Raw genomic sequence first — 54,631 nt, forward strand, 5'->3', positions numbered from 1 at the left:
CAGCCGGACGGGCGTAGACCATCCGGCCTACGCCCACCAGGAAGATCAACAGCTAGGCCAACCGGGTGCCGTACACCTAGATCGTGATAGTCCCGTCCCGTGAGCTCGCTGAAGGCGGCGGTGCCCGAGCAGCCGACGAGGAAGCCCGCCCGGGACCGGGGCTCGGTCGGGATCCCCGTCAGAATTCGACCGCGTCGAACACGAACTCCTCGACCTCGGCGAGGAGTTGGGCCCTGCGCTCGTCGTCGATGAAGGAGGCTCGGAAGGAGTTGGCGGCGAGGCGGCGGAGGGCCTCCTGGTCGAGGGCGAGGGCCTGCCGGACGGCCCGGAAGTTGTCGTCGACGTAGCCGCCGAAGTAGGCCGGGTCGTCGGAGTTGACGGTGACCAGCAGGCCGGCCTCCAGCATCTCGCGCAGCGGGTGGTCGACGAGGGTGTCGATGCAGCGCAGGCGGACGTTGGAGAGCGGGCAGAGGGTGAGCGGGATCTGCTCGCGGACCAGGCGGGCGACCAGGTCGCCGTCCTCCAGGCAGCGCAGGCCGTGGTCGATGCGCTCGACGCCGAGGACGTCCAGCGCCTCGGTGATGTAGGAGGCCGGGCCCTCCTCGCCCGCGTGGGCGACGCGGTGCAGCCCGGCCTCGGCGGCCCGCCGGTAGACCTCGCGGAACTTGGCCGGCGGGTGGCCGACCTCGGCGGAATCCAGGCCGATGCCCGCGATCCGGTCGAAGTAGGGGCGGGCGGCCTCGAAGGTCTCCAGCGCGGACTCGGCGGACTCGTCCCGCAGGAAGCACATGATCAGCCGGGTGCTGATCCCGTACCGCTCCTCGCTGCGCGCCAGCGCCCGGGTGAGCCCGTCGACCACCACGCCGAGCGGCACGCCGCGCGCGGTGTGCGCCTGCGGGTCGAAGAAGATCTCCGCGTGCCGGACGCCCTGCCCGGCCGCGCGGGCGAGGTAGGCGTCGGCGAGGTCGGCGAAGTCCTCCTCGGTGCGCAGCACGGCCATCAGCGCGTAGTACAGGTCCAGGAAGGACTGCAGGTCGCTGAAGGAGTAGGCCGCACGCAGCTCCTCGGTGCCGGCGTAGGGCAGCGCGACGGCGTTGCGGGCGGCGAGGGCGAAGGCGAGTTCGGGCTCCAGGGTGCCTTCGATGTGCAGGTGGAGTTCGGCCTTGGGGAGCGGCATGGGGGATCTGTCCGAGCTGTAGGGGGTGGGGGCGAAGCGTCCAGAGATTCATCCTACGAGCTGTTCGATCACGACCGGCCCGGATGGGCGGGTCGCGGCGGCCGGGCACGTCGCTCGCGGAGGCCGGGCACGTCGTGAAGGGTGCACGGCTGGGGTGTACCGGCCGGGGGCAGCGGGCAACCGGTAGGAGGGGGCTTCCGTCGAGGAGGTACCGAGATGCGGTACATCGACCCGCACGTCCGGCCCGAGGGCGTCTCCCCGCACGCCCTGGGCAACGACACGCTGCTGCACGAGCTGGAGCAACTCCACCGCACCCGCCACGAGACGTTCCTGTACGGCTCGGACGAGGCGCTGAAGCGGCACACCCTGCGCACGGGGCAGCTGGAGGCCGAGTATCTGCACCGCTTCCCCGACCGCCTGGTGACGGCCGGGCGGACCAGGGCCGGTGCCCGGGCCCGGGAGGCGGCGGCCCGGGTGGAGTCGCTGCCCGAGTAGCTGCCCGGGTCGTCGCCCGGGTGGAACCGGCTCCCGGCGGGACACGCCGGGCGGTGGTGGCGTGCCCGCGGGCGGGGTGTCGGAGAGGGTGAGAGGCGCAGACGCACCGGACCCCGACCCCCTGGGAGCCCCGCATGCCCATCGCCAGTGTCAACCCCGCGACCGGCGAGATCCTGGAGACCTTCGAACCCCTCGACGCGGCCGGCGTCGAACGGCGGCTGGCCCGCGCCGCGGCCGCGTTCCACGGCTACCGCACCACCCCCTTCGCCGCCCGCGCCGACCTGCTGCGCCGGGCCGCCGACCTCCTCGACCAGGACCTGGAGGCGATCGCCCGCACGATGACCGAGGAGATGGGCAAGCCGATCGCCGCCTCCCGGGCCGAGGCCGCCAAGTGCGCGAAGGCGATGCGCTGGTACGCCGACCACGCCGAGGCGCTGCTCGCCGACGAGCACCCGGCTCCCGCCGACGTCGCCGACTCCGGTGCCGCCCGCGCCTACGTCCGCTACCGCCCGCTCGGGGCGGTACTGGCCGTGATGCCGTGGAACTTCCCGTTCTGGCAGGTGATCCGGTTCGCCGCGCCGGCCCTGATGGCGGGCAACGTCGGCCTGCTCAAGCACGCCTCCAACGTGCCCCGGACGGCGCTGGCGCTGGAGGAGCTGTTCCGGCGGGCCGGCTTCCCGGAGGGCTGCTTCCAGACCCTGCTGATCGGCTCGGGCGCGGTCGAGGGCGTGATCCGGGATCGCCGGGTGGCCGCGGTGACGCTCACCGGCAGCGAGCCGGCCGGGCGGGCGGTCGCCGCCACCGCCGCCGACGAGGTGAAGAAGGCCGTCCTGGAGCTGGGCGGCAGCGACCCGTTCGTGGTGCTGCCCAGCGCCGACCTGGACGCGGCGGTGCGCACCGCCGTCCGGGCCCGGGCGCAGAACAACGGCCAGTCCTGCATCGCCGCCAAGCGCTTCATCGTGCACACCGACGTCTACGAGCGCTTCACCGCCGCGTTCACCGAGGCGATGCGGGAGCTGCGCGTCGGCGACCCGATGGACGAGGCGACCGACGTCGGCCCGCTGGCCAGCCGCCAGGGCCGGGACGACCTGGAGGAACTGGTCGAGGACGCCCGCACGCACGGCGCCCGGGTCGAGTGCGGCGGCGGGCGCCCGGAGGGCTGGGACACCGGGTACTTCTACGAGCCGACGGTGCTGACCGGCATCACCCCGGCCATGCGGATCCACCAGGAGGAGACCTTCGGCCCGGTCGCCACCGTCTACCGGGTCGCCGACCTGGACGAGGCGGTGGCGCTCGCCAACGACACGCCGTTCGGGCTCAGTTCCAACGTCTGGACCCGGGACGAGGGCGAGCAGGAGCGCTTCGTACGCGACATCCAGGCCGGCGGGGTGTTCTTCAACGGGATGACCGCCTCCCACCCGGCGCTGCCGTTCGGCGGCGTCAAGCGCTCCGGGTTCGGCCGGGAGCTGTCCGGGCACGGGATCCGGGAGTTCTGCAACGTCACCACGGTGTGGATCGGCTGAGCGCCCCCGGATCCGCCGGACGCGAGCGGCGCGACCGGTGCGGTCGGCGCGGCCGGGTCAGGACGCCATCCGGTGCCTGCCCCGGCCGGGCGTCATCCAGCGGGCGACCACGCCGACCAGGGCGAGGAGGGTCGCGCCCCAGACGATGGCCATCAGCACCAGCATCGGCAGCCAGCTCACCTGGGCGCCGACCATGGCCAGGCCGAGCGAGAGCGCGACCATGAACACCACGGCGGTCGGATTGAGGCTGAGCAGCCAGTGCCAGGCCCGCTGGGCCGGCCCGAGGTGCTGCGGGGTGTCGGGGTCGGTGTCGAGTTCCTTGTAGGTCAGCAGGTCCATCGGGATCGCCTCCGGGTTCTCGGGGTGCTGCCGGATCCGCGGGGCTCAGGAGGCCTTGCGCGGAGCCGTGGACTTTCCGGTCGTGGCCTTTCCGGTCGTGGCCTTTCCGGTCGTGGTCCGCTTCGCCCCGGTGGCCTTCTTGGCGGCGGGGGCGGCGGCTTCGGGGGCAGGCTCGGAGGCGGCCCCCGCCGACGCGGCGCGCTTCGTCGCCGGGGCGCGCCCGCGGGGCGCGGGCCCGTCCTCCTCCGGTCCGGATCCGGCGGCGGTGGCCCGCCCGCCCTTGGCCTGCTTGAGGCTGCTGCGCAGTGCCTCCATCAGGTCGATCACGTTGTCCGGCGCCTCGCCCGCCTCCTCCTCGTGCGGGAGCTCGACGCCCTCCAGCCGGGCCGTGATCACCTGCTGCAGGGCCTGCTGGTAGTCGTCGTGCAGTTGGGCGAGGTCGAAGTCCTCGGAGAGGGTGTCCATCAGCGACCGCGCCATCTTGAGCTCCTGCGGCCGTACGGTGACGTCCTCCTCGGGCGCGATGCCGGCCGCCGGGCGGACCTCGTCGGGCCAGATGCAGGTCTGCAGCACCAGCGTGCCGTCGTGCACCCGCAGCACCGCGGGCGATTCGCGGGTGCGCAGCGCGATCTTGGTGACGGCGATCTGCCCGGACTCGGTGAGCGCGTCGCGCAGCAGGGCGTACGGCTTGGCGGCGGCCTTGTCGGCGACGCCCACGTAGTAGGCCTTGGAGAACATCAGCGGGTCGATCTCGCCGGCGTCCACGAAGGCCAGCACGTCGATGATCTTCTTGCTGGGCAGCGGCAGGTCGGCGAGGTCCTCGTCGGTGAGCGTGACCGTCCGGCCGTCGGGCGACTCGTAGCCCCTGGCGATCTCCGCGTACGGGACCTCCTTCTCCTCCCGCTCGCAGTACCGCTTCATCCGCACCCGTCCGCCGTCCTTGGCGTGCACCTGGTGCAGCGGGACGTCGTGTTCCTGGGTGGCCGAGTAGAGGTGGACGGGGATGCTGACCAGCCCGAAGCTGATCGTCCCCTTCCAGGTGGTCTGCATGGGATCGCTCCTTCCCGGAGGTTCCCGCCCGACGGGGCGTCCCCGTACCGGGGACGTGCCGAGAATCCCACTGTGCCCGGGTTTGCCCCGATCGGCCACACCGGGCCGACAATGAGCCGAGGAGGTCGATGCGGATGACCGTCCGAAGCCGTGGGCAGGACGCGCCACCACCCCCGGAGCGGACCGTGTACCGGGTGGTCTACGCGGTACGGGGCGAGGCCGGCGTGCGGCGGGCGGAGGTCGCGGTGCTGCCCGGGTACTCGCAGGAGGGCGACCTCCCCCGGATCCTGGCGGCGCGCCTCACTGGCCGGCCGACGGACGCGGCGCGGATCACCGTGCTGGAGCTGCGCGGGCCGTGAGGCCCGGCAGGGCCCGGAACGCCGCCAAACCACTGGCAATGCGTCAGATTTGAGCTTTTCGCACTGCTTGTCCACCCCCCTGACCTGGCCTTTCGTGTCCGGTGAGCGAACAGTTACCGAAGTGCTGTTCCGATAAGCGGCCGAAGAAGTTAGGTTGCACCGCAATGCGCGGGTCCGTCCCCCACCCTTCGGCGCAACGAGCCGAGGGTCGCGCCGCGCGGGAAAGGCACAGGACTCACCTGATGAGTGCGGACACCACCAAGCCTGCGGCAGCCGCCCAGGCCCCCCACCAGCCCGGGCCGCCCGGGCACGGCGGCGATGGCCACCTGAAGGCCGGGCTCAAGAACCGCCACCTGTCGATGATCGCCATCGGCGGGGTGATCGGCGCCGGGCTGTTCGTCGGCTCCGGCGCGGGCATCGCCTCCACCGGGCCGGGCATCCTGCTCTCCTACACGCTGGCCGGGGTGCTGGTCGTGCTGGTGATGCGGATGCTCGGCGAGATGGCGGCGGCCGACCCGCAGAGCGGCTCGTTCTCGGCCTACGCGGACCGCGCGCTCGGCCGCTGGGCCGGGTTCACCATCGGCTGGCTGTACTGGTTCTTCTGGGTCGTGGTGCTCGCGGTGGAGGCCACCGCCGGTGCGAAGATCCTGAACACCTGGATGCCCGGCGTGCCGCAGTGGGCGTTCGCGCTGATCGTGATGGCGGTGCTGACCGCCACCAACCTGTTCTCGGTGGCCTCCTACGGCGAGTTCGAGTTCTGGTTCGCCGGGATCAAGGTGGTGGCGATCGCCGCGTTCCTGGTGATCGCCACGCTCGCCGTCTTCGGCCTGCTGCCCGGCACCCACGCGGTCGGCACCAGCAATCTGACCGGCCACGGCGGCTTCCTGCCGCACGGCGTGGGCGCGGTGTTCACCGGCATGCTCACGGTGGTCTTCGCCTTCATGGGCAGCGAGATCGTCACCCTCGCCGCGGGCGAGTCGGAGGACCCGGAGCGCGCGGTCAGCAAGGCCACCAACAGCGTGATCTGGCGCATCGGCATCTTCTACCTGGGCTCGATCCTGCTCGTGGTCACCCTGCTGCCGTGGGACTCGGCCGCCGTCAAGGGCAGCCCGTACGTGGCGGTGCTGGAGCATGTGGGCATTCCGGGCGCCGGCCAGGTGATGAACGTGATCGTGCTGACGGCCGTGCTGTCCTGCCTCAACTCCGGGATGTACACGGCCTCCCGGATGGCCTTCTCGCTCGGCCGGCGCGGGGACGCGCCCAAGGCCTTCGCGACCGTGACCGACCGGGGCGTGCCGCGGGTGGCCATCCTCTCCTCGGTGGTCTTCGGCTTCGTCGCCGTGTTCTTCAACTACACCTCGCCGGACACGGTGTTCGCGTTCCTGCTCAACTCCTCCGGCGCGATTGCGCTCTTCGTCTGGCTGGTGATCTGCTTCTCCCAGCTGCGGATGCGCCGGATCATCGAGCGGGAGACTCCCGAGCGACTGACCGTCCGCATGTGGCTGTACCCCTACCTGACCTGGACGGCCATCGGCATGATCGGGTTCGTGGTGGCGTACATGTTCACCGACGCCGACGGGCGCAAGCAGATGTACCTGTCGCTGGTCGCCGCGGCGATCGTGCTCGCGGCCTCGGCCGTGGTGGGCCGCCGGCGGCGGGCCGCGGTGGCGGCGGAGTCCTGACCCGTCCGCGCCGCGGCGGTGCCGGGCCCGGGAGCCGTTGCGGAGGCTCCCGGGCCCGGTGCCGTTCCCGGGCCCGGCACCGGGCCCGGACCTCGATCCACAACGTGACGACGACGGGAACAACAGTTTGACGATGGCACGTCAAGGGGGATACCTGGGCATGGCGCTCCCCCACGAGCGCTCCCCCACCCTTCCCGGGAGACCTCTTGCCGCTCCTCCCCGCCCCTGCGTCCGCGCGCTTGCGCTTCGGCCACCGGCTGCGCCACTGGCGCGAGGCCCGCGGGCTCAGCCAGACCGAACTCGGCCGCCTGCTCGGCTACCACAACTCACTGATCAGCCGAGTGGAGAACGCGCGCCGCTGGCCGCCCCCGGGGCTGCCCGCCCGGGCCGACGAACTCCTGCTCACCGGAGGTGAGTTGGCCGCCCTCTGGCAGCCCGTCCGACGGGAGCGCGAACGCCTCGGCGAGCTCGCCGCCCCCGCCCGGCCGCCCTTCGGCGGGGCCGGACCAGGGCCCTCGGCGGACCGGCCGGACGCCGTCACCTTCGAGGTACTCGGCCACCTGCTCGACGTCTACCGCGCGGCCGCCACCCACATCGGCGGCGAGCAGCTGACCGCCGTCCTCGAACACCACACCCGCACGCTGGCCGGCTGGCAGCACACCACCCCGCGCGGGACCGCCCCCGCCGTCCGCTCGCTCGCCGCCCGCTATGCCGAACTCGCCGGCTGGGCCCACTTCGAGGGCGACCGCCGCACCCGCGCGCTCGGCTGGTACGCGGCCGGGCTGGAATGGGCCCGCGCGGCCGACGACCAGCCGACCACGGCCGCCCTGCTGGCCCGGCAGAGCACCCTGCACTGGTGGAGCGGCGACCCGGCCGCCGCACTCGCCCTGGCCGAGGCCGCCCACGCCGTCGCCCGCTCACTGCCCGGCCTGCGGGCCTGGGCCGCCCTCGCCCAGGCGCACGCCCACGCCCTGGCCGGCGCGGCGCCCGAGGCGTGGCGGGCGCTGGCCGAAGCCGAGCGGCTGACCGAGGCCGCCCGGCGGGCCGGCGAACCGACGCCCGGGCCGGCCCGGGCCGATCTGGTGCTGGGCGTCGCACACGGCACCTGCCACCGGGACCTCGCCGTCCGCACCGGCCGCTCCGACCACGCCCACGCGGCGGTGGCCCACCTGGGCGCCGCCCTGGGGCGCCTGGACCCGGCCGTCCACCCGCACGACCACGCGCTGGTCGCCGGCCGCCTCGCCGGGGCGTACGCCCGGGCCGGGCGGCGCGAGGCCGCGGCCGCCGTGCTCTCCCGGCTGCCGCCGGACGCCACCGGCCGGATCGCCTACGAGCGGCGCCGGGCCCGGGCCTGGCTGGGCGGTTCAGCGGCGGACCGGACTGCGGCGGACGGACCCTCGGCAGCCAGGCCCTCGGCGGACGGGCCTGCGACAGCCGGGCCCTCGGCGGCTGGGCCCTCGACGGACCGGCTCCGGCCGGACCGGCCTTCGGCGAACTGCTGAGCGCCCGGGGGTGGTCGACCTCCCCCGGGCGCTCCTCCGAACGCTCCCACGGACGCTCCGCGGGCGCGCCTCCGGGCGCCCGCTCAGGCCCGCACCGGCGTCAGAGCCCGGCCGCCGCCGAGGCGATGTCGGCCGCGTAGGTGCTCACCTTGGTGTAGACGCCCGGGTAGCCCGGCCGGGCGCAGCCGTTGCCCCAGCTGACGATGCCGACCTGGACCCAGCGGCCGGCCGCGTCCCGGCGCACCATCGGCCCGCCGGAGTCGCCCTGGCAGGTGTCGACGCCGCCCTGGTCGACGTAGCCCGCGCAGAGCGAGGCCGCGGTGTTCAGGCCCGGGTAGGCGTTGGCGCAGGTCGAGTCGTCGACGAAGGGCACGGTGGCCTTGAGCAGGTAGCGCTGCTGGGCGCCGCCCTCGGTCGCGGCGCCCCAGCCCATGATGGTGAAGGTGCCGCTGTCGTTGGCGGTGGAGTCGGCGGTCGGCAGCGTGGTCACCAGGCTGCTGCCGACCGGCGAGGACAGCTTGATCAGCGCCCAGTCGTCGCCGTTCTCCGCCCCGGTGAAGCCGGGCGCCTGGTAGACGTACGACGAGCGGGCCTTGACCGCGCTGCCGCTGCGCAGGTCGACCACGCCGAGGGTGACCGTGATGCTCGTGTCGGCGCCGGTGCCGTTGACGCAGTGGGCGGCGGTGAGCACGATCTGCGGGGTGTAGAGCGCGCCGCCGCAGCCCATCGAGAGCCGCACCACGAACGGGAACTCGCCCTGCGCCGCCCGCGTGCCGCCGACCACGGTCGGCGAGGGCGCGGGCGAGGCGGCGGCGGGCAGCACCAGCGCGCCGGCGCCGAGCACCAGGGACGCCAACAGGACGATCAATCTGCTGAATTGACGCTTCATCAGGCTCCTCCATGACAGGTCGGGGAGCACCGAGGGTGGCCCGACGGGAGGCGCGACGGGAGGAGTCGGGCCTTGCCGGTCGAAACTGGCAGGAACACGGCAATGCGGGGTTCCGGGCGGGGAAGCCCTTAGACCGACCGGCACATGGTGGGCGTCGCGACGCCGCTCACCATGTGCCGGTCGGTCTAAGGTGATCGCCATGCGAGATCTTGCGGCGGGGATGAAGTACCTGGTCGAGGGCCAGAAGTGGGTGGCCCGGCACGGCCGCTGGTGGGGCTTCGGCATGCTGCCCGCACTGCTCACCCTGGTCGGGTACGCCGTCGCGCTCGTCTTCCTCGGCGGCTGGTCGAAGGACCTCGCCGGCTGGGCCACCCCGTTCGCCGACCACTGGGGCTCGCCCTGGCAGAGCCTGCTGCGCGACGCGCTCGCGGCGATCGTCTTCGGCGGCGGACTGCTGCTCTCGCTGCTCACCTTCACCGCCGTCACACTGCTGGTCGGGCAGCCCTTCTACGAGGCGCTCTGCGCCAAGGTCGACGAGACCGAGGGCGGCGCACCCACGCCACCGGAGTCGCCGCTCTGGCGCGAGCTGGTGATCGCGGTGCGGGACAGCGTGTACGTGCTGGTGCGGGTGGCCGCGTTCGGCGTGCTGCTGTTCGCCTGTGGGTTCATCCCGGTGATCGGGCAGACGGTGGTGCCGGTGCTCGGCTTCCTGGTGTCCGGCTTCTTCCTGACCGTCGAACTGGCGGCCGTCGCCCTCCAGCGGCGCGGGGTGCCGCAGCCCGAACGGATCCGGCTGCTGCGCGCCCGGCTCGGACTGGCACTGGGCTTCGGCACACCGCTGATCCTGGCGTTCCTGATCCCGCTGGTGACGGTCCTCGCCATGCCGGGGGCCGTCGCGGGCGCCACCCTGCTGGCGCGCGACCTGGTTCCGGCGGAGGAGGAGCCGTCCCCCAGCTCCGACACCGCCGCTGCCGACACCGACATCACCCCCGTCGGCGCGCAGCCCGTCCCCGGGAGCCCGCACACGGCCTCCTGAGGCGGTGACCGGCCGGTCACCCTGCGCCGAAGTCGGCCCGCCGAACATGTGAGGCCGCCCACACGGGGTTCACCGTCTACGGCCCCCGATAGTGGATGGCCCCGCTCGGGGCGCCGCCCGACCACTCGACCCCGGGCCGCCGCCGCACCCCCGAGGCCGGACCCACCCCGAACAACGCAGGCCACCACCCCTCCCGCCCTCGCGCTCCGTCCGCGCCACCGGCTTCCGACCCCTAAACGCACAAGTCGGACAAATTACCCCGAAACCACCGACGCGCCCCGCCGCGACCGCCCCGCGGCTACTACCCGCCGTAGTGGCGGACGCCTTTGCGGCCCGTCCCCGGCCCTGCCAAGAATGGCCCGTCGCCAGGCAGCGCGGCCGACCCCGACGCCGCGCAGCCCGCCCGCCCCGCCAGTTCCGCCGGGGCGCCACGGCCGTCCCGGACGGCCGCGCGGGCCCCCGCTCACCCGGGAGCCCGTGCGATGCCCCGCACCCAGTGCCACCGGCACGGCCCCCGACGGAAAAGGATCGTCCGCTTCATGCAGCTCAGCCATGCCCGCCGCAACTCCCTGATCACCGGCATCACCACCCTCGTCGTCGCGAGCGCCGCCACCGCCGCCCTCGCCATCCCGCAGGCCGGGAACACCGCCGAGGCCGCCGCTCCCGCGGCCGCCGTCACGGTGGACGGCAAGCCGGTCAACGACCAGGCCCAGGCTGACACCGCTGCCGCTGCCGGCCAGGCCGCCCAGGCCGAGGCGGAGGCCGCCGCCCAGGCGAAGGCCCAGGCCGACGCGCAGGCCCAGGCCGAGGCCGAGGCGAAGGCCCAGGCGGACGCCAAGGCCCAGGCCGACGCCCAGGCCGCCGCCTCCCGCTCCCAGCAGCGCCAGAACCTCACCAGCGCCCCGGCCCCGTCCGGCAGCCCGCAGCAGATCGCCGCCCAGCTCGTCCCGGCCGGCCAGCTCCAGTGCTTCAGCAACATCGTGTCCCGCGAGAGCAGCTGGAACCCGCTCGCCGTCAACGCCTCCTCCGGCGCCTACGGCCTGGTCCAGGCGCTGCCCGGCACCAAGATGGCCTCGGCCGGCTCCGACTGGCGCACCAACCCGGCCACCCAGATCAAGTGGGGCCTGGACTACATGAACTCCCGTTACGGCAGCCCCTGCGCCGCCTGGTCGTTCTGGCAGAACCACCACTGGTACTGAGCCGACCCTTCGGCACGTTCCGGGCCCGCGACGCGCAACGCGTCGCGGGCCTCGCGCCGTCCGGCCGACTGTCGTGGACGCGTCCGGCAGGCGGCGTGAAGATATGGCGCACGGTCGTACGATTTGCCGCAGATTGCTCGGAATTACGCACCGTCAGGGCTTTGCCACGGTCAGCGCGCCCTCTTACGCTCCGGCGTCATGCCCTCACCCCTCATCAGCGTCGTGCTCCCCGCCTACGACCAGCAGAAACAGCTCGCGGACTGCCTGGACTCCCTGCTCGCCCAGTCCTTCCGCGACGTCGAGGTGATCCTGGTCGCCGACCGCTCCCCCGACACCGCGGGCGGGCTCGCCGACGCGTACGCGGCCCGGCACCCGCGGCTGTCGGTCCTGCACCTCAACGCGGCGGTCGGAGTCGGGGTGAGCCGGAACGCGGGGGCGGCGCGGGCGACCGGCGAGTACCTGCTGTTCCTCGACGCCGACCACCTGCTGCCCCGGGACGCGCTGCAGACCCTCGCCGACCGGCTGCAGCAGACCGGCCCGGTGGACCTGCTGCTGTTCGGCCACTCCCGCCGGCACAACGACCGGGACTGGCCGGGCGGGGCGGAGGCGCTGCTGGCCGAGGCCGGCCCCGAGGTGTTCGAGCCCTTCGACCGCCCCGCGCTGTTCGGCGCGCCGCCGCTGATCTGGGACCGCCTGATCCGCCGCGGCCACTGGGAGGAGCAACGGCTGGCCTTCCCCGACGGCCGGTACGAGGAGATCCCGGTGGTGCACGCGGCGCTGCTCGCCGCGCGGCGGATCGCCGTGCTGCCGCGCGAGTGCGTGCAGCTGCGCCGCCGCGAGACCGTCCACCCGACCGGATCGCCGGGCAGCAGCGTGTTCGACCTCTTCGACCAGTACGAGCGCAGCTTCGCGCTGCTGGAGGACCAGCCGCACCTGTACGCGGTGCGGGACGCGCTGTTCGTCCGGATGATCCGGCACTACCTGTTCGTCTTCGACCTCGCCGGGTGCGTCACCCGCGCCGAGCGACCGCCGTTCTTCCACCGGGCCGCCGAACACCACCGGCGCTTCCAGCCCCCCGGCCACCGCCGACCGGCCGGGCGCGAGGGGATCAAGTTCTCGCTGCTGGCCGGCGGCGCCTACCCGGCGTTCGAGATGGCCAAGCTCTCCCACATCGCCCGCGGCACGCTCACCGGCCGCAAGTGACCGGGCGTCGGGCGTGCGCGGCGCCGCCGTCCGCCGGCCACCGGCCGGGGCGGCACTCCGGGGGCCGGTGATCACGCGCCCCCGGAGTGCCGCAGGACACCCCGTCGGCGGTACCCCCGTCGCGCCCGGTACCCCTGCGGGCCCGCGGCTGCCATGATCGGCCGAAGCCGTCGCCGTCGCCGCCCGGAGGTCCCTGGTGAGCCGTCCGTCCGCCGTCCCCGGGGCCGAGCTGGCCCGCGAGCTGGCCGCCGTCCTGTGTGGGGAGGTCCGTTTCGGCACCGCCGAGCGGACCGTCTACAGCCACGACGCGTCCAACTACCGCCAGCTGCCGCTCGGCGTGGTCAAACCCGCCGACCTGGACGACGTCCGCACCGCGCTCGCGCTCTGCCGCCAGTACGGCGTGCCGGTGGTGCCGCGCGGGGCGGGCACCAGCATCGGCGGGCAGGCGATCGGCCCGGGCGCGGTGGTGCTCGACTTCCGCCGCCACCTCGGCGCGGTCCTGGACGTCGACCCGCAGGCCCGCACCGCCCGGGTCCAGCCGGGCACCGTCCTGGACGACCTCCAGCGCGCCGCCCGGCCGTACGGGCTGCGCTTCGGCCCCGACCCGTCCACCCACAGCCGCTGCACCCTCGGCGGCATGATCGGCAACAACTCCTGCGGCTCGCACTCGCTCGCCTGGGGGCGCACCGCGGACAACGTCGAGCAGTTGGAGCTGCTGCTGGCGGACGGCACCGAACTGACCGTGGGCGGGCGACTCACCCCCGAGGAACGCGCCGCGCTCCGCACCCTGCCCGGGCGGGCCGGCGAACTCCACCGCGGTCTCCAGGAGTTCACCGACCGCAACCTCGCCACCATCCGCCAGGGCCTGCCCGAACTGCCGCGCCGCACCTCCGGCTACCCGCTGGACGCCCTGCTCCCCGAGCGCGGCCACGACCTGGCCCGCGCACTCACCGGCACCGAGGGCACCTGCGCGCTCCTGCTCGGCGCCACCGTCCGGCTGGTCGAGGAACCGCCCGCGCGCGCCCTGGTGGTGGCCGGCTACCCCGACGAGGGCGCCGCCGCCGACGCGATCCCCGCGCTGCTGCCGCTGCGGCCGCTCACCGCCGAGGGCATGGCCGCCGACCTGATCGCCGCGCTGCTCGCCGCCGGCCCCCGCCCGCCCGCGCTGGACCGGCTGCCCGCGGGCGAGTGCTGGCTCTTCCTGGAGACCGGCGGCGCCACCCCCGTCGAGGCCTACCAGGCCGCCCGCCGGCTCGCCGACGAGGTGCGCCGCGAGCGTTCCGCCGCCGTCGCCCTCGTCACCGACCCCACCGAGCAGCGCCAGCTCTGGGCCGTCCGGGAGGCGGGCGCCGGGATCGTCACCCGGCTGCCCGGAGGCGGCGAGGCCTGGCCCGGCTGGGAGGACTCCGCCGTCCCGCCCGAGCGCCTCGGCGACTACCTGCGGGACCTGCGCGGCCTGCTGCGCCGGCACAGCCTGCGCGGCGTCCCGTACGGGCACTTCGGCGACGGCTGCGTGCACCTGCGGATCGACTTCCCGCTGGACGAGCCCCAAGGGGTGCTGGTCTTCCGGGAGTTCCTGGAGCAGGCGGCCGACCTGGTGGTCTCGTACGGCGGTTCGCTCTCCGGCGAGCACGGCGACGGGCAGGCCCGGGCCGAACTGCTGCCCCGCATGTACTCTCCCGAAGTCATCGCCCTGTTCGGCGAGTTCAAGCGGATCTGGGATCCGGAGAACCTGCTCAACCCGGGCGCCCTGGTGAACCCGCGCCCGCTCGACGCCGACCTGCGCTTCGTCACCGCGCCGCGCCGCCCGCTGCCGCTCGCCCTCCCGTACGAGCAGGACGGCGGCAGCCTGGCCAAGGCGGTGCACCGCTGCGTCGGCGTCGCCAAGTGCGTGGACCCGAGCACCGGGGTGATGTGCCCCAGCTACATGGCCACCGGCGAGGAGCGGCACTCCACCCGGGGCCGGGCCCGGCTGCTCGCCGAGATGCTGCGCGGCGCGGGGGAGCCCTCCGGCCACCGGACGGAGGGGGCGATCCCCGACGGCTGGCGCTCGGCCGAGGTCCGGGAGGCGCTGGACCTCTGCCTGAGCTGCAAGGGCTGCGCGAGCGACTGCCCGGTCCACGTCGACATGGCGACCTACAAGACCGAGTTCCTGTACCAGCACTACCGGCACCGGCCCCGCCCACTCGCCCACTACTCGATGGGCTGGCTGCCGCTGTGGCTGCGGGCCGCCGCCCTCGCCCCCGGCGCCGCCAACACCATCGCCCGCTCCCCGGCCGCCGGGCTGCTCAAGCGGCTCGGCGGGATCGACCGGCGGCGCGTCCTGCCGATCCTCCCGCCGGAGACCTTCACCCGCTGGTACCGGCGCCACCGCGCCACGCACCCGGCCCCCGCGGGCGCACGGCCGGTGCTGCTGTGGCCGGACACCTTCTCCGACCACCTCCAGCCGAACGTCCTGCGCTCGGCCGTCGAGGTGTTGGAGCACCTGGGCTTCGACGTCCGACTGCCCGCCGGCCCGGTCTGCTGCGGCCTGACCTGGTACTCCACCGGCCAACTCGGCACCGCCCGCCGGGTGTTGCGCCGCAGCCTGCGGGTGCTGGCCGACGACGCACTGCCCGCCGACACCCCGGTGGTCGGGATGGACCCGAGCTGCACCGCCACCCTGCGCGAGGACCTGCCCCGGCTGCTCGGCCCGGACGGCCGCCCGCTCGCCGAACGCACCCGCACCTTCGCCGAGTTCCTCGACGAGTACGCACCGCACGCCCCGCTCCCCCGGATCCCGCTGGACGCCGTCACCCAGACCCACTGCCACCAGCACGCCGTCCTCGGCAGCGCCGCCGACCGCCGGGTCGAGCAACGGCTGGGCCTGCGCAACCGGGTGCTGGACTCCGGCTGCTGCGGCCTGGCCGGCAACTTCGGCTTCGAGCAGGGCCACTTCGAGATCTCCGAGGCGATCGCGGAGCGCGTCCTGCTCCCCGAGGTCCGGGCCGCCGCCCCCGACACGGTGGTACTGGCCGACGGCTTCAGCTGCCGCACCCAGATCGCCCAACTCGCCGAGGGGAGGCAGGCCCTGCACCTGTCGGAGCTGATCGCCCGGGCGCTGCGCTAGGGTCCTCCTCAGTCCGCCGCGTGCTCCTTGAGGAAGGCGCCGGCGTGGGCCGCGGCCTCCTCCTTCGCCGGGTGGCCGCGGTCGGCCGCGCCGAGCGCCCCGTCGGCGCCGACGCCCGTCCAGCGCCAGCCGCCGGACTCCGCGTCCCGAACCAACTCCGCGGTGCCGCCGAACAGTTCGAGCCTGCCGGGCTGCGCCGCCGGGCGGGCGTCGGGCCACTTCTTCCGGGCACCCTGGCGGGTGATGCCCCAGGCCGCGCCCAGTTGCTCGTAGCTCGCGCCGTAGGAGCCGGCGGTCCCGGCCGCGATCGCGGTCAGCCGCTTGACCTCCGTGTCCACCACCTTCCAGGCGGCGAGGACGGAGAGGGCGACCTCGGCCGGGTCCCCGTGCCACATCCGGTCCTCGGGCAGCCCGGTCTCGCGGGAGCGCACGGCGGTGGCGAGGGGGTTCAGGGCGTCGGTGAGGGCCTTGACCAGCGCGGACTGTTCCTCGGGGGTGATCTCGATCGACGTCATGCGACAACTATAGTTAACAAGTGCGGGTTTCGGTAACAAAAGTTACCACCCGAGCCGGATTCTCGGCGTGAGACCTCCGCTGTCAGACCTCCGCCTCGGGCGCCTTCGCCGTCAGGGCCTCCACCTTGGGCGGCTCCTCCGCGCAGACCGCCGCCACGAACTCCGCGACCCGGGCCTGCGGCATCCCGCGCGCGATGTCCGCCTCGCTGATCATCCCGACCAGCTTGTGCTCCGGGTGGTTGATCACCGGCAGCCGACGCACCCGGTGCTGCTCCATCACCCGCAGCACCTGCTCGGTGTCGTCGTCCGCCTCCACCGTCATCGGCCGGCCCATCGCCAGTTCGCCCGCCGTCACCCGGGCCGGATCCCGGCCCTCCGCGACGCAGCGCAGCACGATGTCACGGTCGGTCACGATGCCCAGTAGCTTGTCGTCCTCCCCGCAGATGGGCAGCGCGCCGACGTGCCGTTCCCGCATGATCCGGGCGGCGGCCGCGAGCGTCTCGTGCTCGCGAATGCACTCCGCGCCCGGGTGCATGATGTCGCTGGCTCTGGTCATGATCCGCCTCCTGACCTGGCTTCCGCCCCCTTGTCCATCGTGGTCCGGGCCCGCGGCGGACGCCACCGGGCACCGGTCAGGCCGCCGAGTCCGACTCCGCACGCCCGTCCGCCGCGTCCGTCCGCGACAGCGGCGACTGATCCAACAATTCCTCCAACGGAGGCGGTCCGGGCTTCGACTCCTGCTCGACCTCCGCCTTCGCGGCCTCCTCCCGATCCACGGCGGCCCGTTCGGCGGCCTTCGCCGCGGCAGCCGCAGCCGCCACCGCGGCCCGCTGCTGGTTCTCCGTCGCGCTGTCCAGGAACCGCAGCAGCTCCACCGGGAAGGGCAGCACCAGCGTCGAGTTCTTCTCCGCCGCGACCTCCACCACCGTCTGCAGCAACCGCAGTTGGAGCGCCGCCGGGGTCGCGCTCATCACCGCTGCCGCCTCCGACAACCGGGCCGAGGCCTGGTACTCGCCGTCCGCCGTGATGATCCGTGCCCGTCGCTCCCGCTCGGCCTCCGCCTGCCGGGCGATCGAGCGCTTCATCGACTCCGGCAGCGCGACGTCCTTGATCTCCACCCGGTCGATCTCGACGCCCCAGCCCAGCGCCGGGCTGTCGATCATCAACTCCAGCCCCTGGTTGATCGGTTCGCGGTTGGCCAGCAGGTCGTCCAGCTCGCTCTTGCCGATGATCGAGCGCAGCGAGGTCTGCGCCACCTGGGAGATCGCGAAGTTGTAGTCCTGCACGTTGACGGTGGCCTTCACCGGGTCCTCGACGCGGAAGTACACCACCGCGTCCACCCGGACGGTCACGTTGTCCCGGGTGATGCCCTCCTGCGCCGGGATCGGCATCGTCACGATCTGCACGTTCACCTTGCGCAGCTTGTCCGCGATCGGCAGCAGCGCCACCAGCCCGGGCTGGCGCACCTCCTCGCGCACCCGGCCGAAGCGGAACACCACCCCCTTCTGGAACTGCTGGACGACCCGGACACTCAGGCCCACCCAGATCGCCCCCAATCCGGCCAGCCCCCCGATGGCACCCAGCACGACATCAACGATCATCGCGGCCTCCTTGCGGCCTGCTCGCGCACCAGCGAGTCCCGGCCGTCGCCGACCCGGCCCAGCCGGGGGCCGCCGGAGCAGCTGATTCCACGCTACGCCTGCCCGGGCACAGCCGGAACGAAGCCCGGAACGAAGCCCGGAACAACGCCGGCGAGCCCTAGGATCTGGCCATGCCGCAGTCCCCCGCCGACGACCCCGGCGACCCCCGCCACCCCGCCGAGGCCGCCGCCCGCGCCGACTCGCTGACCGTGCTGGACCGCGTCGTCACCGACTGCCGGGCCTGTCCGCGCCTGGTCGAGTGGCGCGAGGAGACCGCCCGCACCAAGCGCCGCGCCTACCAGGACTGGGACTACTGGGCCCGCCCGATCCCCGGCTTCGGACCGCCCGACGCCCCGCTCGTCCTGGTCGGCCTCGCCCCCGCCGCCCACGGCGCCAACCGCACCGGCCGGATCTTCACCGGCGACCCCTCCGGCGACCTGCTCTACGCGGCACTCCACGACCTCGGGCTCGCCAACCGCCCGGAGTCCGTCCGCTACGGCGACGGCCTGCGACTGTACGGTGTGCGCATCACCGACCCGGTCCGCTGCGCCCCGCCCGACAACAAACCCAGCACCGCCGAACGCGACACCTGCCGCCCCTGGATCACCCGCGAACTCCAGCTGCTGCGCCCCACCGTACGGACGGTCGTCGCCCTCGGCGGTTTCGCCTGGCAGGCCCTCCTGCCGGCCCTCGCGGACGCCGGCTGGCAGGTCCCCCGGCCCCGCCCCGCCTTCGGCCACGGCGCCCAGGTCACCCTCCCCGCCGTCGACGGCGGCCCCGCCCTCCAGCTGTTCGGCTGCTACCACGTGAGCCCGCGCAACACCAACACCGGCCGCCTCACCACCCCCATGCTCCGCGCCCTGCTGCGCACCGCCGCACGGTCGGCGGGGCTCAGCCCCGCGCCGGAGTAGCCGCAGACGGTGTGCGGCCCTGCGGCGGACCCGGCGTCGCGGGCCCGGCAGGATCCGCCGGACAGGCCCTACCCGAACCGGAGCAACTTGTGCCCCGCCGCCCGGGCCCACACCTGCGGCAGGCGGGCTCGGGCCGCCTCGGCGGCGGCGAGCTGGCGCGCGTACAGCGCCCCGAGGCCGAAGGGCTCGCCGCTGCCGGCGGCCTGCCCGGCGAGCGTGTCGGCGGCGACCACGGCGTCCTGGTGCTCGCCCAGGAGCTCCTGGACGGCCTTCATCCGCTCCGCGTACCGCTCGGCGGCCGCGCCGACCGCCGGGGCGGCGGTCTCGCCGGCGTAGCGGGCGCGCTTGGCGGCCTTGCGGGCGTCGTGCAGGGCGCGGTCGCGCTGCTCGGCGGGCGCGGTCCCGGCGGCGAGGGCCGCCCGGACACGCTCGCCGGTGCGGCGTTGCTCGCGTTCGGCGATCCGGGCCAGTTCGGGGGTGGCGGCGCGGTCGGCCCGGCGGCGCAGTGGGGGGTCGGCGAGGAGGGCGGCGAGGCCGTCGGCGAGGGCGCGGCGGCGCGGGCTGTCGAGCGCGGCGACCACCTCGGGCCAGATCTGCCGGTACTCGGCCCGCCCCCACCGCTCCAGCTCCGCCGCGACCTGCTCCGGGCGACAGCCGGCGGGCAGTTCGCGGGCCTGGGCGGCCAGTCGCTCGGCGAGCACCTCGCGGTCCCGCGCGCCGCCGAGGGCGGCGGCGAGCCAGCGCAGTTCGGTGACCAGGTGGTCGGTGGCCCCGGGCGTGAACAGCCGCCGGAAGGTCCGCAGGGCGCTGCGCAGCCGCCGGCAGGCGACCCGCATCCGGTGCACCGCGTCCGGTTCGTCCGCCCGGACGGCGTCGTCGAGGCTGGCCAGCACTGCCACCTGGCCCTCGATGCGGGCCAGCAGCACCTGCCCCACCGTGGCCTCGGGACGCGCCATGAGCACTCACCCCCTCGTCGGGGTCGCCGGGAACGCCATCCAGGTTACTGAACCCGGCCGCGCGATGCCCGGACCGCCGGCTCCCGGCCACCGGCTCCGGAGTATCACGACGACCGCGACGACAACCGCCATGAGCAGGCCCGCGACGACTCCGGCCACGGTGGGGCGAAAGCCCCTCGAAGGGCCAACACGACGCCCAGTGGCGCAAGCTGCGACCAGGACGGACGATACCGGCCCTTCCCCCGGAAGCTCAGTTCGTCCACGGCACGCACACTGCGCCCCGGCCGATCGAACGGAGAAGCGACGTCGGCCGTCGCCGTTGACAGGGCGTCAGGCAGATGAACGACCGCCCTCCGGCAGGACGCCGCTCCCCCTCACCGGGTACGCACCCTCGTGCCGGGTGTAAGCGTCGTGGCATACTCCGGGGCGTGACGACCTCCACCCATGCGACCAGGGCCCTGCGGGCCGCGGTGTTCACCGCGCTCGCCGTGCCGCTGTCCGCGCTGGGCCAGGTGGTCATCACGGGTCGCCCGCTGCCGCTCTCCCTGGTGGCCGCCGCGACCGCCGTCGTCTTCCTGGTCGCGGCCGCACTGGCCGGCGGGGAGCGGCGGATGCTGCACATCTCCGGCGTGCTGGTGCCGGTCGAGCTGATGCTCAACACCACGTTCAACCTGGGGCAGACCGGCTGTGGGCCGATCCTGTCCGAGCACGTGCCCGCGCGCGGCGTGAACCTGCTGGTGTGTGGCGGCGGTTCGGTGGACGGATCGCTGCTGTCCGGCCCGCTGGGCCACGCGGGGTCGCTGGCCCCGGCGGCGACCCAGCTGCTGCTCCTGCTGGTGCATCTGGTGATCGCGCTGGCGGCCGCGGCCTGGCTGCGGCTGGGCGATGCGGCCCTGTCGGGCCTGTCCCGGGCCCTGCGCGCGCTGCGCCAGTCGCTGGCCCGCCCGCTGCGCGCCCTGGTCCTGCTGCTGCTCCCGGCTCCGGTGCGCCCGGTGCTGCGGGTGCCGCTGCCGGTGTCGGACCACCCGCGGCCGCGCCGCGAGGACGTGGTGCTGAGCCCGGCTCCCCGGCGTGGCCCGCCGGTCTTCGCGCCTGCCTGCTGATCCCGGTCCCGCCCGTTCGTCTTCGTCGACCGACGGCCGACGGCCGACGGCCGACGGCCGACGACGTCCGCAGGCAGCGCGCACAACTCCCGCGTTCACCATCCCGCCGCACCCGGTGCGGCTCCCCGCGCGCATCCGCGCGCCGCGTACAGGAGTTGACTTCCCATGGCTCAGACCTCCGGCAACCAGCAGTCCAAGCGCATCAGCGCCCGTGAGCGGATCCAGGAGGCGCAGCGCCTCGAACAGCTGGCGGCCAAGCGTCGTCAGCGGATCGTCGTGGCGGTGTCCGCCGTCGTGGTGCTCGCCCTCGCGGGCGGCACCGCCCTCGCGATCAACTCGGCGTCGGGCAAGGACGAGACGCCGGCCGCAGCCGGCGCGCCCGCACCCGCGCCGACCGAGCTGGTCGTGCCGGCGAACGCCTCCGGTCCGGACGGCACGGTGGTCACCTACGGCAAGGCCGACGCCCCGCACACCATGGCGGTGTACGAGGACTTCCGCTGCCCGATCTGCAAGCACTTCGAGGCGGCGAACGGCGAGACGGTCAAGAAGCTGACCGAGGACGGTTCGATCAAGGTCGAGTTCCACCTCGCGGCGTTCCTGGACAGCAGCCTCGGCGGCAAGGGCTCGCACACCGCGCTGGCCGCCGCGGGCGCCGCGCTGAACGAGGGCGTGGACAAGTTCAAGCAGTTCCACGACGTGCTGTACGCCAACCAGCCCGACGAGCGGGAGGACGGCTTCGGCAACGTCAACCGCATCCTCGACCTGGCCGGTCAGGTGCCCGGCCTGAAGACGGACGCCTTCGTGAAGGCCGTCACGGACCGGACGTACGCGCCGTGGGCGGCGAAGGTCGCGGACGCGTTCAACGGCAGCGGGGTGACGGGCACCCCGACGGTCACGGTGGACGGCAAGCCGATCACCCTGTTCAGCGGAAAGGCCACGGTGATGCCCGAGCAGTTCACCGCCCAGGTCAAGCAGGCCGCCGGCCTGCAGTAAGCACGGCACCACCGGCCCGGCCGAACCCCGGCCGGGCTGGCCCCTCCCAGCCACCGGAGTGTGCTGCCATGACCGCCGCGACCCCTGTGCACCTCTCCCGCCCCGTCCCCGGCGCCGCCGGCCGTGCGCCGGTCGGCGCGGGCCGGGTGTTCTCCCTGCTGCTGTTCCTCGGCGGGCTGGTCGGGCTGGCCGCCTCGGCCGTCCTGACCGTCGACAAGCTCCGCCTCCTGGAGAACCCCTCCTACATCCCCAGTTGCAACCTCAATCCGGTGATCAGCTGCGGTTCGGTGATGCGCACCGAGCAGGCGGAGGTCTTCGGCTTCCCGAACCCGCTGCTGGGGCTGGCCGCCTTCGGTGCGCTGGCGGCGATCGGGGCGGGGCTGCTGGCCGGCGCCGCGTACCGGCGCTGGTTCTGGCTGGGACTGCACGCGGGCACCCTGCTGGGGGTGGTGTTCGTGCACTGGCTGATCGACCAGGCGCTGTACGACATCGGCGCGCTGTGCCCGTACTGCATGGTGGTGTGGGCGACGGTGGTGGTGCTGTTCTGGTACACCACGCTGCACAACCTGCGCACCGGGGTGATCCCGGTGGGCCCGCGGCTGCGGACGGTCGTGCGGGAAGCGGCGCGCTACCACTGGGCGGTGCCGGTGCTGTGGGCGGCGGTGATCGCGCTGCTGATCCTCAACCGGTTCTGGTACTACTGGAGCACCCTGGTCTGACGACGCGTCACCCGACGTAGCCCGCGGAGTGCAGCAGCGCGGTGGCGCCGGTGCGCCGGGCCTCCAGGGCCCGGGTGAGCCGGCGCGCCGCACAGGGGTGCAGCAGCGCGGACGCCTGCGCGGGGGTGAAGTACCCGTAGTCGGCGATCTCCTCGACCTGCACCCGGACGGCGGCGCCGGCCCCGACCGTGCCGCCGTCGAACATGAACTGCACGGCGGGGTAGGCGTGTTCACCCTGCCCGGGGATCGGGTCGCGCCACTCGACGACGAGCAGCCGCAGCCCCTCGGCCACCAGCCCGGTCTCCTCGCACAGTTCGCGGGCCGCACAGTCGGCGGGGCCCTCGCCCGGGTCCATCGCCCCGCCGGGGAACTGCCACTGGGCGCGGTAACTGGCCTTCAGCAGCAGGACGTTGCCCACCCGGTCGGTGAGCAGCACGCTGCAGCCGACGTAGGCGCGCAGCAGCCCGGCCAGCCAGTCCTGCTCCGAGAGCCAGGTGTCCGTCATCGCGCCTCCTCCGCCGGTGCCCTGTCGCGGTGGCCACTCTGCCGCAACCCCGGTGCCCGATGCGGTGGTTCGTACCCTAGTCCACCCGATCGGGTACCGGACAGGCCCTAGCCGAACACGGCCCGCCGGTAGGCGTTGCGCAGGTCGGTGAGCGGCTGGACGGCGCGGTCGTAGTGGACCTTGTTGGTGAGCAGGAGCGCCCACCGGCCGAGACGGCGGGAAATCCAGATGCCGGTGCCGGTGAAGCCGTAGTGGACGAAGGCGCCCTCGGCGGGGTCGGTGCCGGGGGCGTGCTGCCAGGACAGGCCGCGGGCGGGGGTGAGGCCGCCGGTCTGTTCGCGCAGTGACTCGGCGATCCAGTCCTCGCCCCAGGGCAGTCGGGGCGGCGGCGCGAGCAGCGCGGTGAGGAAGCGGGCGAGGTCGCGGGCGGTGGAGAAGGCCCCGGCGTTGCCGGAGACGCCGCCGAGCAGCCGGGCCGAGGGGTCGTGGACGACGCCGCGCAGGTGGCCGCCGGCCTGCTGGTCGTACTCGGTGGGTGCGGTGCGGGCGGTGTCGGCGGGGCCGAGCGGTCCGTACCGGGTGTCGGTCATGGCGAGCGGCCGCCACGCCCAGCGGGCGGCGAGTTCGTCCAGCGGCGCGCCGCCGAGGTCCTCGACGAGGCAGCCGAGCAGGACGGCGGCGCGGTCGGTGTACTCGACGGCCGTCCCGGGGGTGCGGTGCAGCGGGGCGGCGATCACCCCGGCCCGGATCGCGCCGAGGTCGCGTCCGTAGAGCTTCTCGAAGCCGGTGTGCGGGAGCATTCCGGCGGTGTGAGTGAGGAGTTGACGGACTGTCACCATAGCGGCGGGATGCCCGGCGGCGGGCGGCCACCAGCGACCGAGCGGTTCGTCGAGCGGCAGCCGCCCGGCCTGCCGGAGCACCCCCGCGCAGGGCCAGAGCGCGACGATCTTGGTGAGGCTGGCGAGGTCGTACCGGGTGTCCGGCCCGGGGGCGAGCCGCGCGTACGGGCCCTGCCCGAGCGCGCCGTGGCAGCCTTCGCCGAGCGTCCCCCGGGCGTCGCCGACGGCCCAGACGGCGCCCGCCCCGACCGTGCGTACACCGCCCAGGACCAGCCGGTCCAGCTCCCCGCCGGGCGCGGCCAGGGCGGGGAGCCGATCGGCTCCTGGCGGTTGGTGGCTCATCCGTCCCCCTCCGAGGCGTCGGTGAGCCTACCCGGCGGGCGGTCGGATCAGGCCGACGCGGGCAGGTCCTTGCCGAGGCAGATGCTCTGCGGGTGATCGCGGTAGATGCCGAACTTCTGAATCGCGCCGTACCCCTCGGACCCGTACAGCGCCACGGCCTCGGGCTGCTCGGTGCCGGTCTCGAGTATCACCCGGGTGCGCCCGGACTCGGCCGCGGTCTGCTCCAGGCGGCGCAGCACCGCCCGGGCCAGACCGCGGCCGCGGGCGGCGGGGACCACGAACATCCGCTTCAGCTCGGCGTCACCGTCGCGCACCCCGTCGAACCCGGCCCGCTTGGCCCGCCAGCCCCCGCAGGCGACCGGCCGGTCGTCGAGGTAGGCGATCAGGAACAGGCCGCCCGGCGACTCGAAGTCGTCGGCGTGCAGCACGGTGTCGTCGGGGTCGCCGTAGCGGCGGACGTACTCCTGCTGCACTTCCGCCGACAGGGCCTGGGCATCGGGGTGGGCGTAGCCGGTGACGCGGAACTCGACGGTTCCGGCCACCGCGGTGGTGCTCTCCATGGTTGAAGAGCCTACGACCTGGATTCAGCGGGCCTCGAACCGGGCGACCAGGTCGTCCTTGCCGAACATCCGGGCGGTGTCGACGGCGTTCGGGGTGCCGGCGGTGGGGTCGGCGCCGCCGGCCAGCAGGACGGCGAGCACGTCTTCGGCGCCCTTGAAGACGGCGCCGGCGAGCGGGGTCTGGCCACGGTCGTTGGCCCGGTTCGGGTCGGCGCCGCGCGCCAGCAGGGCCTCGACGGTCGCGGTGTGGCCGTGGTAGGCGGCGAGCATGAGCAGGGTGTCGCCGCGGTCGTTGGTGAGGTCGGCGGGCGCGCCCGCGTCCAGGTAGGCGGCCAGCGTGTCTGCCTCGCCGGCCCGGGCGGCGTCGAAGAGCTTTCCGGCCAGGGCGATCACCTCCGCGTCGGGGGCGTCGGCGGGCTGCTGGTGGGCGGCGTCGGTCATGGCGGGCGGCCTTTCCGGTCTGCGGGTGGCGGGAGCTGCGCGTACCGCACCGTAGCGGCCGGGCGCCGGACCGGGCCAGCGCGCGTCCGGATGGCGGAAGGCGTCATTCGAGCGACCCGGCACCGGAGTGACGGGTGCGCCGACGGACGACACACGGGTGCGCGGGCTCCGCGGCCATTCGAGCGAACTTTCCCGGCCCCCCGGAAACCTCCCGCCCGTCCGACGGGAATGCCTCGCCACGCTGGAACTACGCGCCCCACGGCCCCACCCCTGCCGGTTCGCATACCTCCGTCCCAACTCCAGGGCGGTATTGAACGGGAAAACCACCCATTTGCACCGTTCCATCATCTATTACTTTTTGTCACGATTAGTGCACTTTCCGTAACACTGTCCCGTCCCCCTCCCCGAGGAGCAGAACGTGATCCTCTCGATTTCCGGCATCGTCCTGTTCGGCACCATCGCCTTTCTGTTCTTCCGCAGGGACGGGCTAAAGATCTCCCACGCCGTCGTCTGCGCCCTCCTCGGCTTCTACGTCGCCGGCTCCTCGATCGCGCCGAGCATCACCGCCGGCGGTGCCAGCCTGGCGAGCCTGCTCGGCGGCCTCAAGTTCTAGGCGCCGCCACTCCCCCGCACGGGCCCGGGCGCGGATCCCACCGCCCCGGGCCCCGTCGTACCACGAGCCCCGTCCCCTTCACCCCACCCGTCCCACTCGCCCGGGGAGTCAAGGCATGCCGCTCAACCGCCATCTCAGCAAGGGCCGCGAGATCGCCCGAACCGCCGGGGACCACGCCTCCGACATGGTCGCCCCGCTCTCCGTGATCGGCCGTGGACTGCGCCACCACGCCGGCTGGGCCAAGGAACGCTGGAACGCCACCCCGAAGGACCGCCGCGGCCCGACCCTGTTCCTGACCGCCTCGATGCTGGTCGGCGTCTACCTGCTGCCACACGGCCTGCTGTTCGCCCTGATCGCGCTGATGGCCAGTGCCGCCTGGGCCGGCCGGACCCCCAAGGCACCGCCCGCACCGCCCGCACCGGACGTCGCCGACGTCAAGCTCGGCGCGCTCTACGCGGCGCTCACCCCGTACCTGTGCGGCCCCGAGGAAGCCAACCCGCTGTACCACTACGAGGGCAGCTACAAGAGCGCCTTCAGCTCCTGGGAGTTCGACGACGAGGGCCGGCTCTCCCGGCTGGAACTCGGCTACCCGCCGTACTTCACCGACACCGAGCCGGCCGCCCGGGCCCGGATCGAGCAGGTCGTCCAGGGCAAGGCCGGGCGGGCCCGGGAGTACCGCTTCGACTGGGACGAGGAGTCCAACCGGCTGCGGATCACCGCGCTCGCCCCGCTGCCCACCGACATCGTCGCCCAGCGCTTCGTGGCCGCCCCCGGCGAGATCGTGCTCGGCTTCACCGACGAGGACGGCACCGCCCGGACCATCCCGGTCACCCAGGGCGGAGCGGTCACCCAGCAGCCGCCGGTGGTCTGGCGCACCGGCCCGCGCTCGGCCGAGCCGCACCTGCTGGCGTTCGGCGCCACCGGCTACGGCACCTCCAGCCTGATCCGCTCGATCGCGCTCCAGGCACTCCCGTACGGCGACCTGGTGGTGATCGACGGCGCGGGCACCGGGGAGCACGCCTGCCTGGTCAACCGGCCCGGCGTGCACACCGTGGAGACCAGCCTGCGCGGCGCGCTGGCCGCGCTGGAGTGGGCCGCCCAGGAGACCGACCGCCGGCTCGCCGCGCTGAACGCCGCCCGGCACGCCGGCACCGCCCCGCCCGAGGACGCCACCCGGCCGCTGTGGCTGCTGCTGGACCACCCGACCGAGCTGAGCGAGCTCGCCCACGCCGAGGGCCGCCCGGACCCGCAGGACCTGCTGGAGCTGCCCCTGCGGCACGGCCGCGCCGCCCGGGTCACCGTGGTGATCGCCGACGCCGTCGAGGCCGGGGATCGGATCACCCCGACCGTGCGGGCCACCACCCGGGCCCGGGTCGTGCTCGGCCCCACCGGCCCCGAGGAGAGCCGCGCCGCGCTCGGCGCGCCGCTGGACATCGCGCCCGCCGCGCACGCCCCCGTCGGCCGCGGCTACGCCCGAATCGGCAACGGCACACCCGTCCGGCTGCAGGTGCCCGCCACCGTCGACCCGCTGGACGACGAGGCCCCGGCCCCGCTGCGGGACGCGGTGATCGCCCTGCTGCCGCACCGCGACACCCGCACCGAGGCCGCGGCCGACCTGCCGCTCCGGCCGGAGCACCCGCCGGTCGCCCCACCGGCCGAATCGGCCCCGCAGGCCCACCTGGTCGACCTCGCCAAGGGCGAGCCGATGATCCGTTCCCGTCCGATCTCCTGACGGCAGCGGACGGGGCGCCGACGGGTTGCGAATCCCGTCCCGGTACGCTCGTCCCGGAAAGGCCGACCGATCACCAGATGTGAAATAGGTGACACCTGGGGTGATATCCGCGGCCAGATGTGACAAATCGGGCGCCGGTGGGTACAAACAGGGGCGGCACGACAGACGACGCATGTCCCGGGACGGGAATCTTCGTCGGAAGCCGAGCGTTGACCGAACGACGAAGAACAGCGACCACTAGTCCTGTGGGCCATAAGCCCGGGAGGCACGATTCATGAGCGAGCGAGCTCTCCGCGGCACGCGACTCGGGGCCACTAGCTACGAGACCGACCGCGGTATCGATCTGGCTCCCCGCCAGACCGTCGAGTATGCATGTCAGAACGGACACCGATTCGAGGTTCCTTTCTCGGTCGAGGCGGAGATCCCCGCGACCTGGGAATGCCGCTTCTGCGGCCAGGAGGCGGCACTCCTCGACGGTGACGAGCCGGAAGAGAAGAAGACCAAGCCCACGCGCACCCATTGGGACATGCTGATGGAGCGCCGGACCCGCGAGGAGCTGGAGGAGGTACTGGCCGAGCGACTGGCCGTGCTCCGCTCGGGCGGAATGAACCTCGCGGTGCACCCGCGGGACACCCGCAAGAGCGCCTGACCTCGCTCCCGCTTCGGCGGGAGGACGCGAAAAGGGACCCTGGCCACCAGGGTCCCTTTCGCGTTCCCGCCGCCGGTCGGTTCCCGCCCGAAGACGGGAACCGACCGGGTGGGGGTCAGCCCGCGATCGGCGGGCGGTAGCCGGTGTCCGGGCCCTGCGGACCGCGCGGGCCTGCGCCCGGCTCCACCACCTCGCCCTGGATCACCTTGCCGTCCGGGCGGTGGATGCGCAGGTGCTCCTGCAGCCGCATCGCGTCCGCGAACGGATCGGTGCCGGCGGCGACGGTGCTGCGCAGCGCCTTGTCGGCCACCCGGCGCCCGACCGCCCGCCAGAGCGCCCGGGTGGGCGGCAGCAGCAGGGTGAGCGCCACCACGTCCGACAGGAAGCCCGGGACGATCAACAGCAGGCCGGCCAGCACCGTCAGGCTGGTGCCGGTCTGGGGCTGCTCGGACTTCGGGTCCTTGCTCTGCTCGATCGCCGCGGACAGCGCCTTCAGTCCGGCCCGTTTGATCAGCGAACCGCCGATCAGCGCGCCCGCGATGAGCAGCATCACGACGACGAATCCGCCCAACCACGAGCCCACGTGGACCAGCAGCCAGATCTCCAGCACCAGCCAGGCGGTGATCAGCAGCGGCAGCACCCGGCGGAGCTTGCCGCGCGGTGCCGGACGGGTGGGGGTAGCTTGCTGGGTCACGGTACGAATCCACTCCAAGCGGTGCTCTGCGCGCCGCACGGGAGGTCCGGGCCGGCTACGGCACCACCTGGTCCAACGATCCCTCGGCGGCCGGTGTTCCGGCGGCCTTCTTGGGGCGGCGGCCGACCAACAGGCCCGCGGCGCAGGCCAGCAGGCCCGCGAGGGCCAGCGTCCACTCCGGGACGGCGCCGACCCGGTCGGCGAGCGTGGTGCCGTCGCGCAGCGGGACGACCGCCGACAGCTCGGCCGCGGTCATCTCCCCGGTGCGCTGCACCACCGTGCCGTCCGGGGCGATCACCGCGCTGATGCCGCTGGTCGCGGCGATCAGCACGGCCCGGCCGTGCTCGACCGCGCGCAGCCGGCTCATCGCGAGCTGCTGCTCGGGCTGCCCGGTCTTGGCGTAGGTCGCGTTGTTGGTCTGGACCACCAGGACGCGGGCGCCGCTGTCCACGGTGTCGCGGACGATCTCGTCGTAGGCGACCTCGAAGCAGATCACGTCGCCGATCCGGGCCGGACCGAGCTGCATGACGCCGTTGTGGTCGCCGGGGTAGAAGTCCCGGGCGACCCGCTGGAGGCGGGTGATCACCTTCATCAGCTGGGCGCGGAACGGCACGTACTCGCCGAAGGGGACGGGGTGCTGCTTGGTGTAGGAGGCGCCGGGGCCGGTCTTCGGATCCCAGACGATGCCCTCGTTCTGGACGTGCTGCGCGTCCGGGCCGTCCACCAGGGTGCCGACCAGGGTGGGCACGCCGATCGTCCTCACGGCCTGGTCGATGCGCTGGTAGGCGAGCGGGTCGCTGAACGGGTCCAGGTCGGAGGAGTTCTCCGGCCAGATCACGATGTCGGGGCGCTCGACCTTGCCGGCCGCGATGTCGGCGGCGAGGCGCTCGGTCGCCGCCGCGTGGTTGTTGAGGACCATCATCGGGCGGCCCAGGAAGTCCATGCCCGGGTTGGGCACGTTGCCCTGGACGATGGCGACCTTCACGGTGTCGGCCGGCGCCGTCGGCACCGGGACGAGGTAGCCGGCCAGCAGCGCGGCCACCGCGCCCAGCGCCGCCAGCGCGGCGGCCTTCGGGGCCTTGAGCGGCCCGCGCAGGCGCAGCGCGGCCCAGGCCAGCAGCGCGCCCGAGAGGGCGACCGCGAAGGTCACCAGCGGTGCGCCGCCGAGCGCTGCCAGCGGGGTGAAGGGGGTCGCGGTGTTGGCGAAGGCGAGGCGGCCCCACGGGAAGCCGCCCAGCGGCAGCCGGTCGCGCGTCCACTCCTGGGTGATCCACAGACAGGCGGCCCAGAGCGGCCAGGCCGGCAGCCGGGAGGTGAGGGCCAGGCCGCTGCCGAGCACGGCGAGGAACAGCGCCTCGACGACCGACAGGCCGACCGTCGCGTCCCAGCCGACCACCCGCAGCCAGCTGAGCAGCATCAGGAAGAACGGCAGGCCGAAGGCGAAGCCCGTCCAGGCCGCCTGGCGGACGGTGCGGCCCCGGGTGAGCAGCGAGAGCGCGGCGACACCGAGCAGCGACAGCGGCCACAGGTCGAAGGGCGGGAAGGCGAGGGCGAGCAGCAGGCCTGCCAGGGTCGCGAGGCCGGTCCGGGGAAGACCTGCCCGGACCTTGGCCACGGCACGGGCGGCCCGGCCGGGCCTGGGCGCCGACTCCGCCGGCTCGGGGGCGGCCCCGGACCGCTCCTGGGTGACGGGCATGGCCACCGGCGCACCATCTTCCTGGGTCTTGCTGTTCGGACGCTGTCCGAAGAAGGTACCCCGGAACGTCGGTGAAGCGTGAGGTCAGGGTGGTAGCGACGGCAGGCCCGTGGCGGGGTCGGCCCGGTGGCGGGGTCAGCGGCTCGCGTACCGGACCTCGTCCAGCGGCCACCGCTCGGCGAGCCAGGCGCGGACGGCCCGGTACAGCGGGGCGTCGAGTCCGGCGCGGTCGGCGCGGACCCAGGAGCTGACGACCGCCACGGACGGGTCCTCGCGGTCGGGGTAGAGGTAGACGCAACCGATCACCTCGCCCCCGGCGGGGTCCAGGACGGTGTAGGTGAAGCCGGTGCGGTTCGCGAAGTCGGCGGCGTGCCCGCGCAGGTCGGCCAGGTTCTGCTCCGCCGTCATCCCGGCGACGGGCGGCCAGTTGCGGCCGACGAAGCCGGGGGTGGCGCGGATGTGCTCGATGCTGCTGGTCCAGGCGGCGAGGTCCGAGTCGTTGTGCTGCTCGCCCAGGGGCTCCAGGCGGAACTCCGGGGCGAGCAGCTCGCGGGGGACGGTGAAGTCCGCGGGCACCAGTGGGTGGGTCGTCATGGCGATCAACCTAGGGCCCTTCTCCGCACTCCCGCCTGGGTTTATTCGGCGACCCGGTGCACGGTGCGGCCGCGGACGACGGTGCGCAGGCAGGCCGGCAGGGGGCGGCCGGGGGTGAGGTCGGGCAGGCCGGGGGTGCCGGAGCGCGGGTCGGTGGACCAGCCCGCCACCCGGGAGTCGGGGGCCTGGACGACCAGTTCGTCCGCGGCCCAGATCGCGTAGCTGGCGACCGCACCGGGCACGAGCACGCCGTCTTGGTCGCGGCCGATCGCACGCCAGCCGCCGCGGGTGTGTGCGGTGAAGGCGGCGCGTACGGAGATCCGGTGCTCCGGGGTCCGGTGGAAGGCGGCCGCGCGGACGGTGCCCCAGGGGGCGAGCGGGGTGACCGGGGCGTCCGAGCCGAAGGCCAGCGGGACGCCGGCGCGCAGCAGGGCGGCGAAGGGGTTGAGCGCCGCGGCCCGCTCGGCACCGAGCCGCTGGACGTACATGCCCTCCGGGCCGCCCCAGGCGGCGTCGAAGGCGGGCTGGACGGAGGCGGTGAGGCCGAGTTCGGCGAAGGCGGCGATGGCCTTGTCGTCCAGCGCCTCGGCGTGCTCGACGCGGTGGCGCAGGGCCTTGACCCGCCCGGCGCCGACCCGCTCCCCGGCGGCCCGGACGCCGTCGAGGACGGCGGTCACGGCCGCGTCGCCGATGGCGTGGAAGCCGGCCTGGAGCCCGGCCTCGGTGCAGGCGGCGACGTGGTCGGCGACCTGCTCGGCGGTCAGGTAGGCGGTGCCGGTGTGGGCGGCGTCGGCGTACGGGGTGTACAGGCAGGCGGTGTGCGAGCCCAGCGCGCCGTCCACGAAGAGGTCGCCGCCGGCGCCCACCGCGCCGAGCCGGCGGGCCGTCTCGACGCCGCCCAACTCGCCCCAGTAGCCGAAGACTTCGGGCCCCTCCTGGTCGGCCGCGAGGGCCAGCAGGGCGGCCAGGTCGGCTTCGGAGGAGATCTCCGGGCCGGCGCACTCGTGCAGCGCGCCGATGCCGAGCTCGGCGGCCCGGGTGAGGGTCGCGCGCTGGGCGCGGTGGCGCTGCACGGGGGTGAGGTGGGCCAGCGCGGTCTGCCGGACGGCGTGGTGGGCGTCCTTGGTGAGCGGGCCCTCGGCGGAGTGGCCGGGCCGCTCGGCCAGGCCGCCGGCCAGGGTGCGCAGCGCGGTGGTGGCGAGGGCGGAGTGCACGTCGGTGCGGGAGAGGTAGAGCGCGGCGCCGCGGGCGGCGGCGTCGAGTTCGGCGAGCGTGGGCGGGCGGCCCTCGGGCCAGCCGGTCTCGTCCCAGCCGTGGCCGATGAGCACCCCGCCGGGCTCGGGGCGGGCGTCGACGAAGTCCGTGACGGCGGCGAGGGCAGCGGTCAGCGAGGGGCTGCCGGTGAGGTCGAGGCCGGTGAGCGCCAGGCCGGTGGCGGTGGCGTGCACGTGGGCGTCGACGAAGGCGGGGGTGACCAGGGCGCCGTCCAGCTCGACGATCTCGTCGGCGGTGGCGGCGTACGCCTCGGCGGCGCCGTCGCTGCCGACCCAGGCGATGTGCTCGCCCTCGACGAGCATCGCGGTGGCGAAGGGGTCGGCGGGGCTGTAGACGGCGCCGCCGCGCAGCAGGACGGTCCGGGGGGTGCGTTCGGTCATGCCGCTAAGTCTGCACCTGCGGGGTTCGCGCTCAGAGCTTCGGGGGTCGGGCCTCGTACGGGGTGGAGAGGACGACGGTGGTGCGGGTGGAGACGCCGGCGGCGCTGCGGATGCGGGCGAGCAGGTCCTCCAGGTCGCCGGGGGCGCCGACGCGCACCTTGAGGATGTAGTTCTCGTCGCCGGCGACGCTGTGGCAGGCCTCGATCTCGGGCAGGCCGGCCAGCCGTTCGGGGGTGTCGTCCGGGGCGCTGGGGTCGAAGGGTTTGACCGAGATGAACGCGGTCAGCGCCAGATCGACGGCGTCGGGGTCGATGATCACGGTGTAGCCGCGGATCACCCCGCGCTGTTCGAGGCGGCGCACCCGCTGGTGCACCGCCGAGGTGGACAGGCCGGTGGCCTTGCCCAGGTCCGTGTAGCTCATCCGGCCGTCCTCTAGGAGCAGCTGGACGATGCGTTGGTCGAGATCCTCCACAGTGCGCAAACCTACCCGGTCGGGGGCACGGGGGCGCACGCGGTGTCACAACGGGCGGCCACAGGTGTCAGCCGGGCAAATGCCGGGCGAATGTGGCGGTGGATGTGGCCAAGGACACACCCGGTGCATCACGGTGCACCGGACCGCAGGGTTATGAGCCCGAATCGCAGGGAAGTGCTGGTCTTGGCCCCGGGCGACCACGCCGGGCCCGATCCGAGGGGGATCCTCATGCCGACTGACCAGCGTTCCCTGGGCGCCGACGAGACCGACGATACGACCGGCCGCGACGACCTCGCGGTCGATCACGGCCACGGCCCGGGCATCGATCCGGGCGAGGCCGAGACCTGGGACATCTTCCGGGTCCACTGCCCCGAGTGCCGCCGCCCGATCGCCCTGGTGGCCGACGAGGAGCGGCTGCCGCAGCACGCGCTGCTGCCGACCGCCTGGAACCCCTTCGCCCCCGCGCTCTGCCCGGGCTCGGGCACGCCGACCGACGACCTCGACGAGGTCGAGAGCCCCGCGGACGCCCGACCCGCCGGGCTCGACGCGCTGTTCCGGCTCCCCACCGAACTCGACTGGCGCACCCAGCCGTTCTCGCACGCGGTGGCGCACCCGCCGGTGCGCACCGCCGCCGTCACCCCGGCCATCCCGGAGCAGCGCCGCCACCTCGTCCGGCGCTGATCCGGCCGCCCGCACGGGCGGGTCGACGCAGCGCCGAAGACGCCTCCGGCCGTCACTCCGCACCCTGGAGTGACGGCCGGAGGCCGTTCGTGGCGGGCCTCGGCCCGCGGTTCGGTTCCTGCTTCGGCCCGTGGTTCGACCCTTGGTTCAGTCCTCGGTGCGGCCCTCGGTTCAGTCCTTGGTGCGGCCCTCGGCTCAGCCCTTGGTGAGGTGGCGGCCGATCACCAGGCGCTGGATCTGGTTGGTGCCCTCGACGATCTGCAGCACCTTCGCCTCGCGCATGTAGCGCTCGGCCGGGAAGTCCTGGGTGTAGCCGTAGCCGCCGAGCACCTGGACGGCGTCGGTGGTCACGCGCATCACGGCGTCGGTGCAGAACAGCTTGGCCATCGCCGCCTCCTTGGAGAACGGCCGGCCCGCGTCCCGCAGCCGGGCGGCGGACAGGTAGAGCGCCCGTCCGGCCTCGATCTGGGTGGCCATGTCGGCCAGCATGAAGGACAGCCCCTGGAAGTCGGCGATCGGGCGGCCGAACTGGCGGCGGGTGCGCGCGTAGTCGACCGCGAGGTCGAGCGCGGCCTGCGCGACGCCGACCGCGCAGGCGGCGATGCCGAGCCGGCCGGAGTCCAGGGCGGCGAGCGCGATCTGGAAACCCTGGCCCTCCTCCCCGATCAGCCGGCTGCGGGGGATCCGGGCGCCGTCGAAGTGCAGCTGCGCGGTCGGCGAGGAGCGCATGCCCATCTTGTGCTCCGGCGGGGCGGCCGACAGGCCCTGGGCGTCGCCCGGGACGAGCAGGCAGCTGATGCCCTTGGCGCCCTCGCCGCCGGTGCGCACCAGGGCGCTGTAGAAGTCCGCCCGGCCGCCGTGGGTGATCCACGCCTTGGTGCCGTTCACCACGTACGCGTCGCCGTCGAGGTCGGCACGGGTGCGCAGCGCGGCCGCGTCCGAGCCGGACTGCGGCTCGGAGAGGCAGTAGGCGCCGAGCTGCTCGCCGGAGAGCATCCCGGGCAGCCACCGGGCCCGCTGCTCCTCGGTGCCGAAGGTGGCCAGCGCGTGGCAGGAGAGGGTGTGCACGCTGACGCCGAGGCCGATGGCCAGCCAGCCGGCCGCCAGCTCCTCCAGCACCTGGAGGTACACCTCGTAGGGCTGCTCGCCGCCACCGTACTGCTCGTCGTAGGGCAGGGAGAGCAGGCCGGCCTCGCCGAGGGTGCGGAAGACCTCCCGCGGGAAGCGGCCGGCGGCCTCGTCCTCGGCCGCGCGGGGCTGCAGCTCGCGCTGGACCAGATCCCGGGTGAGGCTCAGCAGCTCGTGGGCCTCCTCGCTGGGCAGCTGGCGCTCCACGGCTTTCACAGGGGACGGGGTCATGGCGGCGGTCGCCTCCTCGTTCGGGCGCCGAACCGTGGTGTGGCTGGTCCGGCGCGGGTGTGGCAGGTCGGCCCGACCGGCACCGGATCACGGTGAACGGCCGTTCACAGGCATGGCGATGCGAGTATGCCGGAAACCCGCGTCGCCGTCACGATCACCCTGGAGGAACTGGCCGGAGTGGTGGGCTACGGCACCGTAGGGTTGACGTTGTGGCTGCATCCGGAACCCTCTCCCCCACCCTTCCGCCCGCTACCGGCGACGCGCTGGCCTCGCTCGCGGCGGAACTGTGCGCGCTGCCGCCGTCCTGCGGACCGGTGCGGCTGGTCGCGGTGGACGGGCACGCGGGCTCGGGCAAGACGACCTTCGCCGGGCGGCTGGCGGCGGCGCTCGGCGGGGCGCCGGTGGTCCACCTCGACGATCTGGCCACCCACACCGAGCCCTTCGCCTGGGCCGGGCGGCTGCGTGCGCAGGTGCTGGAGCCGCTGGCGGCCGGCCGGGACGGCGCGCACGGGGTGTACGACTGGACGCTGCGCCGCTTCGCGGGCACGGCCGCGGTGCCGGCCGCCCCGGTGGTGCTGGTGGAGGGTGTCGGCGCCGGGCGACGGGCGGTGCGGCCGTGGCTGGCCCGGGTGATCTGGATGGAGTTGGACGCCGCCTCGGCCCGGCGGCGCGGCGAGGAGCGCGACGGGCCGGAACTGGCCGAGTTCTGGGCCGGCTGGGCCCGGGCCGAATCGGCGCATTTCGCCGCCGATCCGAGCCGCCCGTTCGCCGGGACGAGGGTCGACGGGGTGACCGGGCGAATCACGCCGGGCACCGTGGGTGAACCTTCAACAAGCCCTTGACCTGCGGCATCACCAGGTTCTAGGTTCTCATCAGCTGCCGGAACGGGATGTTCCGGCCGCCTCGGACCCGGCGTCCCCGACTTGTTCCCCCGTGAGCCGGGGGCGCCGTCCGGTCCCTTTCCGAATCACGCTCCCCCACCGCCGATCCGGGCCGTCACCCGCTCAACGACCGCTCGCACGATCGCATTTGACTCCGTGCGGCACCCTTCCGGATCAGCGCCACGCCGGTACGATTCCTCGCAGGCGCATATGCGCCCGGGGGCTTCCGACCACCGGCCCGGCTGCACGCAGGCAACCCGCCACCGAGCCCCGGGCCAAGCCGCGGGGGGCGTGAGTGACGACGGTGGACAGTTCCGACAGCAACGCGGGCGGCCCGGACCGGCTCGCCGACCGCGCGTGGCAACGTGCCATGGACGCCTACACGGCGGGCGCGTACGCCCGTGCCGAGGAGGAGTTCCGCGCGGCCGTCCGCCTGGACCCGGGCATGGCCGACGCCTGGCTCGGCCTGCACGCGCTGCGCAGCGACACCTCGGCGGCGCTGCTGGCCATGTACCGCAACCAGAAACGGTTCGGTGAGCAACGGCACCGGCACCGACGGCCGCTCAGCTCCTGGTACTGGCTGGGCTGGTGGGTGCAGCCCGTCCTGGAGGACGCCCGCGACCTCGCGTTGGCGCACGCCTCGCACTGGTTGGACGGCCGCCACCTGGCCGAGTTGGACCGGGCGCTGGAACAGTGCCCGGCGCCCAGCGAGGACCCGTCCGCCCAGTTCCTGTACGCCTGCCGGTCCTATCTGCTCAAGGACTGGGAGCAGTTGATCCGGGACACCGACCGGTTACTGGACGACCCGCTGCTGGGCATCGAGGCCGGGCTGTTCGCCGGCATGGCACGCGTCCGGCTGGACATGTGCGCCCAGGCGCAGGCGCCGCTGGCCGCCTCGCTGGCCCGCTGCCGCTCCGAGCAGCCGCAGCGCAAGGAACTGCGGTACTGGCTGGCCCGGGCGTACGAGGGGGCCGGGCGCAGTGCGGCCGCGCTGCCGCTCTACCGGGCGGTGCACCGGGCCGATCCGGTGTTCATGGACACCGCGGCGCGGCTGGCCGCGATCACGGCGGAGGACGCCCTGGCGGACGACCTGCCCGACGGCCTGTCGGACGGCTTGTCGGGCGGCCTGTCGAGCGGTCTGTCGAGCGGCGGTTCGCCGGCGGGCGGTCGGTCGGCCGGGATCGAGGACGTCGAGCCGGACGAGGCCGACCTCCAGGACGAGGCCGGGTACCCCGCGACGGGCGGGTTCGGCGACGGGGCGTCCGGGTTCACCGGCGGGCCCGGGTACGCCGAGGAGGCCGGGTTCACCGAGGGACCGGGATTCGCGGACGCGCCCGGGTACGCGGACGGGCCCGGGTTCGCCGCGGGGCCGGGCCAGGGCGTCCCCCCGGCTCCGGACCCCGCACCGCAGGCGGCCGGCGAGCGATCGGGTGCACCGGGCGGCTCCGCCGCACCGGCGCCGCTGCCCGTCCGCGCCGAGGCCCAGCCCCGTACCGTCCCCGGGCCGGCCGCCCAACCGGTCGACGACGAGCGCGAGTTGGACGCCGCGCTGGCGGAGCTCTCACTGATGGTGGGCCTGGAGCCGGTCAAGCGCCAGGTGCGGGCGCTGTCGGCACAGCTGCGGATGTCCAGGCTTCGGGCCGCGCAGGGCCTGCCCGTCCAGCCCCCCAAACGCCACTTCGTCTTCTCCGGCCCCTCCGGCACCGGGAAGACCACCGTGGCACGGATCCTCGGACGCGTCTTCCACGCCCTCGGGCTACTCTCCGGAGACCACCTGGTCGAGGCCCAACGAGCCGACCTGGTTGGCGAGTTCCTCGGCCAGACCGCGGTCAAGGCGAACGAGTTGATCGACTCCGCGCTGGACGGCGTGCTGTTCATCGACGAGGCGTACAGCCTCTCCAACTCCGGCTACACCAAGGGCGACGCCTACGGCGACGAGGCGCTCCAGGTGCTGCTGAAGCGCGCCGAGGACAACCGCGACCGCCTGGTGGTGATCCTGGCCGGCTACCCCGAGGGCATGAACCGGCTGCTCGCCACCAACCCCGGCCTCAACTCCCGCTTCACCACCCGGGTCGACTTCCCCAGCTACCGCCCGAACGAGCTGACCGCGATCGGCGCCGCGCTGGCCGGCCGGGACGGCGACGGCTGGGACGAGGACGCGGCCGAGGAGCTGGCCAGCATCTGCACCCACGTGGTCCGCGAGGGCTGGATCGACGAGCTGGGGAACGGCCGGTTCATCCGCACCCTGTACGAGAAGTCCTGCGCCTACCGGGACCTGCGGCTCTCCCTGCTGCGCGAGCCGCCGGGCCGGGAGGACCTGGCGACCCTGCGCCTGCCCGACCTCGTCCAGGCCTACGGGGAGCTGATCGACGGCCGCGGCTGAGACCGGCTCCCCTGGGCGGGTCCGGCCACTTCCGCCGGGCGCGCGAGGCCGGAGCACGCTGATCCACCGCGAATCGTCGGACACGCCCTCGCACGCTCACCCTCGGAGCAGCTTCGCCTCGCGCTCGGGGTCGAGCCCGACGTTCGGTCGGTCGGCGCGCTGCGGGGCGCCGCCGCCGATCGACTGCAGCCAGGCCCAGGTGTCCTCGACCGTCTCGGCCACCGGCCGGCAGCGCAGCCCGGCGCCGACCGCCCGGGCCACGGACGCGCCGTGCAGGAAGTCGTACAGCTCGCCGGGCGCCAGCCAGATCGGCAGCTCCGTCCACGGCTCGACGCCGGCCGCCAGGATGCGCTCGGGGTCGGTCCAGCGCAGGTCGGCGTCCGAGCCGGTGCCCCGCACACAGGCCTCCAGCAGTTCGCCCATCGTGGTGTGGCCCGCCGGGCTGACCACGTTGTACGGGCCGCCGAGCCGAGCCGCCACCGCGTCCAGGGTCCAGATCGCCAGGTCGCGGGCGTCGATGTACTGCAGCGGCAGGTCACGCGGGCCGGGGGCGAGCACCGGGCCGCCGCGGGCGATCCGGTTCAGCCACCAGGGCAGCCGGCCGATGTTCTCGTACGGGCCGAGGATCAGCCCGGCCCGGACGAGCAGGGCGCGCCCGCCGAACTCCGCCTCCAGCGCCAGCTCGGCACCGCGCTTGGCCTCCGCGTAGGGCACCTCGCCCTCGGCGTCCGGGGACGACGCGACCACCGGCGCCGACTCGTCCGCCCCGCCGACCAGCGGGTAGTCGTACACCGACCGGCTGGAGACGTACGCGTAGTGGCCGACCCGGCCGTTGAGCAGCCGGGCGCTGTCGCGCACCGCCGCCGGGGCCCAGGACCAGGTGTCCACCACCGCGTCCCACTCCCCCGTCGCCAGCGCCGCGAGCCCGCCCTCGGCGGTGCGGTCGCCCGACAGCACGGTCACGCCCTCGGGCGCGGGCTGCGTGCCGCGGTTGAGGGCCGTCACCTCCCATCCCCTGGCCAGCGCCTCCTCGGCGACGGCCCGTCCGACGAAATTCGTTCCACCCAGCAGGAGAAGCCTCATGCCGACCACCCTGCGCCCAGGGTGGCCGGCATGGGAAGAGCTGAACGCTCAGGGCGGAATCGCCCGCAGCGGACACGCCGTCAGCGGAACGGGGAACCTCAGCCGGCGGACCGGTGGTCGGGGTCGTGCATCTCGCCGACCAGCTCCTCCAGCACGTCCTCCAGCATGACCACGCCGAGCGTGCGCCCGTCCTGGTCCAGCACGGCGGCCAGGTGGCAGGTCGCGCGACGCATCGCGCCGAGCGCGTCGTCCAGCGGGAGGCTGCCGCGCAGCACCGTGATCGGGCGCCACAGCCGGGCCGGGACGGGCGCGGACGGGTCCTCCACGTCGAGGACGTCCTTGAGGTGCAGGTACCCCAGGTAGCCGTGGCCGGCCGGGTCGCCGTCGGTGACCGGGAAGCGCGAGAAGCCGGTGCGCAGGGCGAGCTCCTCGACCTCTGCGGCGGTCACCTTGGTGTCCACGGTGACCAGTTGCTCGGGCTTGAGCAGCACCTCGGTGACCGGTCGGTGGCCCAGCTCCAGGGCGTCCTCCAGGCGCTCCTGGCGGCCCTCGTCGAGCAGGCCGGCGTCCCGGGAGTCGACCAGCAGGTACATCAGCTGCTCGGTGGTGAACACCGACTCGACCTCGTCCTTGGGCTCGACCCGGAAGAGCTTCAGCACACCGTTGGCGAACGCGTTCAGCACCCGGATCACCGGGGCCAGCCAGCGGGCCAGCCGGTCCAGCGGCGGGCCGAGCCAGAGCGCGGCCTTCTCCGGGCCGGCCATGGCCATGTTCTTCGGCACCATCTCGCCGATCACCATGTGCAGGAAGACCACGACGGCCAGCGAGATCCCGTACGAGAGCGGGTGCATCAGACCGGACGGGATGCCGATCGCGTGGAACGGGCCCTCCAGCAGGCTCGCGATGGTCGGCTCGGCGAGGGCGCCGAGGCCCAGCGAGCAGACGGTGATGCCGAGCTGGGCGGCGGCCAGCATCGCGGAGACGTTGGACAGCGCGTGCAGCACGGTGCGGGCGCGCTTGTGGCCGGCCTCGGCGAGCGGTTCGACCTGGCTGCGGCGCACCGAGACGACGGCGAACTCGGCGCCGACGAAGAAGGCGTTCCCGAGCAGCAGCAGGACGGCGACGGCCAGTTGGAGCGCGGTCATCGGGCGTCCTCCTGGCTCTCACCGAAGGAGGCCGGTGCGCTGGTGCGCTCGACCCGGACCTGGCTGGTGCGGTGCCGGTCGACACCCGTGACGGTGAGGCGCCAACCGGGCAGCTCGGCCTGTTCGCCGACCTCGGGCAGCTTGCCGAGCAGGTCGGAGACCAGGCCGGCCAGCGTCTCGTACGGGCCGTCCGGGGCGTTCAGGCCGATGGCCTCCAGCTGGTCGATCCGGGCGCGGCCGTCGGCCTCCCAGGCCGGCAGGCCGTTCAGCGGGGGCAGCGACAGCAGCTCGGGGCGGTCGGCGGGGTCGTGCTCGTCCTGCACCTCGCCGACGATCTCCTCGACGATGTCCTCGACCGTGACGACGCCGGCGGTGCCGCCGTACTCGTCGACCACGATGGCCATCGGCTGGAGGCGGCGCAGCTGGTCGAGCAGCCGCTCGGCGGGCAGGGTCTCGGGCACCAGCAGCGGCGGCGACGAGAGCCCGCCCACCCGGACCAGGCCGCGGCGGGCGGCCGGGACGGCGAGGGCGTCCTTGAGGGTCACGATGCCGGTGACCTCGTCCAGGCTGTCGGTGTAGACCGGGAAGCGGGACAGGCCGGTGGCCCGGGTCAGGTTGACCACGTCGGAGGCGGTGGCGTCGATCTGGAGGGCGGCCACGTCGATCCGCGGGGTCATCACGGACTCGGCGGTCAGCTCGCTCAGGCCCAGGGTGCGGACGAACAGGGTCGCCGACTCCTCGTCTATCGCGCCGGCCTTGGCCGAGTGGCGGGCCAGCGCGACCAGCTCGGCCGGGGTGCGGGCGTGTCCCAGCTCCTCCTGCGGCTCGACGCCGAAGGCGCGGACCGTCCGGTCGGCAGCCCCGTTCAGGAAGCTGATCAGCGGGCGGCAGACGAAGGAGAAGGCCATGTGCGGGGCGGCGACCGCGCGGGCCACCTGGAGCGGACGGGAGATCGCCCAGTTCTTCGGGACCAGCTCGCCGATCACCATCTGCACCACGGTGGCGAGCACCATGCCGACCACCACGGCGACGCCGCGGGCGGCCGAGGCGGGCACGCCGATACCGGTCATGACGGGGCTGAGCAGGGTGGACAGGGCCGGCTGGGCGAGCATGCCGACCACTAGCGAGGTGACGGTGATGCCGAGCTGGGCGCCGGACAGTTCGAACGAGAGGTGCCGCAGGGCGCGGGCGACGCGGCCGGACTTGGCGTCGCCGGTCGCGGCGGAACGTTCCACCGCCCCGCGTTCCACGGTCACGAAGGCGAACTCGGCGGCCACGAACAGGCCGTTGGCGAGGATCAGCAGGAGGGCTGCGAGCAACAGCAGCCAGGCGGTGATCACAGTGCCGCCTGCCTTCCGCTGACAGGAAGGTGGGCGGCGCAGGTACTACCGGACGGATCGTCCATCGAGGGGGAGTGTCACTCCTCAGGTCGCTTTCGGGCAGGGCGGAAGCTTTGCCCTGCTTTTACCAGCGTAGACCATACCGGGACGATGGTAGGAGGAGTGTTCGGACCCGCCCGACCGAGGATTCCCAGGTCGGAGCGGGTCCGGGCGGACCTGGCTGGGCTCGGGCGGGCCTGGGTGGGCCTGGATGGGGTGGTGGCCGCCCGGGGTTCAGGCCTGGGCGTGGTGCTCGACCAGATCACGCAGGGCACGGGCGTCCGCGATCGCCTGGGCCTTGCCGACGCCGGACTGGATGCCGACCGCGGCGAGCGAGGTGCCGTCGGCCAGGTCGAGGGTGGCCCACGGGTCGCCCTGGCGGAAGTTGACCCGGACGATCTCGGCCCAGGAGAGCCGGCGGCTGCGGACGAAGTTGACCACCGTCACGCCCTGCGCGTCGGCGCTCACCCGGGGACGGGCCAGCATCAGGCCCACGCACGCGAACAGCACACCGCTGGCCGCCATCATGATCCGGTCGTTGAGCTGCCAGTTCTCCGGGAGCAGCACGGCCATCACGGCGAACAGCACCACCAGCAGCACGCAGACCGGCAGCAGCACGGCGCGGGTGCGGCGCGGCGCCCAGGTGACGGGGAACTCGACGGGCGGCGTGGACACGTGGGATCTCCGGTGGGGTGGTTCAGGGGAACGGTCGCTCCCGGGAAGGCTCGTTCCGGGAACGGCGGTCGTCGCGGACGGCGGTTCGGGGCGGGGCGCGGATCCGAGCGGGCGGATCCAGCAAAGGGCGGGGACGCCGACCGGCGTCCCCGCCCCATTCAACCGTTCCTTACCCGCATCGCGGCGGGCGCGGTCGCCGCCGCGCCGCTCAGAGGCGGCAGGCGTGGATGTTGGTGACCAGGATGGCCCGGGCGCCGATGCTCCACAGGTCGTCCATGATCTGCTGGGCCTCCTTGCGGAGCACCATCGAACGCACCGCCACCCAGCCCTCGGTGTGCAGCGGGGAGACGGTCGGCGACTCCAGGCCGGGGGTGAGCGCCACGGCGGCGCCGACCTTCTCGGCCCGGATGTCGTAGTCCATCAGCACGTAGCGGCGGGCCACCAGCACGCCCTGGAGGCGGCGCAGGAACTGCTCCACGCGGGCGTCCTCGCCCGCGCCCTTGGGGCGGATCACCACGGCGTCCGAGATCAGGATCGGCTCGCCGAACACCTCCAGGCCGGCGTTGCGCAGGCTGGTGCCGGTCTCCACCACGTCGGCGATCACGTCGGCGACGCCCAGCTGCACCGCGGTCTCCACCGCGCCGTCCAGCTTGGTGACGGTCGCCTTCACGCCGTGGTCGGCGAGGTGCTGCTCGACCAGCCCGGTGTAGGAGGTGGCGATCCGCAGGCCCTCCAGGCCCTTGACGTCCTCGACGGCCACGCCTTCGGGGCGGGCGAAGCGGAAGGTCGACCCGGCGAAGCCGAGGGCGAGCACCTCCTCGGCGTTGGAGTGCGAGTCCAGCAGCAGGTCGCGACCGGTGATGCCGACGTCCAGGCGGCCGGAACCGACGTAGACGGCGATGTCGCGCGGGCGCAGGAAGAAGAACTCGACCTCGTTGTTCGGGTCGACGAGAACGAGCTCCTTGGGGTCCTTCCGTTGGCGGTAGCCGGCCTCATGGAGCATCTCCGCCGCGGGACCCGAGAGCGAACCCTTGTTGGGGACGGCGATGCGCAGCATGGGAGGTTGGTTCCTTACCTGTTGGGAGGGGTGTGCAGTTCGAACCGGGTGTCGGAGGTGCTTTGTCGGACCGGGTCTCTTCGGACCGGGTCTAGAGGTACTTGTAGACGTCGTCGAGCGTCAGCCCACGGGCGATCATCATCACCTGAACGTGGTACAGGAGCTGCGAGACCTCCTCGGCCGTCTGCTCGTCCGACTGGAACTCGGCGGCCATCCAGACCTCGGCGGCCTCCTCGACGACCTTCTTGCCGATCGCATGGACGCCCTGCTGGACGAGCTGCGCGGTACGGGAGGACGAGGGGTCGCCGGTGGCGGCCTTCTGCTGGAGCTCGGCGAAGAGCTCCTCGAATGTCTTCGAAGCCATGATGGACTCACCTTACGGCGTGCTGGGTCACGGGCGGTAAACGGTCCCGGACCGTGGACGGTCCGATGGACGTCCACGGTCCGGGTCCGGACGGTCCGCTCAGAGCGCGGCGCGCAGCACCGCGGCGGTCGCGACGGCGGCGGTGACGGCCTCGTGGCCCTTGTCCTCGGCGGAGCCGGGCAGGCCGGCCCGGTCGATCGCCTGCTCCTCGTTGTCGCAGGTCAGCACACCGAAGCCGACCGGGACGCCGGTGTCGACGGTGACCTGGGTGAGGCCGGCGGTGGCCGCCTGGCAGACGTAGTCGAAGTGCGGGGTGCCGCCGCGGATCACCACGCCGAGGGCGACCACCGCGTCGTAGCCGTGGTCGGCGAGTCGCTTGGCGGCGACCGGCAGTTCGAAGGTGCCGGGGACGCGCAGCACGGTCGGCTCCGCGACGCCCAGTTCCTTGAGCGCGCGGTGGGCGCCGTCCAGCAGGCCGTTCATCACCTTGTCGTGCCACTGGGCGGCGACGACGGCGACCTTGAGGTCGGCGGCGCCGTCGATGGTCAGCTCAGGGGCTCCGTGGCCGCTCATGTTCGTACTTCCTGTCCGTCGTGATGGGGGCGGGCGTGTTCAGGGGCCCGTGGAGGAGGGCGGTGTGGTCAGGAGCCGAGGCCGGGCAGGTCGTGGCCCATCCGGTCGCGCTTGGTGCGCAGGTAGCGCAGGTTGTGCTCACCGGGCGCGATCTCGACCGCTTCGCGCCCCTTGACCTTGAGGCCGTGCTCGGTGAGCGCGGAGACCTTCTCCGGGTTGTTGGTGAGCAGGGTGAGCGAGCGGACGCCGAGGTCCACCAGCATCTGCGCCGCGATGCTGTAGTCCCGGGCGTCGGCCGGCAGGCCGAGGTCGAGGTTGGCGTCGACGGTGTCGCGCCCCTGCTCCTGGAGTTCGTAGGCGCGCAGCTTGTGCGCCAGGCCGATCCCCCGGCCCTCGTGGCCGCGCAGGTAGAGCACCACGCCGCGGCCGGACTCGGCGACCCGGTGCAGCGAAGCCTCCAACTGCGGGCCGCAGTCGCAGCGCAGCGAGCCGAAGACGTCGCCGGTCAGGCACTCGGAGTGGACCCGGACCAGGACGTCCTCGCCCTCGGGCAGCCGGCCGTCGGCGCCGAGACCGCCGGCCACCAGCGCGATGTGCTCGACACCGTCGATGGTGCCCTTGTAGCCGACGGCGGTGAACTCGCCGTGGACGGTGGGCAGGGCGGTGACGGCGGCCCGGTCGACGTGCAGCTCGGTGCGGCGACGGTAGGCGATCAGGTCCTCGATGGAGATGATCGCGAGGCCGTGTTCGCGGGCGAAGGCGACCAGTTCGGGCAGCCGGGCCATGGTGCCGTCGTCGTTGACCACCTCGGCGATCGCGCCGGCCGGCGGCAGTCCGGCGAGCCGGGCCAGGTCGACGGCCGCCTCGGTGTGGCCGGGGCGGACCAGCACCCCGCCCTCGACCGCGCGCAGCGGGAAGACGTGCCCGGGGCGGGTGAGGTCGCCGGGCTCGGTGCCGGGCGAGGACAGCAGCCGGACGGTGCGGGCGCGGTCGGCGGCGGAGATGCCGGTGTCGACCCCCTCGCGGGCGTCCACCGAGACGGTGTACGCGGTGCCCTTGCGGTCCTCGTTGACCTGGGTCATCGGCGGGAGCTTGAGGCGGTCCAGCTCCTCGCCGGTCATCGGGGCGCAGATCACGCCGGAGCTGTAGCGGATGGTGAAGGCCATCAGCTCGGCGGTGGCGGCGGAGGCCGCGAAGACGATGTCGCCCTCGTTCTCCCGGTCCTCGTCGTCGACCACGACCACGGCACGGCCGAGGGCGATGTCCGCGATCGCCCGCTCGACCGGGTCGAGGACGAGTTCGAGGTCGAGGGTGTGGTTCTCGGTCATACCGTGGCTCCCTGCGGGACGGTGGCGGAGTTGACGCGCGGCTCACGGGTGCTCAGCCACCACGAGCGCAGGCCGAGCAGCACCAGGACGAAGTAGAGCGAGTAGGTGAGGCCGGAGAAGGAGTAGCCGCTGTTGAAGGCGAACGGGACGCCCACCACGTCGACGGCGATCCAGGCGAACCAGAACTCCACCCAGCCGCGGGCCTGGGCGACCATCGCGGCCAGCGTGCCGACGAAGATGTAGGCGTCCGACCAGGGGCTCCAGGACAGGCTGGGGTAGGACGTGAACAGCCAGGCCAGCGCGACGGTGCCGGCCGCGGTGCCCGCAGCCAGCGCGGCCCGCTCGGGCCAGGTGGCGAACCGGACGGCGATCGTGCCGCTGTCCCGGCGGCCCCGCCGCCACTGGCTCCAGCCCCAGGCGGCGGTGACGATCACGATCAGCTGCTTGCCGATCAGACCGGGGACGTGGCCCCCGAGGTAGGCGGCGATCAGCACGACGCCCGACAGGAGTTGGACCGGCCAGCTCCAGACCGAGCGGCGCCAGCCGAGCGCGAGGGCGGACATGCCGAGCAGGTTGCCGAACATGTCGGCCCACTTCACGTGTTCACCGAGGACGGTGAACGCTTCTCCGCTGAGCCAGCTCACTTGGACTCTCCGGCGATCGTCGGGGGGAGGGCGCGGGAGTCGAGCAGCCGCTCGACGTACTTGGCGAGCACGTCCACCTCGAGGTTGACGCTCTCTCCGACGGCCTTGGCGCCGAGCGTGGTCAGCGCGAGGGTGGCGGGGATGAGGCTGACGGTGAAGCTGTCGCGCGCGGCCTCCACCACGGTGAGGCTGACGCCGTCGACCGTGATCGAGCCCTTCTCCACCAGGTAGCGGGAGATGGTGTCGGGCAGCGAGAAGCGCAGCACCTCCCAGCGCAGGGCGCCTGCCGCGTCGCGCTCGCCGGGCTCGCGGCTCAGCAACGTGCCGGTGGCGTCGACGTGGCCCTGGACGAGGTGTCCGCCGAGCCGGGCGCCGAGCGCCATGGCACGCTCCAGGTTGACCCGGGAGCCGGGCTTCAACTCGCCCAGACTGGAACGGCGCAGCGTCTCGGCCATCACGTCAGCGCTGAACTCGCTGGTGCCGGAAGCCAGTTGGTCGGGGGTGTCGACGACGGTCAGGCAGACGCCGTTGACCGCGATGGAGTCGCCGTGCCGCGCATCCGTACAGACCACCGGGCCGCGCAGGCGGATTCGCGAGGAGTCGCCGATCTCCTCGATCGACACGACCTCGCCGAGCTCTTCGATGATGCCGGTGAACACCCGGGTTCTCCTCGCGCTTGGGGCGCGGACTCCGGGGCGGCATAGGGAGATGACACGGACGGGCAACGGTGCGCAGGCCGACGGCACGACCCGTCGCCGGGATGCCGAGGCCGCCGGGAGATCGCTCGCCCGGCCCGGGAGACACTGCTCCCGCCGTTCACCTGGCCGTGGCCCACCGGGGGGCCACGGATATCGCTGTTCGTCCGCCCGCGCACGCCTCCCATCCGGACTTTAACCGTCGGTCCAGGAATTTCACCTGGTCAACCGGCCGCTGGCTGCGGACGGGTCGCGGACTGTAACCGCCGGTTCGGATTTTCACCGACCCCGGAGTGCGCTGAACGTCACTGCTGTCGTGGTCATTCTGCCACGGCCCGCGCAAGTCCAGGGAGAGCCTTCCGCTGTGGGCTGTTTCACGCGGTTGCGGGGAATGCGCGGCGGGGTGACTCGGAGCCGCGGGCAGGGCTACGGCGGGGCCGCGGTGACTCAGAGCGTGGCCGGCGCGGCGATCGGCATGAAGTGGGTGACCACGGGCGGGTGTGCGAGGTAGCACAGTTCGCCCTCCGAGCAGACCGGTCGGATCCGCCACATCGGACCCGCGTACCCGCGCAGGGCCTCCTCGTCGCGCCAGCGGGTCAGCACGATCACCCGGTGCCCGTCCTCGGTCACCGAGCGCAACAGCTCGCCGCCCAGACAACCGTCGGTCTGCCCGAGCTGCGGGATCACCTGTGTGGTCAGCAGCACGCAGAACTCCTCGATGCGACCGGCCAAGACCTGTCCGGCCCAGATCCTCACGATCACGACCACCACCTCCGAGGGGGAGCCCTTGGCCCCATTATCAGGGTAAAACCGCTGGTGGGGAGGGGTAGGACGAAGCTTTACCGACGGCTTGGGCCGCCCTGCGGCCCGGGATCCGGAAAGGGGCTCGGTTAGATTTCCGGTATGACCACCACACCGGAATCTGTCAGCCCGTCAACCATCGCTCCGGATGCGCCGGGCAGCCTGTTCGCCGCCCTCCGCGCGGGGGCGCTGACCGACCCGGACCAGCTGCGCGAGATCTACGAGCAGCCCGGCGACCACGCGCGCCGCAAGCAGGTCGACCACCTGCACGAGGTCGCGCGACGGCTGATCGCCTGTTCCTCGCTGGTGTTCGTGGCCAGCTCCGATGCCGCCGGACGCTGCGACGTCTCCCCGCGCGGCGGGCCGGCCGGGCTGGTCTCCGTCCTCGACGAGTACACCCTCGCCATCCCGGACGCCACCGGCAACAAGCGGTTGGACACCCTGCACAACGTCCTGGAGAACGGTCGGATCGGGCTGATCTTCGTCGTCCCGGGCCGGGACACCACGCTGCGGGTCAACGGGCGGGCCTGCGTCTCCACCGACCCGGAGCTGCTGCGGCAGCTGACCGCCGTCGGCAAGCCCCCGCGCAGCGCGATCGTGGTGGCCGTCGAGGAGGTGTACGCGCACTGCCCCAAGGCCTTCCTGCGCGGTTCGGCCTGGAAGCCGGAGAACTGGCTGGCCAAGGACGCCCAGCCGACCTCCGCGGAGATCACCCTCTCGCACCTGCGGGACGACGCGCTGACCATCGAGATGATCGAGCAGAACGAGCGGGAGGCGCTGCTCTACCGCTACGAGTGACGCGGTGGTCCCGTGATGCGGTGCCCCCGTTGTCGCTGCACTCCCCGCCCGGCGACGCGACGCTCCCGCCTCATGCTGTGCTCCCGCGTCGTGCGACGCGATGCCGCGCGGCGGCCGGCCCGGGTGGACCGGCCGCCGCGCGTCCGGCGCGCACCCGGCGCGCATCCGGCGCGCTCAGGCGGCCTTGGGCAGGTCCACCACCGGTGCGCCGTCGGCCGCGCGCTGGACGGCCTCGACGCCCTTGTGGGCGGCCTCCTTGCTGGAGTACCCCTGGCCGGTGGCGACGATCTCGCCGTTGCCCGCCTTGAGCCGGAACCGGTACTTGCCGCCGGCGTCCTCGTAGATCTCGAACTTGCCCACCATCCGGGCCACCTCCTCATGGGACGCGCGGGGCGCCCCTGTGGTCAGCCCCCCTCCAGCACGGTGCGCCCGCCGACCGAGCGGCCGCACCCGATCGGGGGCCGGACGGGTGATGCCGGTCCGCCACGGGTTTTCGGGGTGCCGGGGCGGGTGCCGGTGGCTTGAATGGACGGATGGACTGCGTCTTCTGCGCGGTGGTGGCCGGGGCGGAGCCCGCGCACCGGGTGCTGGACGACGAGGCGGCGGTGGCGTTCCTGGACCGGCGGCCGCTGTTCCCCGGCCACGTGCTGGTCGTACCCCGCGCCCACCACCGCACGCTGGCGGACCTGCCGGCCGCCGAGGTGGGGCCGTTCTTCCTCCGGGTGCAGCGGGTGGCGGCCGCGGTGGAGCGCGGGATGGGCGCGGCGGGGAGCTTCGTGGCGGCGAACAACCGGATCAGCCAGTCGGTGCCGCATCTGCACGTCCACGTGGTGCCGCGCAATCCGAAGGACGGGCTGCGCGGGTTCTTCTGGCCGCGGGGGAGGTACCCGGACGAGGCGGGGGCCGCGGAGGTCGCGGCGCGGCTGCGGGCGGCGCTCGGGGACTGACGGACTGGCGGGGTGGTGGGGTCGCCGGGGGTTCGGGGGCGCCCAGGGGAATCGGGGGCCGAGGGGGACGAGGGGGCTGAGGGAGTCGGGGGCGTTTCGTGTGCGGCCCGCCGTCGGCCACTTCCCCGCGTTTGTAAGCCAGTTTCACCAACCCTCTTGACAGGTATAGACCACTCCGCTTGAGTCGGTGTCGGCCCCGCACCGGCCCGCACCCCGGTCGGCCGTCCCCCCGCGACGCGCCCCCGCGCGGGCCCGGTTCCCCGGCCCCGCTCAGGTCCCTGTCTCGACGACGTGCGGCCCCCACCGCACAAGGGGTGATGACGTGTCATTGAAACGCCTGCTCGCGCTGCTCTCCGCCCTGATCACGGCGTTGGCGGTCGCGGTGTTCCTCCCCGCCTCCGCCAGTGCCGCCGCCTGCGGCACGCCGTGGAGCGCGGCGACCGCCTACACCGGCGGCGCGGCCGTCTCGTACAACGGGCACAACTGGACCGCCAAGTGGTGGACCCAGAACGAGGCCCCGAGCACCGGCGGCACCGGTGTCTGGGCCGACCAGGGCTCCTGCGACGGGTCCACCGGCTCCACGCCCGGCACCTGCGACTACCCCGCCTGGGTCGCCGGCCGCACCTACGCCACGGGCGACATCGTCCGGTACACCAACGGCGGCTACTACCGCGCCACCCACGACAACCCGGGCTACGACCCGGTCATCAGCACCTGGTACTGGGAGCCGTACAGCTGCGGCTCGACGCCCACGCAGCCGCCCGGCACGGGCGGATTCCCGGTCAGCCAGGCCCAGTTCGACCAGATGTTCCCGGGCCGGAACTCCTTCTACACCTACCAGGGCCTGATCGACGCGCTCAGCGCCTACCCGGGCTTCGCGACCACCGGCAGCGACACCGTCCGCAGCCAGGAGGCGGCCGCGTTCCTCGCCAACGTCAGCCACGAGACCGGCGGACTGGTGTACGTGGTCGAGCAGAACACCGCCAACTACCCGCACTACTGCGACACCTCGCAGCCGTACGGGTGCCCGGCCGGGCAGGCCGCGTACTACGGGCGCGGGCCGATCCAGCTGAGCTGGAACTTCAACTACAAGGCCGCCGGCGACGCGCTCGGCATCGACCTGCTGAACAACCCGAACCTGGTGCAGACCGACCCGGCGGTGGCCTGGAAGACCGGCCTCTGGTATTGGAACACCCAGAACGGGCCCGGCACCATGACCGCGCACAACGCCATGGTCAACGGGTACGGCTTCGGTGAGACGATCCGCAGCATCAACGGCTCGCTGGAGTGCAACGGCAACAACACCGCGCAGATGCAGCACCGGATCAGCCTGTACCAGAGCTTCGTCCAGATCCTCGGCACCGTCCCCGGGGGCAACCTGAGCTGCTGACGGCTCTTCGCGCGATGACGCCCCTCCGGGTCTGACCCCCGGACCGTCAGACGCCCCGCTCCGCTCGGCCGGTCGACACACGTCGGTGTCGGTACGTTGCCGAGCGTAGCGGGGCGTACTCCTGTGGGAGCAGCGGGGAGCGGGCGAAATCGTCGTTCCGGCGGACGATTTCGCAGGTCACGACGACCTAGGCTCACAGCCATGAACGAACTCGCCCGCCTTGTGCAACAGACCGCCGACCGGCTCGCCGGCCAACACGTCGGCGCGGTGGTCGCCGGGCTGGCCGGCGGCGACGTGGAGATCCGCGGCGCCGGGCGAGCCGGCCCGGGCGGCGCCGTGCCCGGGCCGCACACCCTGTTCGAAATCGGTTCCGTCACCAAGGTGTTCACCTCGCTCGTCCTCGCACGGCTGGTGCTCGCCGGCTCCGCCGGATCCACCGCCGGATCATCTGTCGGATCAGCCACCGGGTTCGACGCCGGGTTCGACGCCGGACCGGGCGTCGGACTCGACCAACCGCTCGCCGACGTGCTCGCGGGCATCCGGCCCGGCGGTGTCACCGTCCCGGACAGGGGCGGGCGGCCGATCACCCTGCGGCACCTCGCCACCCACACCTCGGGGCTCCCCCGCCTGCCCCGGGGGCTGCTGGCGACGGCGCTGCTCAAGCCCAACAAGCCCGATCCGTACGCCCATTGCGACACCGCGTACGTACTCGCCGGGCTCGCCCGGACGAGGCTGCGGGCCGCACCCGGGCGCAGCTTCCGCTACTCCAACCTCGGCGCCGGGCTGCTCGGCCTGGCTCTCGCCCACCGGGCCGGAACCGGCTACGAGGAGTTGGTGGCGCGTGAGGTCTGCCAACCGTTGGGGCTGGTGGACACCTGTGTGCGCGAGGGCCGGGAGCAGGCCGATCGGCTGGCGCAGGGGCACACCGCCGGCGGGCGGCCGGTCCCGCACTGGGAGCTCGCGGACATCCCCGGCATGGGCGGGCTCCGGTCGACCGCCGCCGACCTGGCGATATTCCTGCGGGCCCAGCTGGCCGCCGACCGCGAGCCGGACGCGCCGCTGGCGCCCGCGATCACGCTCACCCGGGAGACCCGGCACCGGGTCAACCCGTTCGCCTGGATGCACCTGGGGTGGCTCGCCCACCGCCTGCACACCCAGCAGGGCGGTCACCTACAGATCTGGCACAACGGCGGCACGGGCGGGTTCCGCTCCTTCGTGGCCTTCGATCCGGAGAAGCAGGTGGGGGTGGTGGTCCTGGTCAACACCCGCCGTTCCGCCGATCCGGCCGGCACGACCCTGCTGCGCACGCTGCAGAACGAGTTCGCGACGGCGAGGTGACGAGGTGCGGTGGAGGATCTTCCGACGGGGAGGGTGGACTGACGAGGAGCACACGAGGTCGGGCAGAGGGCGGGGTGAGGCCGTGGGCAGGGTGAGGTGGAGGATGGGGTAAGGCCATTTCGGGGCCAAGAGGTACCAATTGGCCCTGTTCGGGGGTCCGGCGGTCGGTCGATGCTCAGGGTCCGACAGCTGCGGTTCCGGTTGTGGTGTTCGCTCAGCGGGAGGTGACCGAGGTGGCGGTGGTGTGGCCCTTGGCCCGGGCGCGGTCGATCGCGGGTGGCGGCGGGCGGCTCGGCCGGGCGGTGCGGGTGCACCGTCGGTTCCGGCCGATGTCGTGGCGCGCCCGGGCGTGGGTGGACGCCGCCGCGGCCGCCGTCGCCGCAGCGGCCTGGCCGGCGACCGGGGAGTGGTGGCCCGCGCCCGTGGTGGCGGCCGTCGCGCTCACGGCCACGAGCGGCTACGGGTGGCTGCGGCCGACGCCGGGCCTGCGGTCCGTCCACGTGCACGAGGGCGGGCTGGTGCTGGTCGGGGCGGACGGCAGCGAGCGGCCGCTGCCGTGGGAGGCGGTGGAGGCCACCGAGTACTCCCCCGGCGGGCGGCGCGGGGTGGGCGAGGGCCGGATATGGCTGGTCGGCGTGGACGAGCCGCTGGCGGTGGCGCATCTACGGCGGCTGGACGGGCTCTTCCGGGAGCTCGACGAGCGGCTCTCCCCCGGGCTCCGGGGTGCACTGCACGAGGCACTGCGCACGGAGGGGGCCGTCCGGTTCGCCCGGGGGCGACTGTCCGTGACGGCCGGCGGGCTGGTGCACCGGCCGCCGCACCCGCTCGCCGCGACGGAGGCGTTCCGGTGGGCGGAGGTGCGGTCCGCGCAGGCCTCCGACCTCGGGGAACTGGAGATCCGCACGTACTCGGCCGGCCTGCCGCTCACCTTCCCGGTCCCGAACGCCGGCGCGGCGGCGGCGTTCATCGAGGAGGTCCGGGACCGGAGCCTCTGACCGGCCGGCGACCAGAGGGTTGGATTACCGAACTCACCGCTCTACAGTGGGTTCGGTTCTCCAACTGATCCCGCACGCCCTCACAGGAAAGGCGACCGCCATGCGCGACGCCGTGATCGTCGAAGCAGTCCGTACCCCCGTCGGGAAGGGCAAGCCGGGAGGGGCGCTCTCGGGTGTCCACCCGGTGGAGTTGCTCGCCCACACCCTTCAGGCGCTCATCGGGCGCAGCGGCGTCGACCCGGCCCTGGTGGACGATGTCATCGGCGGCTGTGTCGACCAGGTCTCCGAGCAGGCCATGAACACCACCCGCTACGCCTGGCTCGCCGCCGGGTTCCCGGAGTCCGTCCCGGCGACCACCGTCGACCGGCAGTGCGGCTCCTCCCAGCAGGCCGTCCACTTCGCCGCGCAGGGCGTCATCGCGGGGGCCTACGACCTGGCGGTGGCCTGCGGGATCGAGTCGATGAGCCGGGTGCCGATGTGGTCCAACGTGCCGCCGGGAGCGGACCCGTTCGGCGCCGCGGTCGCCGCCCGCTACCCGGGCGGGCTGATCCCGCAGGGCGTCAGCGCCGAGCTGATCGCCGCCAAGTGGTCGATCTCGCGCGAGGCGATGGACGAGTTCGCCACCGCCTCGCACACCAAGGCGGCGCGGGCCCACGCGGACGGCCGGTTCGAGGCCGAGCTGGCCCCGGTGCCGACGGGTGACGGCCGGCTGGTGGCGGCGGACGAGTCGGTGCGCCCGAGCACCACACCCGAGGTGCTGGCCGGCCTGCGGCCGTCCTTCGCCGATCCGGCCTTCGCCGAGCGCTTCCCGCAGATCACCTGGTCGGTGACGGCGGGCAACAGCAGTCCGATCAACGACGGCGCCTCCGCCGTGCTGATCACCAGCAGTGAGACCGCCGCCCGGCTCGGCCTGCGCCCGCTCG

At 73.7% G+C, this 54,631-nt stretch carries 55 protein-coding genes and 1 riboswitch (1 of these 56 cut by a window edge); of the genes, 25 read left to right on the plus strand and 30 right to left on the minus strand.

Annotated elements, in window-relative coordinates; all coding sequences use genetic code 11:
- Window positions 1-178: 178 nt before the first annotated feature.
- Window positions 179-1,177 carry an adenosine deaminase gene (locus P3T27_RS33530; protein WP_280685047.1) on the minus strand — a complete coding sequence of 333 codons (999 nt, stop codon included), beginning with the start codon at window positions 1,175-1,177 and terminating at the stop codon, window positions 179-181.
- Window positions 1,178-1,393: 216 nt separating this feature from the next.
- Between P3T27_RS33530 and P3T27_RS33535 the strand changes: the two genes are divergently transcribed.
- Complete coding sequence (locus P3T27_RS33535) at window positions 1,394-1,672, plus strand: DUF6158 family protein (RefSeq protein ID WP_280685048.1); 279 nt, start codon at window positions 1,394-1,396, stop codon at window positions 1,670-1,672.
- Window positions 1,673-1,806: 134 nt separating this feature from the next.
- Window positions 1,807-3,195 (plus strand): NADP-dependent succinic semialdehyde dehydrogenase, encoded by a 1,389-nt coding sequence (locus P3T27_RS33540; protein WP_280685049.1) that lies wholly within the window; start codon window positions 1,807-1,809, stop codon window positions 3,193-3,195.
- A 57-nt stretch (window positions 3,196-3,252) separates the two neighbouring features.
- On the opposite strand, the gene P3T27_RS33545 is transcribed toward P3T27_RS33540, so the two are convergent.
- Together P3T27_RS33545 and P3T27_RS33550 are read right to left on the minus strand one after the other, a co-directional pair.
- On the minus strand, window positions 3,253-3,534 hold the full coding sequence (locus tag P3T27_RS33545; RefSeq protein WP_280685050.1) for a hypothetical protein: 282 nt from the start codon (window positions 3,532-3,534) through the stop codon (window positions 3,253-3,255).
- Between the two features lie 45 nt (window positions 3,535-3,579).
- Window positions 3,580-4,584 carry a Ku protein gene (locus tag P3T27_RS33550; RefSeq protein ID WP_280685051.1) on the minus strand — a complete coding sequence of 335 codons (1,005 nt, stop codon included), beginning with the start codon at window positions 4,582-4,584 and terminating at the stop codon, window positions 3,580-3,582.
- A 134-nt stretch (window positions 4,585-4,718) separates the two neighbouring features.
- Here P3T27_RS33550 and P3T27_RS33555 point away from each other — a divergent pair, with 134 nt between their 5' ends.
- The 3 genes from P3T27_RS33555 to P3T27_RS33565 all read left to right on the plus strand — a co-directional run bounded on the left by P3T27_RS33555 (window position 4,719) and on the right by P3T27_RS33565 (window position 8,127).
- The gene (locus P3T27_RS33555; RefSeq protein ID WP_280685052.1) at window positions 4,719-4,943 is read left to right on the plus strand and encodes a hypothetical protein; all 225 of its coding nucleotides are present in this window, start codon (window positions 4,719-4,721) and stop codon (window positions 4,941-4,943) included.
- A gap of 242 nt (window positions 4,944-5,185) precedes the next feature.
- The gene (locus tag P3T27_RS33560; RefSeq protein ID WP_280685053.1) at window positions 5,186-6,625 is read left to right on the plus strand and encodes an amino acid permease; all 1,440 of its coding nucleotides are present in this window, start codon (window positions 5,186-5,188) and stop codon (window positions 6,623-6,625) included.
- 206 nt (window positions 6,626-6,831) lie between these two features.
- Window positions 6,832-8,127, plus strand: a complete 1,296-nt coding sequence (locus P3T27_RS33565) for a helix-turn-helix transcriptional regulator (RefSeq protein WP_280685054.1) — start codon at window positions 6,832-6,834, stop codon at window positions 8,125-8,127.
- Window positions 8,128-8,227: 100 nt separating this feature from the next.
- Here P3T27_RS33565 and P3T27_RS33570 read toward each other — a convergent pair whose 3' ends face one another.
- Window positions 8,228-9,016 carry a serine protease gene (locus P3T27_RS33570; protein WP_280685055.1) on the minus strand — a complete coding sequence of 263 codons (789 nt, stop codon included), beginning with the start codon at window positions 9,014-9,016 and terminating at the stop codon, window positions 8,228-8,230.
- Between the two features lie 199 nt (window positions 9,017-9,215).
- On the opposite strand from P3T27_RS33570, the gene P3T27_RS33575 reads away from it, so the two are divergent.
- The 4 genes from P3T27_RS33575 to P3T27_RS33590 all read left to right on the plus strand — a co-directional run bounded on the left by P3T27_RS33575 (window position 9,216) and on the right by P3T27_RS33590 (window position 15,563).
- Window positions 9,216-10,052 carry an EI24 domain-containing protein gene (locus tag P3T27_RS33575; RefSeq protein WP_280685056.1) on the plus strand — a complete coding sequence of 279 codons (837 nt, stop codon included), beginning with the start codon at window positions 9,216-9,218 and terminating at the stop codon, window positions 10,050-10,052.
- A 539-nt stretch (window positions 10,053-10,591) separates the two neighbouring features.
- On the plus strand, window positions 10,592-11,251 hold the full coding sequence (locus P3T27_RS33580) for a transglycosylase SLT domain-containing protein (protein ID WP_280685057.1): 660 nt from the start codon (window positions 10,592-10,594) through the stop codon (window positions 11,249-11,251).
- Between the two features lie 198 nt (window positions 11,252-11,449).
- Window positions 11,450-12,454 carry a glycosyltransferase family A protein gene (locus P3T27_RS33585; RefSeq protein WP_280685058.1) on the plus strand — a complete coding sequence of 335 codons (1,005 nt, stop codon included), beginning with the start codon at window positions 11,450-11,452 and terminating at the stop codon, window positions 12,452-12,454.
- A gap of 196 nt (window positions 12,455-12,650) precedes the next feature.
- The gene (locus tag P3T27_RS33590) at window positions 12,651-15,563 is read left to right on the plus strand and encodes an FAD-binding and (Fe-S)-binding domain-containing protein (protein WP_280685059.1); all 2,913 of its coding nucleotides are present in this window, start codon (window positions 12,651-12,653) and stop codon (window positions 15,561-15,563) included.
- A gap of 8 nt (window positions 15,564-15,571) precedes the next feature.
- Here P3T27_RS33590 and P3T27_RS33595 read toward each other — a convergent pair whose 3' ends face one another.
- From P3T27_RS33595 to P3T27_RS33605, 3 genes are all read right to left on the minus strand, one after another.
- Window positions 15,572-16,078 carry a hypothetical protein gene (locus tag P3T27_RS33595; protein ID WP_280685060.1) on the minus strand — a complete coding sequence of 169 codons (507 nt, stop codon included), beginning with the start codon at window positions 16,076-16,078 and terminating at the stop codon, window positions 15,572-15,574.
- A gap of 82 nt (window positions 16,079-16,160) precedes the next feature.
- A complete protein-coding gene (locus tag P3T27_RS33600; RefSeq protein ID WP_280685061.1) occupies window positions 16,161-16,634 on the minus strand; it encodes a CBS domain-containing protein in 474 nt (157 codons plus the stop codon).
- A gap of 76 nt (window positions 16,635-16,710) precedes the next feature.
- Window positions 16,711-17,679, minus strand: a complete 969-nt coding sequence (locus tag P3T27_RS33605; protein ID WP_280685062.1) for an SPFH domain-containing protein — start codon at window positions 17,677-17,679, stop codon at window positions 16,711-16,713.
- A 170-nt stretch (window positions 17,680-17,849) separates the two neighbouring features.
- Between P3T27_RS33605 and P3T27_RS33610 the strand changes: the two genes are divergently transcribed.
- Window positions 17,850-18,629 (plus strand): uracil-DNA glycosylase, encoded by a 780-nt coding sequence (locus tag P3T27_RS33610; protein WP_280685063.1) that lies wholly within the window; start codon window positions 17,850-17,852, stop codon window positions 18,627-18,629.
- Between the two features lie 68 nt (window positions 18,630-18,697).
- On the opposite strand, the gene P3T27_RS33615 is transcribed toward P3T27_RS33610, so the two are convergent.
- Window positions 18,698-19,585 carry a CHAD domain-containing protein gene (locus tag P3T27_RS33615; RefSeq protein ID WP_280685064.1) on the minus strand — a complete coding sequence of 296 codons (888 nt, stop codon included), beginning with the start codon at window positions 19,583-19,585 and terminating at the stop codon, window positions 18,698-18,700.
- Between the two features lie 428 nt (window positions 19,586-20,013).
- Here P3T27_RS33615 and P3T27_RS33620 point away from each other — a divergent pair, with 428 nt between their 5' ends.
- The 3 genes from P3T27_RS33620 to P3T27_RS33630 all read left to right on the plus strand — a co-directional run bounded on the left by P3T27_RS33620 (window position 20,014) and on the right by P3T27_RS33630 (window position 22,400).
- A complete protein-coding gene (locus P3T27_RS33620) occupies window positions 20,014-20,688 on the plus strand; it encodes a hypothetical protein (RefSeq protein WP_280685065.1) in 675 nt (224 codons plus the stop codon).
- A 165-nt stretch (window positions 20,689-20,853) separates the two neighbouring features.
- Window positions 20,854-21,681 carry a thioredoxin domain-containing protein gene (locus tag P3T27_RS33625; protein ID WP_280685066.1) on the plus strand — a complete coding sequence of 276 codons (828 nt, stop codon included), beginning with the start codon at window positions 20,854-20,856 and terminating at the stop codon, window positions 21,679-21,681.
- Window positions 21,682-21,749: 68 nt separating this feature from the next.
- Window positions 21,750-22,400 carry a vitamin K epoxide reductase family protein gene (locus P3T27_RS33630; RefSeq protein ID WP_280685067.1) on the plus strand — a complete coding sequence of 217 codons (651 nt, stop codon included), beginning with the start codon at window positions 21,750-21,752 and terminating at the stop codon, window positions 22,398-22,400.
- A gap of 7 nt (window positions 22,401-22,407) precedes the next feature.
- On the opposite strand, the gene P3T27_RS33635 is transcribed toward P3T27_RS33630, so the two are convergent.
- From P3T27_RS33635 to P3T27_RS33650, 4 genes are all read right to left on the minus strand, one after another.
- Complete coding sequence (locus tag P3T27_RS33635; RefSeq protein ID WP_280685068.1) at window positions 22,408-22,905, minus strand: NUDIX hydrolase; 498 nt, start codon at window positions 22,903-22,905, stop codon at window positions 22,408-22,410.
- A gap of 107 nt (window positions 22,906-23,012) precedes the next feature.
- On the minus strand, window positions 23,013-24,086 hold the full coding sequence (locus P3T27_RS33640) for a serine hydrolase domain-containing protein (RefSeq protein ID WP_280685069.1): 1,074 nt from the start codon (window positions 24,084-24,086) through the stop codon (window positions 23,013-23,015).
- A gap of 47 nt (window positions 24,087-24,133) precedes the next feature.
- Window positions 24,134-24,646: a GNAT family N-acetyltransferase gene (locus P3T27_RS33645; protein WP_280685070.1), complete on the minus strand. Its 513-nt coding sequence runs from the start codon at window positions 24,644-24,646 to the stop codon at window positions 24,134-24,136.
- A gap of 24 nt (window positions 24,647-24,670) precedes the next feature.
- Window positions 24,671-25,087 (minus strand): ankyrin repeat domain-containing protein, encoded by a 417-nt coding sequence (locus P3T27_RS33650; protein ID WP_280685071.1) that lies wholly within the window; start codon window positions 25,085-25,087, stop codon window positions 24,671-24,673.
- A gap of 418 nt (window positions 25,088-25,505) precedes the next feature.
- On the opposite strand from P3T27_RS33650, the gene P3T27_RS33655 reads away from it, so the two are divergent.
- The 3 genes from P3T27_RS33655 (at window position 25,506) to P3T27_RS33665 (ending at window position 28,081) form a co-directional block, all read left to right on the plus strand.
- Window positions 25,506-25,700: a hypothetical protein gene (locus P3T27_RS33655; RefSeq protein WP_280685072.1), complete on the plus strand. Its 195-nt coding sequence runs from the start codon at window positions 25,506-25,508 to the stop codon at window positions 25,698-25,700.
- 115 nt (window positions 25,701-25,815) lie between these two features.
- A complete protein-coding gene (locus tag P3T27_RS33660) occupies window positions 25,816-27,432 on the plus strand; it encodes a hypothetical protein (protein ID WP_280685073.1) in 1,617 nt (538 codons plus the stop codon).
- A 274-nt stretch (window positions 27,433-27,706) separates the two neighbouring features.
- Window positions 27,707-28,081: an RNA polymerase-binding protein RbpA gene (locus tag P3T27_RS33665; protein WP_031071348.1), complete on the plus strand. Its 375-nt coding sequence runs from the start codon at window positions 27,707-27,709 to the stop codon at window positions 28,079-28,081.
- A 115-nt stretch (window positions 28,082-28,196) separates the two neighbouring features.
- On the opposite strand, the gene fxsA is transcribed toward P3T27_RS33665, so the two are convergent.
- The 5 genes from fxsA to P3T27_RS33690 all read right to left on the minus strand — a co-directional run bounded on the left by fxsA (window position 28,197) and on the right by P3T27_RS33690 (window position 33,192).
- Window positions 28,197-28,775, minus strand: a complete 579-nt coding sequence (fxsA, locus tag P3T27_RS33670; protein ID WP_280685074.1) for an FxsA family membrane protein — start codon at window positions 28,773-28,775, stop codon at window positions 28,197-28,199.
- Window positions 28,776-28,830: 55 nt separating this feature from the next.
- The gene (lnt, locus tag P3T27_RS33675) at window positions 28,831-30,471 is read right to left on the minus strand and encodes an apolipoprotein N-acyltransferase (RefSeq protein ID WP_280685075.1); all 1,641 of its coding nucleotides are present in this window, start codon (window positions 30,469-30,471) and stop codon (window positions 28,831-28,833) included.
- A 135-nt stretch (window positions 30,472-30,606) separates the two neighbouring features.
- Complete coding sequence (locus P3T27_RS33680) at window positions 30,607-31,065, minus strand: N-acetyltransferase (protein WP_280685076.1); 459 nt, start codon at window positions 31,063-31,065, stop codon at window positions 30,607-30,609.
- Window positions 31,066-31,106: 41 nt separating this feature from the next.
- The gene (locus P3T27_RS33685; protein WP_280685077.1) at window positions 31,107-32,720 is read right to left on the minus strand and encodes an amidohydrolase; all 1,614 of its coding nucleotides are present in this window, start codon (window positions 32,718-32,720) and stop codon (window positions 31,107-31,109) included.
- 31 nt (window positions 32,721-32,751) lie between these two features.
- On the minus strand, window positions 32,752-33,192 hold the full coding sequence (locus P3T27_RS33690; RefSeq protein ID WP_280685078.1) for an Lrp/AsnC family transcriptional regulator: 441 nt from the start codon (window positions 33,190-33,192) through the stop codon (window positions 32,752-32,754).
- A 228-nt stretch (window positions 33,193-33,420) separates the two neighbouring features.
- Between P3T27_RS33690 and P3T27_RS33695 the strand changes: the two genes are divergently transcribed.
- Window positions 33,421-33,873, plus strand: a complete 453-nt coding sequence (locus P3T27_RS33695) for a hypothetical protein (protein ID WP_280685079.1) — start codon at window positions 33,421-33,423, stop codon at window positions 33,871-33,873.
- A gap of 195 nt (window positions 33,874-34,068) precedes the next feature.
- Here the strand turns inward: P3T27_RS33695 and P3T27_RS33700 are convergent, their stop codons facing one another.
- Window positions 34,069-35,232, minus strand: a complete 1,164-nt coding sequence (locus P3T27_RS33700) for an acyl-CoA dehydrogenase family protein (protein WP_280685080.1) — start codon at window positions 35,230-35,232, stop codon at window positions 34,069-34,071.
- Window positions 35,233-35,495: 263 nt separating this feature from the next.
- Between P3T27_RS33700 and P3T27_RS33705 the strand changes: the two genes are divergently transcribed.
- Window positions 35,496-36,074: a hypothetical protein gene (locus tag P3T27_RS33705; protein WP_280685110.1), complete on the plus strand. Its 579-nt coding sequence runs from the start codon at window positions 35,496-35,498 to the stop codon at window positions 36,072-36,074.
- A 409-nt stretch (window positions 36,075-36,483) separates the two neighbouring features.
- On the plus strand, window positions 36,484-38,496 hold the full coding sequence (locus P3T27_RS33710) for an AAA family ATPase (protein ID WP_280685111.1): 2,013 nt from the start codon (window positions 36,484-36,486) through the stop codon (window positions 38,494-38,496).
- A 96-nt stretch (window positions 38,497-38,592) separates the two neighbouring features.
- Here the strand turns inward: P3T27_RS33710 and P3T27_RS33715 are convergent, their stop codons facing one another.
- The 11 genes from P3T27_RS33715 to P3T27_RS33765 all read right to left on the minus strand — a co-directional run bounded on the left by P3T27_RS33715 (window position 38,593) and on the right by P3T27_RS33765 (window position 48,201).
- Window positions 38,593-39,579 (minus strand): NAD-dependent epimerase/dehydratase family protein, encoded by a 987-nt coding sequence (locus P3T27_RS33715; protein WP_280685081.1) that lies wholly within the window; start codon window positions 39,577-39,579, stop codon window positions 38,593-38,595.
- A gap of 98 nt (window positions 39,580-39,677) precedes the next feature.
- Window positions 39,678-40,724: a hemolysin family protein gene (locus P3T27_RS33720; RefSeq protein WP_280685082.1), complete on the minus strand. Its 1,047-nt coding sequence runs from the start codon at window positions 40,722-40,724 to the stop codon at window positions 39,678-39,680.
- Window positions 40,721-42,064, minus strand: a complete 1,344-nt coding sequence (locus P3T27_RS33725) for a hemolysin family protein (protein ID WP_280685083.1) — start codon at window positions 42,062-42,064, stop codon at window positions 40,721-40,723. The genes P3T27_RS33720 and P3T27_RS33725 overlap by 4 nt, the downstream gene beginning before the upstream one ends.
- A gap of 273 nt (window positions 42,065-42,337) precedes the next feature.
- On the minus strand, window positions 42,338-42,778 hold the full coding sequence (locus tag P3T27_RS33730; protein ID WP_280685084.1) for a PH domain-containing protein: 441 nt from the start codon (window positions 42,776-42,778) through the stop codon (window positions 42,338-42,340).
- A 208-nt stretch (window positions 42,779-42,986) separates the two neighbouring features.
- The gene (gene hisG, locus P3T27_RS33735) at window positions 42,987-43,835 is read right to left on the minus strand and encodes an ATP phosphoribosyltransferase (RefSeq protein WP_280685085.1); all 849 of its coding nucleotides are present in this window, start codon (window positions 43,833-43,835) and stop codon (window positions 42,987-42,989) included.
- Between the two features lie 91 nt (window positions 43,836-43,926).
- On the minus strand, window positions 43,927-44,199 hold the full coding sequence (locus P3T27_RS33740) for a phosphoribosyl-ATP diphosphatase (protein WP_280685086.1): 273 nt from the start codon (window positions 44,197-44,199) through the stop codon (window positions 43,927-43,929).
- A 99-nt stretch (window positions 44,200-44,298) separates the two neighbouring features.
- Window positions 44,299-44,772, minus strand: coding sequence for a 6,7-dimethyl-8-ribityllumazine synthase (gene ribH / locus P3T27_RS33745; RefSeq protein WP_280685087.1), 474 nt, complete (start codon window positions 44,770-44,772; stop codon window positions 44,299-44,301).
- A gap of 68 nt (window positions 44,773-44,840) precedes the next feature.
- The gene (locus P3T27_RS33750; RefSeq protein ID WP_280685088.1) at window positions 44,841-46,100 is read right to left on the minus strand and encodes a bifunctional 3,4-dihydroxy-2-butanone-4-phosphate synthase/GTP cyclohydrolase II; all 1,260 of its coding nucleotides are present in this window, start codon (window positions 46,098-46,100) and stop codon (window positions 44,841-44,843) included.
- Entirely contained in the window at window positions 46,097-46,744 is a 648-nt protein-coding gene (locus P3T27_RS33755) for a nicotinamide mononucleotide transporter family protein (protein ID WP_280685089.1), read from the minus strand. Before P3T27_RS33755 ends, P3T27_RS33750 begins: the two co-directional genes overlap by 4 nt.
- Window positions 46,741-47,403 carry a riboflavin synthase gene (locus tag P3T27_RS33760; RefSeq protein WP_280685090.1) on the minus strand — a complete coding sequence of 221 codons (663 nt, stop codon included), beginning with the start codon at window positions 47,401-47,403 and terminating at the stop codon, window positions 46,741-46,743. The genes P3T27_RS33755 and P3T27_RS33760 overlap by 4 nt, the downstream gene beginning before the upstream one ends.
- 208 nt (window positions 47,404-47,611) lie before the next feature.
- Window positions 47,612-47,739, minus strand: a riboswitch (FMN riboswitch).
- Window positions 47,740-47,886: 147 nt separating this feature from the next.
- Window positions 47,887-48,201, minus strand: a complete 315-nt coding sequence (locus P3T27_RS33765) for an antibiotic biosynthesis monooxygenase (RefSeq protein ID WP_280685091.1) — start codon at window positions 48,199-48,201, stop codon at window positions 47,887-47,889.
- 141 nt (window positions 48,202-48,342) lie between these two features.
- Here P3T27_RS33765 and P3T27_RS33770 point away from each other — a divergent pair, with 141 nt between their 5' ends.
- Complete coding sequence (locus P3T27_RS33770) at window positions 48,343-49,038, plus strand: MSMEG_1061 family FMN-dependent PPOX-type flavoprotein (protein WP_280685092.1); 696 nt, start codon at window positions 48,343-48,345, stop codon at window positions 49,036-49,038.
- Between the two features lie 174 nt (window positions 49,039-49,212).
- Here the strand turns inward: P3T27_RS33770 and P3T27_RS33775 are convergent, their stop codons facing one another.
- Window positions 49,213-49,401, minus strand: coding sequence for a DUF1508 domain-containing protein (locus tag P3T27_RS33775; protein WP_280685093.1), 189 nt, complete (start codon window positions 49,399-49,401; stop codon window positions 49,213-49,215).
- Between the two features lie 170 nt (window positions 49,402-49,571).
- Between P3T27_RS33775 and P3T27_RS33780 the strand changes: the two genes are divergently transcribed.
- The 5 genes from P3T27_RS33780 to P3T27_RS33800 all read left to right on the plus strand — a co-directional run.
- Window positions 49,572-49,985, plus strand: a complete 414-nt coding sequence (locus P3T27_RS33780) for an HIT family protein (protein ID WP_280685094.1) — start codon at window positions 49,572-49,574, stop codon at window positions 49,983-49,985.
- 322 nt (window positions 49,986-50,307) lie between these two features.
- Window positions 50,308-51,375 (plus strand): glycoside hydrolase family 19 protein, encoded by a 1,068-nt coding sequence (locus P3T27_RS33785; RefSeq protein ID WP_280685095.1) that lies wholly within the window; start codon window positions 50,308-50,310, stop codon window positions 51,373-51,375.
- Between the two features lie 201 nt (window positions 51,376-51,576).
- On the plus strand, window positions 51,577-52,713 hold the full coding sequence (locus tag P3T27_RS33790) for a serine hydrolase domain-containing protein (RefSeq protein WP_280685096.1): 1,137 nt from the start codon (window positions 51,577-51,579) through the stop codon (window positions 52,711-52,713).
- A gap of 203 nt (window positions 52,714-52,916) precedes the next feature.
- On the plus strand, window positions 52,917-53,708 hold the full coding sequence (locus P3T27_RS33795) for a hypothetical protein (protein ID WP_280685097.1): 792 nt from the start codon (window positions 52,917-52,919) through the stop codon (window positions 53,706-53,708).
- A 100-nt stretch (window positions 53,709-53,808) separates the two neighbouring features.
- Window positions 53,809-54,631, plus strand: the 5' portion of a protein-coding gene (locus tag P3T27_RS33800; RefSeq protein ID WP_280685098.1) for a thiolase family protein. 365 nt of this gene lie beyond the right edge of the window; 823 of the gene's 1,188 nt are visible here — the first part of the coding sequence; it begins with the start codon at window positions 53,809-53,811; its stop codon lies off the right edge, out of view.

The organism is Kitasatospora sp. MAA19 (assembly GCF_029894125.1).
Lineage (GTDB): Bacteria > Actinomycetota > Actinomycetes > Streptomycetales > Streptomycetaceae > Kitasatospora.

Excerpts from the sequence above, each read along its gene's own strand:
- lnt (WP_280685075.1), bottom strand. The coding sequence starts at position 30,471 with ATGCCCGTCACCCAGGAGCGGTCCGGGGCCGCCCCCGAGCCGGCGGAG.
- P3T27_RS33645 (WP_280685070.1), bottom strand. The coding sequence starts at position 24,646 with ATGGAGAGCACCACCGCGGTGGCCGGAACCGTCGAGTTCCGCGTCACC.
- P3T27_RS33585 (WP_280685058.1), top strand. The coding sequence starts at position 11,450 with ATGCCCTCACCCCTCATCAGCGTCGTGCTCCCCGCCTACGACCAGCAG.
- P3T27_RS33555 (WP_280685052.1), top strand. The coding sequence starts at position 4,719 with ATGACCGTCCGAAGCCGTGGGCAGGACGCGCCACCACCCCCGGAGCGG.
- P3T27_RS33540 (WP_280685049.1), top strand. The coding sequence starts at position 1,807 with ATGCCCATCGCCAGTGTCAACCCCGCGACCGGCGAGATCCTGGAGACC.
- P3T27_RS33605 (WP_280685062.1), bottom strand. The coding sequence starts at position 17,679 with ATGATCGTTGATGTCGTGCTGGGTGCCATCGGGGGGCTGGCCGGATTG.
- ribH (WP_280685087.1), bottom strand. The coding sequence starts at position 44,772 with ATGAGCGGCCACGGAGCCCCTGAGCTGACCATCGACGGCGCCGCCGAC.
- P3T27_RS33750 (WP_280685088.1), bottom strand. The coding sequence starts at position 46,100 with ATGACCGAGAACCACACCCTCGACCTCGAACTCGTCCTCGACCCGGTC.
- P3T27_RS33715 (WP_280685081.1), bottom strand. The coding sequence starts at position 39,579 with ATGAGGCTTCTCCTGCTGGGTGGAACGAATTTCGTCGGACGGGCCGTC.
- P3T27_RS33610 (WP_280685063.1), top strand. The coding sequence starts at position 17,850 with ATGCCGCAGTCCCCCGCCGACGACCCCGGCGACCCCCGCCACCCCGCC.
- P3T27_RS33630 (WP_280685067.1), top strand. The coding sequence starts at position 21,750 with ATGACCGCCGCGACCCCTGTGCACCTCTCCCGCCCCGTCCCCGGCGCC.
- P3T27_RS33635 (WP_280685068.1), bottom strand. The coding sequence starts at position 22,905 with ATGACGGACACCTGGCTCTCGGAGCAGGACTGGCTGGCCGGGCTGCTG.
- P3T27_RS33740 (WP_280685086.1), bottom strand. The coding sequence starts at position 44,199 with ATGGCTTCGAAGACATTCGAGGAGCTCTTCGCCGAGCTCCAGCAGAAG.
- P3T27_RS33790 (WP_280685096.1), top strand. The coding sequence starts at position 51,577 with ATGAACGAACTCGCCCGCCTTGTGCAACAGACCGCCGACCGGCTCGCC.
- P3T27_RS33615 (WP_280685064.1), bottom strand. The coding sequence starts at position 19,585 with ATGGCGCGTCCCGAGGCCACGGTGGGGCAGGTGCTGCTGGCCCGCATC.
- P3T27_RS33640 (WP_280685069.1), bottom strand. The coding sequence starts at position 24,086 with ATGAGCCACCAACCGCCAGGAGCCGATCGGCTCCCCGCCCTGGCCGCG.
- P3T27_RS33685 (WP_280685077.1), bottom strand. The coding sequence starts at position 32,720 with ATGACCGAACGCACCCCCCGGACCGTCCTGCTGCGCGGCGGCGCCGTC.
- P3T27_RS33550 (WP_280685051.1), bottom strand. The coding sequence starts at position 4,584 with ATGCAGACCACCTGGAAGGGGACGATCAGCTTCGGGCTGGTCAGCATC.
- P3T27_RS33680 (WP_280685076.1), bottom strand. The coding sequence starts at position 31,065 with ATGACGACCCACCCACTGGTGCCCGCGGACTTCACCGTCCCCCGCGAG.
- P3T27_RS33695 (WP_280685079.1), top strand. The coding sequence starts at position 33,421 with ATGCCGACTGACCAGCGTTCCCTGGGCGCCGACGAGACCGACGATACG.
- P3T27_RS33580 (WP_280685057.1), top strand. The coding sequence starts at position 10,592 with ATGCAGCTCAGCCATGCCCGCCGCAACTCCCTGATCACCGGCATCACC.
- P3T27_RS33770 (WP_280685092.1), top strand. The coding sequence starts at position 48,343 with ATGACCACCACACCGGAATCTGTCAGCCCGTCAACCATCGCTCCGGAT.
- P3T27_RS33625 (WP_280685066.1), top strand. The coding sequence starts at position 20,854 with ATGGCTCAGACCTCCGGCAACCAGCAGTCCAAGCGCATCAGCGCCCGT.
- P3T27_RS33530 (WP_280685047.1), bottom strand. The coding sequence starts at position 1,177 with ATGCCGCTCCCCAAGGCCGAACTCCACCTGCACATCGAAGGCACCCTG.
- P3T27_RS33545 (WP_280685050.1), bottom strand. The coding sequence starts at position 3,534 with ATGGACCTGCTGACCTACAAGGAACTCGACACCGACCCCGACACCCCG.
- P3T27_RS33535 (WP_280685048.1), top strand. The coding sequence starts at position 1,394 with ATGCGGTACATCGACCCGCACGTCCGGCCCGAGGGCGTCTCCCCGCAC.
- P3T27_RS33600 (WP_280685061.1), bottom strand. The coding sequence starts at position 16,634 with ATGACCAGAGCCAGCGACATCATGCACCCGGGCGCGGAGTGCATTCGC.
- P3T27_RS33660 (WP_280685073.1), top strand. The coding sequence starts at position 25,816 with ATGCCGCTCAACCGCCATCTCAGCAAGGGCCGCGAGATCGCCCGAACC.
- P3T27_RS33575 (WP_280685056.1), top strand. The coding sequence starts at position 9,216 with ATGCGAGATCTTGCGGCGGGGATGAAGTACCTGGTCGAGGGCCAGAAG.
- hisG (WP_280685085.1), bottom strand. The coding sequence starts at position 43,835 with ATGCTGCGCATCGCCGTCCCCAACAAGGGTTCGCTCTCGGGTCCCGCG.
- P3T27_RS33700 (WP_280685080.1), bottom strand. The coding sequence starts at position 35,232 with ATGACCCCGTCCCCTGTGAAAGCCGTGGAGCGCCAGCTGCCCAGCGAG.
- P3T27_RS33595 (WP_280685060.1), bottom strand. The coding sequence starts at position 16,078 with ATGACGTCGATCGAGATCACCCCCGAGGAACAGTCCGCGCTGGTCAAG.
- P3T27_RS33710 (WP_280685111.1), top strand. The coding sequence starts at position 36,484 with ATGGACGCCTACACGGCGGGCGCGTACGCCCGTGCCGAGGAGGAGTTC.
- P3T27_RS33775 (WP_280685093.1), bottom strand. The coding sequence starts at position 49,401 with ATGGTGGGCAAGTTCGAGATCTACGAGGACGCCGGCGGCAAGTACCGG.
- P3T27_RS33720 (WP_280685082.1), bottom strand. The coding sequence starts at position 40,724 with ATGACCGCGCTCCAACTGGCCGTCGCCGTCCTGCTGCTGCTCGGGAAC.
- P3T27_RS33560 (WP_280685053.1), top strand. The coding sequence starts at position 5,186 with ATGAGTGCGGACACCACCAAGCCTGCGGCAGCCGCCCAGGCCCCCCAC.
- P3T27_RS33665 (WP_031071348.1), top strand. The coding sequence starts at position 27,707 with ATGAGCGAGCGAGCTCTCCGCGGCACGCGACTCGGGGCCACTAGCTAC.
- P3T27_RS33570 (WP_280685055.1), bottom strand. The coding sequence starts at position 9,016 with ATGAAGCGTCAATTCAGCAGATTGATCGTCCTGTTGGCGTCCCTGGTG.
- P3T27_RS33650 (WP_280685071.1), bottom strand. The coding sequence starts at position 25,087 with ATGACCGACGCCGCCCACCAGCAGCCCGCCGACGCCCCCGACGCGGAG.
- P3T27_RS33780 (WP_280685094.1), top strand. The coding sequence starts at position 49,572 with ATGGACTGCGTCTTCTGCGCGGTGGTGGCCGGGGCGGAGCCCGCGCAC.